Raw genomic sequence first — 56,291 nt, 5'->3', positions numbered from 1 at the left:
ATACCGTGCCCCTACGTCATCGACACACCCGCACGGCGGATACCGTGCCCCTACGTCATCGCCCCACACCCGCACGGCGGATACCGTGCCCCTACGTCATCGACACACCCGCACGGCGGATACCGTGCCCCTACGTCATCGCCCCACACCCGCACGGTGACACCGTGCCCCTACGTCATCGCCCCACACCCGCACGGCGACGCCGTGCCCCTACGTCATCGCCCCACACCCGCACGGTGACACCGTGCCCCTACGTCATCGACACACTCGCACGGCGGATACCGTGCCCCTACCCCCTGTGACCGACATATGCACCATCCTTGACGCCGGTTCGTGCCGTGCATTTTTTACCGTTGCCGATTGCGGTCGCGCCCACGCAAGAAAGGTGGGATATCGAGATCATCGTTTGAAATAGCCGGACGCACCGGTTGCACCGGTGGCTGCGTCGGTGCCGGTGTCGGCTGCTTGGGCCGCTGCGCCGACGGCCCACCGATCTGGCCCGTCGCTTGGCCGGTACTCGTCGCTGCCGTCGGGTACGAACGGGTGCGTTGCACGTTGCTATTGCGGTTGACATCAAAACCGGTGGCGATCAGCGTAATCTTGATCTCGCCGGGTGGGAAGTTCGGATCGATCACCGCACCGATAATAATGTTGGCATCAGGATCGACCTGCTTCGCCACAATATCAGCCGCCTCGTAGACCTCCATAATCCCCAAATCTTCACCACCGGTGATGTTGAAGAGAACGCCCTTCGCACCATCAATACTTACCTCGAGCAAGGGGCTGGCAATCGCCTGATTCACCGCATCAAGCGCACGAGTATCACCTTTCCCATACCCAACTGCCATCAACGCCGAACCCTGCTGCGCCATAATGGTCTTAACATCGGCGAAATCAACGTTAATCAGACCACGCTGCGTGATCAGGTCGGAGATGCCCTGAATGCCTTGGCGCAATACATCATCGGCCATCATGAAAGCCTGCTGGAACGTCGTATTCTTACTGGCCGTCTGCAACAGGCGATCATTCGGAATAACGATTAATGTATCAACCACCGGGCGCAACTGCTCAATCCCGGCTTCGGCCACTTTACGCCGATGATTCCCCTCAAACGTAAAGGGACGGGTCACAACACCAACCGTCAATGCACCAAGATCGTGGGCAATACCGGCAATAATCGGCGAGGCACCGGTGCCGGTGCCGCCCCCCATACCGGCGGCGACAAAGACCATATCGGCGCCCTTCAACTGCTCGTAAATGTCTTCTTGATTTTCCTCCGCAGCTTTTTGACCGATAACCGGATTACCACCACTGCCAAGACCGCGGGTTAGTTTGTCACCGATCCGGATGCGCACCGGTGCTAACGAGTGCATCAACGCCTGCACATCGGTATTAACGGTAATGAATTCAACCCCCTGCACCCCGGCGGCAATCATGCGATCTACTGCATTGCTGCCGCCGCCGCCAACACCAACAACTTTGATCTGAGCAAAATCTTCGAGTGAGAAGCCATTACTGCTTCGGTCAACCATGTGCGAACCTCCTTGGTGGTGATTATGGCAACAATTCGCGCACCCAGCGGCGGAAGCGCTCGTACAATGACATATCATCAGATGGAGTTTGCTCAGGTGGCCGCCCACCATACCGCATTCCCCACCGCAAAAGCCCTACTGCCGTCGCATATGCCGGTGAGTCGAGTGCGTCGTGAACGCCACCCAAACCACCGGGAATCCCGATTCGGACTGGCAAACCCAAATCTTCGCGGAGTAGCTCATCAAACCGGTTGAGCTGCGCACCGCCACCGGTCAAAACAATCCCGGCCGGCAACATCCCATCGTACCCACTCCGTCGCGCTTCGGCGACGATCAGCTCGATCAATTCCTCGGCACGTGCCTGCAACACTTGTTTGAGTAAATGCGCACTGATCCGCTGTTTTTCGCCTACCGTCAGCGTGTCAGCGTCGATCAGGTCACTTTCATCATCCGGCGCCGGTGGGTTGCCGGCCAGCGCACTGCCGTAGCGCAGTTTGAGATACTCGGCGGTGTTGGGAGGTGTGTGCAGCACATAGACGATATCGTTGGTAAAGTGCTGCCCACCAACCGGTATCACACCGGTATGCCAAACCCCGCCATGGGCAAAGATCGCGAGATCGGTCGTCGCTCCACCGATGTCAATCAGCATAACTCCTTGCTCTTTATCTTCATCGCTAAGCACGGCTTCCGCTGCTGCCAACGGTTGCAACACAAGATCATCAATCTGCACACCGACCCGTTCAACGCTGCGGATCAGGTTTTGAATTGCCATTGCCTCGCCGGTGATGATATGTGTTTCCACTTCCAGTCGTAACCCGCTCATCCCTATCGGGTCGCGAATACCTTCGTTGCCATCGATGACATAAGCGCGCGGAATGATATGAATGATTTCCCGCTGAGTCGGCAATGCTACCGCCTGCGCCGCTTCGATAGCGCGGGCCACATCTTGCCGCGATATACCATCGGGATTCTGCACCGCTGCAACCCCACGGCTGTTCAGCGATGAAATATGGCGACCGGCAATGCCGACAAAGGCATGGTTGATCCGAAAACCACTCGCACGCTCAGCCTTTTCGATACTCGTTTCGATGGCCGAAGCTGCGTCATCAATATTCACCACTACACCTTTATCAATCCCTCGGCTAGGCACCGTCCCCACACCGAGAATATTCAGTCGCCGACCATCGCCGGCTTGGCCGACAATGGTACAGATTTTGCTTGTGCCAACATCTATACCGACAATGGTTCGTGCCATGGTACGTGCCATAATTGCCTCACTGCCTACCGGAGCCGCAGCTTACGACCTACCGTCGGTGCGGTTCTGATAGAAAGGGTTCATCGGTCGTAAATCCAAATAGGTAAACGGCGTACCGTCGGTGAGCAGATACGCCAAGATCATTAATTTACGGGTAAGGTGCTCGCTCCGTCCAAAAACAATCATTTGATCTTGTTCGGTACGAATAAAGACGCCCAAGCCAAAATCCCAGCCGATCTGAGCCGGACGAAGGCCTAGTTCGTTTGGTAAGCGCCACGCCAGCTCGCGGGCTAACGCTAACGCATCAGGGTCGAGCTGCATCTGCGGCTCAACCGGCAGATTGGAGCTATCGACAATCACCAAAGCATCTGCCGGTGGCGCGACTGTAGCCGATTCAATCACAAACCCCTGGCGGTCTACTAGATAATCGACCCCACCGCTCCGCCAATAGATCACCGGCTGGCGCTCGACAATCACGATCCGTGCTCGATTGGGTAAGATCAGGCTGAGCCGAGCATGTTCGACAAATGGACTGCGGAGCAACGGGGCCACCGCCTGTTCTTCATCGATCAGCCAGATTGGCCACCCGCGCAACGGGACAGCATCGACAATGCGTTCTGGGCTGAGAAACTCAACCCCAACCACCTCGACCGTTTGCACACGGAATTGACTGCTAAAGAGGACGTAGAAGAGTGCTAGGCAGCTAACTATAAACACGGCACCGCTGACGATCCGCCCACTCTGCAAGCCGTCAATGAACCGTCGCCGCCACCCGGGAATTGCCGGTTCAGACGAAGACCGGCGTAACCGCTGCCGGCGTGCAGCAACCCGTTCGCGTGTATTTGGCGGATTGTATTCCATCGTCACCCCTTTACGTAGCCGGCACGCGCCGACCGGGCCAATGCCAACTCAACTAGTCGGTCGAGCAACTGTGGATAGGGTAAACCGCTAGCCGCCCACATTTTGGCGTACATACTGATCGGCGTGAAGCCAGGCATGGTATTGACCTCGTTCAACCAGAGCGTGCCTTGTTCACGGTCAAGGAGAAAATCAACTCGGGCCAGCCCAGCCCCGTCGATCGCTTGAAACGCGCGCTTGGCGAGCGTTTGCACCTGTGCAATCTGCATTTCGGTTAATGCCGCCGGTACTATTGTCTGTGAACCACCGGCGATATACTTCGCGTGGTAGTCGTACCACTCACCGGCAGGAATAATTTCACCGGGAATACTCACGTCAACGTGTTCGTTTCCTAATACCGAGATCTCTATTTCGCGCGCCGGAATGCCCTGCTCAACGACAATCCGTCGGTCATAACGGGCAGCTTCGTGCAAGCCGGTGATCAGTTCAGCTCGATCACGGACTTTACTCACCCCCACACTGCTACCCAAATTGGCCGGTTTAACAAACAACGGGAAGCGCAACGTTGCCTCTATCCGCTCACAGACCATCTCAAGAGCGGCCAATTCATGACGACGTACTAGCACCCACGGTAAGATCGGCAAATCGGCAGCCGCAAACGCAGCCTTCATCAATGCCTTATCCATCCCTACCGCGCTCGCCGCCACTCCACACCCAACGTAAGGACGCCCGGCCAGTTCAAAGAGGCCTTGGATAGTCCCATCTTCACCATAGGGACCATGCAGCACCGGAAAGATGACATCAGCGGGGGGTAACAACCAACCCGGTTCGCCTACACGGCCAAGTTCGCGCACCGGGCCGGGAGCAACCATTGTCGCGCTGGCCGGTAAACGGGACGGATCGGCCGCTGCCATAAGCATCGCCAATGCACCGGGACCATGCCACCAGCGGCCATCTTTACCGATCCCAAGCGCTTCGATCTGGTAGCGATCCGGATCGAGATTGCTCATCACAGCGTGCGCCGACACGAGCGATACTTCGTGTTCGCCACTTTGACCACCAAAAATGACGGCAATCGTGATTGGCTTGCTCATTGGTGACTTCTCCACCTACGTATAGCGATCGTGATAATGATCGTTATTAAAAAACGATCCTGTATCAACAATTTTTCGTATTATTTTGTTCGTGATAATCGTTTTTGACACCTTTTTTCTGCGCCGTCTAATCTGTCAAAACCTAGATAACACGTACTTCCAACTGTAACGTCACCCCAAACCGTTCGGCTACCGTCGTGCGCGCGAGTTCGATCAATGTCAAAATATCGGCGGCCCGTGCCTGACCACGATTAACGATATAGTTAGCATGGATCGGGCTAATCTCGGCATCACCAACACGTGTCCCTTTCAAGCCTGCCGCCTCGATCAAGCGACCGGCACTATCGCCGGGCGGATTTTTGAACACGCTACCACACGAACTTCCTGCCGGTGTTTTCCGTTTCCGTTCGGCGGCAATCGCGCCTATCCGCGCCATCAATACATTCGGATCGGCACGATGCAGACGGAAGCGCCCGGCTAACACGAGTGGCGGGACACCATCAGCCCCTCGCCGTTTAAGAATACTCTCCCGATAGGCATAGCCCAGCTCGGTTACCGGCCAGACTACTCGCTCGCTGCCGTTGAGCAACAGCTCGGCATCGATCAGCACACTTGCCGTATCACCACCATAACACCCCGCATTCCCCACAATCGCACCACCAATCGCACCGGGCAAACCCTCGGCCCACTCAAGCCCGGCCCACCCCATCGCCGCCAACCGACGGGCAGTACCGGCCATCGAGGTCCCGGCTTCGACCCACAATTCCGCCGTCTCACCGTGCTCGTGCAACGCCCAACGTTGGCCGCGATAGGAAGCGATCACTCCAGCAAACCCTTCGTCACGTACCAACAGATTAGTACCACGCCCAACCCAAATCAGTGGCAACCGGTGGGTCATAGCCCATGCCGCCAACACCATCGCCTCATCGGGCGTGGTTGGTTCGGCATAATACTGCGCCGGCCCACCAACCCGCCACGAGGTATGGCGCGACATTGGTTCATTGGGGCGGAGGGCGATTGGCAAGGATTTGTTCATCTATGCCTCCGCATGCATACGCTGAAGCTGCGCAATCACCATCGCTGCCACTCGATCACTATCACCTGCACCGAGCGTCAACACCACATCACCCGGTTGGACCAACGCCACCAATCGCTCTGCTGCGGTGGCAATCCCCCCACCATAGTACGCAACCACCCCCCGCGACACGAGATAGGCAACCAACTCGGTAGCGAGCACCGCCGGATCGCCCTGTTCACGAGCTGGATAAACATCACCGATCAACACGATTGCCGCAGCGTGGCATGCCTCTGGCCACTGTTCCCACAAACTGCGGGTGCGGCTAAAGGTGTGCGGTTGTATGTAAACAACCACCCGCCGACCGGGGTAGCGTTGCTGTGCTGCCGCGATTATTGCTTGCACTTCCGTAGGATGGTGCGCATAATCATCGATCACTGTTACTCCGGCCACTTCGCCATAGACCTCAAACCGGCGGCTACTCCCGCGATAGGTAGCCAACGCTGTTCCGGCTGCTTGCAGATCGGCACCCCAGATCGCCGCTGCCGCCAATGCCGCTGTCGCATTCCGCACATTGTGGATACCGGGCACAGCCAGCGTTACCATCAGGGCGAACCGACGGGCAAAGGTTTGTCGGTCGTAATACCAGAGATCAAATTGCTGTCCCTCGGCAGTTACCGTCACACGACTGGCCGTCCAGTCGAGAGGCGCCAACCGACACGACACCGGATCACAGGTAAGCTGCTCATCGATCCCATACCGGCGGGCCTGACCGTCGACATCGAGCGCCACCGCACCGGGATCATCGGCACACAGCAGCAACCGGCGCCGATCACGCACCTGCCCGGCAAACTCAGCAAACGCGGCGGAATAGTCGGCCGCCGTCGGATAGATATCTGGATGATCCCACTCGACATTCGTAACGATTGCCATCGCCGGCGTCAGCGCCAGAAACACCCGATCATACTCATCGGCCTCGATCACCAACGGCGCCGTCGGATCACCCCACTGCGCACTACCACCCAATGCCGGTACATCGGCACCGATCAAGAAACCGCATGCCACCCCACCACCCCGCAACGCCAACGCCGTCATCGCGCTGGTGGTGGTCTTCCCGTGGGTACCGGCAACGGCAATTACCGGTCGCTGGGCCGACCATGCCTGCCACAGATCGGCGCGGCTCAGGCGGGGAATACCCAACGCCGCCGCCGCTGTCAGTTCAGGATGTTCACCACGAATAGCGGCGGTCGCCAATACCGCATCAGCCCCACGGACATACGCCGGATCGTGGCCTTGCCAAATGCGTACCCCGCGTGCGGCGAGTGCCGTGGTTGCTCGGTTCGTCGTTAAATCCGAACCGCTGACCGTATGCCCCTGATCGAGCAAGAGGTGAGCAATCGCGCTCATCCCTGCCCCGGCAATACCCACAATGTGATAATGACTCACGGCTTCCAGACCTTTGGAAAGTTAAACAAGATCAACAACCCTAAAATCATAAAGAAGATTGCAATCAGCGATGGCAGCAGTAGACTAACATCCGGCAACACATTAAGAAATGTCGCAATTGGACCCTCAAATGTTCCGCCACCGGTGATAAATTCCCGCCAGAACACCACCGTTGCATTTGTCCACAGTAAGGCAATCAGCGCCCCTACGAACAAACCGAGCGGACGCGCCAACCTTTCCTTCGGCGGTCCCTTCCATGCGGCTTTGTTATCAAAATACTTACCTAATAGGATCAAGGCAATAAACGCCATCGCCCGAAAGAACAGCGGTACCTGAAAACCCGGCGTAATCAGAGGATCAAGCGGTGGCACCAAGGTTGGGTCATTCCCGATCAGAAATGCAACAAAACGCGGTGCATTCACCCAAAGCCGGTTAATAACATCAACCACAAACGTACCACCTTGCACACACGTCACATACGCAATGATCGTCCAAAGTGCCACCGTCAATACATTACGCATCCCTTGCTGATAACCGGCATAACCACCAATCGCCATTAGAATCAGCAAGAGTGCCACACCGTTGAGATTGACCGTAATCGCAGTCTGGGCAAGGGGGAGCACTATCCACTGCTCAATCATGCTGAACTCCTCGCAAGATCAATCAGTGCGTCAGCCAATCGTTGCGCCGCGTCAGGACGAGCGAGCACGCGACTTCGCGCTGCCATCTGTTTCCGCATCACCGCATCACTTAGAAGAGTATGTATTGCTTGTGCCAATGGCCCATTGGCCGGATCACCATCCCCGAGCATCGCATGATCGGCGACCTTCATCGCCGCCCCCCGTTGCACCAAATAATCGGCATTTTCATCTTGATGAACATACGGATAGGGCACAAGAACTGCCGGTAAACCAACCGCCGGCAGTTCGGCAAGAGTCGAAGCGCCACTCCGACAGACGGCCACATCAGCCGCCACCAACGCCGCCGTCATACTCTGGGCACTACCACCGGCAAGGTAGGGGAAGAGGAGATAGCGTGCCCGTAGCGCCGGTTCGAGCTGCGCAGCCGTAGCCTCTAACCAAACGTAATCGCCTTCGCGCCCACACACATGAATGATTGTGCAGAGCGGCAATAACGACGGCAAGAGGGCAGCAATCGCACGATTGACACTCCGTGCTCCCCGACTCCCGCCGTACACTAACAACACGAGTTGATCGGGTGCGATCCCAAACGCGCCTCGTGCCGCTTCACGGTCGGTAGTAAACAGCTCAGTACGTACCGGATACCCGGTAATAATCGCCCGGGGATGCCCTTCATACAACCCTAGGCGGGGCAGCGCATCACTTACATTGACTGCCGTGACATCGGCGATTCGGCTTAGGACCTTCACGGCCAACCCCGGCACCACATCGGGTAAATAGATCATCGTTGGCACACGCCGCAGCTTAGCAGCCACGAACAGTGGTACACAGACATAACCACCGGTACCCAAAATGGCTGCCGGTTGCTCACGTCGTAATAACGCGATTGCTGCTCCGATCCCACGCATGAGGATCAGCAGCGATCGCGCGACCTGCACCGGGCCCCGCCCACGAACCGCAGCCGCCGGTAATGACCGGAAGGGAAGTGTACTCTCCTGAGTGACAATCCGCTCTTCCATTCCCCCGACACTTCCCACATAGACCACGTGTGCCCGTTCAGCGAGGGCTTCGGCGACTGCGAGCGCCGGATAGACGTGCCCGCCAGTCCCGCCACCCGAGAGGATAAGCCGTGGCATGCTCGGTACGCTGACGGTACTTTGCCGTTGAAGTAACTGATGATGACCGATCGACATGGCGCGAAATGTTTAACAGGATCCCGATTGCGATCAGACAACTAATCAATGACGAGCTTCCATACGACAGAAACGGTAATGTCAACCCAGTAAACGGAATCAACCCGGTCGTCACTGCAATATTAATAAAAGCCTGAAATACCAACCACGAGGTAATCCCTACCGCGACAAGCGCTGCGAACGGTGTTGGTGCGCGCGCAGCGATCCGATACCCACGAGCCGCAATGATGACAAATACCAGCAAAACCGCGATTGTTCCCCACAATCCCAACTCTTCACCGATAATGGCATAAATGGTATCAGTGTGTGGTTGTGGTAGCCAGAGGTATTTTTGCCGGCTCATGCCGATACCTTGCCCCAAGACACCGCCACTGCCGAAAGCGTAGAGTGAATGAATGATCTGATACCCTTCGGTACTCGCCCGTGACCACGGATCAAGAAAGGCTTCCCATCGACTACTACGGAAGGTGATAATCAGTCCCCAAAACGCGGTAATCGCCAGCAACGCCGCCCCACCAACGTGCCACAGATTCGCTCCTGCCGCGAAGAAAATGGCACCACCGATCAAAACCATCACGATTGTAGTCCCTAAATCGGGCTGCAACATAACCAACCCGCAGATAAAACCAAGGATAACGGCGAAGGGCGCCAAGCCATACGTCACATTGCCGAGCCGATGGCTACGCCGCGACAGCCAGTGGGCAAAGTAAATGATCATCGCCAGCTTGGCAAATTCTGAGGGCTGGACACTAAAAATGCCAAGCCACCCTTCACCGAAACGGATCCACGACCGCGAGCCGTTCACCTCGGTCATACTTGCCGGCAAGATAAGAACGGATACCAGCAAGAGCAATGTTCCTGCCATGAGGTGAATCGAGTAGCGTTGCCAGACCCGATAATCGATCCGCTGAACCACCAACATGGCAACTAACCCGATTATCGCCCCGGTGGCTTGCCGTAAGAGGTAGTAAAACGGGTTGGCGTACAGCACTGTTCCCTCAACGAAACTGGCGCTATAGACCATCACCAAGCCAAACACCGTCAGACCACATACTACGGCTAACAACACCCGATCCGGTGAATGTGTGGTACGGTCAAACAATGGGTTGGCAACAGCTCCATTGTGGTTCAGTCTCATCGTCTAACTTCCTCTGATCAACCATCACCCTTAGGCCGGCTGCACCAAGCGCACCAACACCATCATCCCCAAAGTAAATGCCGTTACCCAGAGCCAGCCTTGCCGCGGAAAACGACGGATCAGTAATGGTGGAAAAAATCGCGAATCAATGGTGAGCCGGGGAGAGAGTGCAAGACTCACCAACACACCACTGACCAATCCGCCCAGATGCCCCCAGTTATCGATGACGCCTTGGGCAGCAAAACCGATCAGCAAGTTGATGACGGCAATGGCGACAATCCCACGTACCTGATCTTGACCGAACTGACCTAATACCTGTCGGTTGAGGTAGTAAAACATGCCTAAGCCGCCGATCAGACCGAAAATAGCCCCGCTTGCCCCAACTGCCGGTGCCGGTGAGAACGCATACGATGCGATACTACCACCCACACCACTGAGGAAGTACAGCACCAGAAAACGGACGTGCCCGTAAAACCGCTCGGTCTCCGGACCCAACACGGAAAGTGCATAGCCGTTAAAAAAGATGTGAATGAGGTTAGCGTGCAGAACGGTTGCCGTCAGCAATCGCCATACCTCACCGGTGGCGATCCGTTCGTTGACCTTTGCCCCCAAAACGACCAGCACCGACAACGTAGGCTGAAAGAATGAACCACTGAGCACACAACTCAAGAGATAGACAATTCCGATTATCCAGAGCAGACTGTAGGTGACAACCGGTCGCGGGATCGCAGGACGCGGCGGTGGTGGTGGCGTGTTCTCCGCCAAGTCGGGGCGACGGCCAAATTCACGTTCAGCCCGGCGTAAAAAGGCTTCGATCTCATCTGATTCATCAGGTGGACGGGTCATAACCTACTCCCCGGCGTGAGCGGCGGCTAACTCGCGCACGATACGACGAAACGCTTCACCACGATGAAATTCGTTCCGAAACATTCCGAAACTCGCGCATCCGGGCGAAAGTAACACTGCACCACCGGGTTGCGCCAACCTGCGTGCTGCCTGTACGGCTGTACTCAGATTATCAAACGGCCCATGGACCGGTAACGTCGGTTTGTACGATCTCAGCAAGGTTTGTAAGCGCGGTGTGGCACTTCCGTCCAACAGAACAACTTTTGCTGCACGTTCGGCAATCGTGGTCGCCAACGCCGGCAGATCGAGGTCTTTATCAGCCCCGCCGGCAATGAGTACCACCGGACCCGGTACCGTCGCCAATGCAGCAGCCGTAGCCGCAGGGTTGGTAGCAGTTGTGTCGTTGATGTATCGCACACCATCAATAACCGCTACCAGCTCGAGCCGATGTTCAACGCCGGTCACCCGGTGCAGTGCCGCTACAATTGCTGCCGGATCGATCCCAAACCGGTAGGCGAGTACTGCGGCAGCCAAGGCATTCGCTGCATTATGATCGCCGGGTAGCCGTAGATCAGAGCGATGGAACAACTCGACATCGCGATAGCGAAACACACCATCGTCGGTCATCGTCGCGTCAGCAGCCGGGTCGGTGAGACTATAACTGATCACTCCCGGTCGTCCCTGTCCCCACTCCCGTGCCTGTACCGGCGGCAGCACCGCCACCCCATCCGGTCCCTGATGAGCCATAATCTGTCGTTTGGCATTGACATAGGCAGTCAACGAACCGTGCCAATTGAGATGATCTACACCCACATTCGTCACCAGCGCATACGATGGACTGCATCGTGCCTCACCGAGCCGTTCGAGCTGAAAACTGCTCAGTTCCAGCACCACCGGCGTCTGTGGCCCGATCTGATCGAGCGTCTCAAGCGCCGAAACCCGTAAATTGCCTGCGACAACAGTGTCGGGGTAGCGTTGTCGGATCATCTCGGCTAACAGGAGAGTAGTGGTCGTCTTACCTTTGGTACCGGTCACACCGAGGATAGGACCCGGACATGCGCGAAAAAAGAGAGTCATTTCCGTTTCAATGGGGATGTCGCACGAACGTGCTAACGCCAACCACGGCGAATCGGGGCGTACCGCCGGATTCACCACCAGCATATCGGCAGAACACACGTCTTCAGCCCGATGCTCACCCAGGGTATACCGCACCTGTTTCCCCAATTCGGCGGCAAAAGCGTTAAGGCGGGCAATTGAATCAGCCAGCGCCTCGGGCGAAGCGAGGTCGGTCACCGTTACGTCAGCTCCGTGGCGCAACAGCCAACGAGCAACCCCCAACCCACCGCCATGCACGCCTAAGCCCATGACCAGTACTCGTGCTCCAGCTTTCATTACCGAACCCCATTGGTCTCTTGCACCATCATCGCCGGCAGCTCGACCTGCGTCTGTGACTGCGGTGAACCGAAGATCAACGCCAATGAAATCCCCACCATCGCCGCGACCGTCCCAATTAAAACGAAACGTTGGGTTACCTGTGGTTGGCTCCAGCCGAGCAATTCAAAATGGTGGTGGAGTGGCGCCATCTTAAACACCCGCCGACCCTCGCCATAGCGCCACTTTGTCCATTTAAAGTAACCGGTTTGGATGAGCGTCGAGAGCGCTTCAACCACAAAGACAATCCCAATGACCGGTAAGAGGATCCACTGCTGCGACTGTAGCGCAACAACGGCCAACGTTGCCCCCAACGACAACGCCCCTAAATCCCCCATAAATACTTGCGCCGGATAAGCGTTGTACCAGAGAAATGCGGCGCACGCCCCGACCACGGTAAAACAGAAGGCCATGAGATTGGTTAAACGCGGCTCAGCAAGAAAGGTGATCACACCGTAGGCACCAAAAGCAAGCGCCAGATTCCAACCGGCCAGACTATCCAACCCATCGGTAATATTGACGGCATTGGAGATAAACACAATAATCAGGACAGCGATTGGGATGAACCACAACCCAATATTGACCTCGCCGACAAAGGGTATCTGTACCAGACCTTCGTGCTCAAGACCGTAAGGTTGTGGAAGATAGAGGGCTAAACTGGCCATAAACGCCACTGCCGTCATTATCCAAAACTTAAACCGTACCGTAAAACCGTGGGTTTTAGAACGGGTACCGGTCAGCGAGAGCCAGTCGTCGATAGCGCCTAACACGGCGAAGCTGATCATAACACCTAGTGGTAGTAGCATCGACCAGCGATCGACCAGATTAAAGAGGACGGTCAAGACCACCACAGTGCTTACGATCATCACGCCGCCCATTGTTGGAGTGCCCACCTTCACGAGATGGCTCTGGGGACCATCGGGTCGAATCCGCTTCCCCAACTTATGTTTGCGGGCAAAGCGTACCCACCATCCACCGACGATCAAGGTCAAGATAAACGCTGCGGCAGCGAGCAACAAGGCACGCGCCATATCTTGTACGAGTACTGCACGAAGAACACTCACACAACTGCTCCTGTGGTGATCGGATGAACTACCTTGCCTGATGCAACACCTTCGCCATACGATAACCGGCTAGCCTTGCAGCGCGGTGACGATCGTCTCCATCTGCACCCCGCGCGAACCCTTAACAAGTAGGCAATCACCAGCTTGGATGAGTGAGCGCAATCGGTCTATCGCCGCATCGTTATCGGCACACACGATAACCTGCGCCTCTACCATACCGGCTGCCCGTGCTGCGGCAGCTACCGTCTGGGCTTGGCGCCCAACCGCCACCAACAGATCGGCCGTTCGCGCCGCCGCCGCACCAACCTGTCGGTGTCCCTCTTCGGCAGCCGAACCCAGCTCCAGCATTTCACCCAAAACGGCAATCCGGCGGCCAGGTGTCTCAGCTAATACCTCGAGAGCAGCAATGGTTGAAAGCGGCGCAGCGTTGTAGGTATCATCGATAATCGTCACCCCTTGTTGCCCGTTCACAATCCGCAAGCGCAACCGTTCACCGGGATCGCGCAAGCCGGTAGCAATCGCTTCCCAGTCCAGTCCTAACACCAATGCAGCGGCAATTGCAGCCAACGCGGTGTAGGCATGGTGACGGCCAATCAGTGGCGTCTGTAGATGGTGCTGCTCACCTTGGTACTCAACGGTCAGCTCGATCCCATACAAGCCATGGCTGATAACCTCTACTGCACGCACATCGGCGTGCAGTGCAAAGCCGTAGGTGACCACATGCGCCGGCGTGCGCGTAGCCATCGCCGCGACGCGCGGGTCATCGGCATTGAGGATACACCAGCCATCGGGTGGGAGCGATTCGGGCAATTCGGCTTTGGCGTTGGCAATCGCCTCGATACTGCCCAATCGCTCCAAATGCGACGGGCCAACATTCGTCACAATCCCGATGTGAGGGCGGGCCAGTGCCGCTAAAAAACGGATCTCGCCCGCCGCCCACATCCCCATTTCGAGCACTACGACTTGATGGTCGGCAGTCAACCCGAGCAAGGTAGCCGGCAATGTTATATCACTATTAAAGCTCCGTTGACTTTTTAAGGTACGTAGCCGCTGACTTATCACAGCCGCGACGACCTCTTTCGTTGAGGTCTTGCCCACACTACCGGTGATACCGATCACCGTTGGCGTGAACATCCGCCGATGGTAGACAGCCGCACGCTGTAATGCACAGAGCGGGTCGTCTACAGCGATGAAGAGGCACGCTTCTGGCGTCAGAGTCGCCAATGCGCTACCGTCACTCGGCTCGATCAGCCGCCATGGCCGAGCCACCGCCGACAAATCCGGTGCTAATGCGGCCAATTTCGCCGGCGAAACGAGTGCGGCAGCCGCACCGCGTGCCACAACATCGGGTAAGTATAAATGTCCATCGGTACGTTCGCCGGTTAGCGCCACGAAGAGAGAGCCTGGCCTCACCTCGCGCGAATCGACGACGACCGGCCCGATCTGCCGGTCGGCCCACGACGGTGGTATGTGGACTACTTGCCGCGTCGCACGTGGTTGTACTGCGTACAATAAGTTGTCGAGCCTGATCAACACACCCTCCCACAGCCAATATGTGCGCTGCACGCATTATGGAGGCCATTATAGCATCTCCCTTCTGTCCTCTTCGGCTGTGCCACCATCGTCCTACCTGATAGCAGGATGAGAGTGGGTTGACCAACATGCTATCCTCCTAGGGTTGCCCCGGACTTACTAAGGTGCGATCCGGAGGGAGATGGATGTAACGCAGTAATTGATCAACGACGTTGTAGTAGACCGGAATTGCGGTCAAGACACCGAGCGTATCCTTCTTGGGCCGGTCAATCTTCACCAGCACGACAAACCGTGGATCATCAACCGGCGCAATCCCCAACACCGAACCAATCGTGTAGGTCGGGTCGTAACCACCACCGGACAAAGGAATGGAAGCGGTACCGGTTTTGGCAGCAACCCGATAACCGGGAACCAACCATTGATCACTCCAATTACCGGTACGCGGTCCCCAGATTACCGGTGCATAGTGATTGGCCGAGTCAACCAACATCTCACGTACAGCACGGGCTACCTCCGGCTCAATCGGTGTCCCGGCGACCCGTGGTGTGGTCTGCACACAATCACCATTACGGCATATTCGCTGTACCACGTAGGGTTGCATCATCACTCCATCGTTTGCAATGGCTGCTGCCGCCTGCACTAACTGGAGGGGCGTCACCGAAATCGCCTGGCCGTAGGCATTGACCAAGAAGGTCAGAGGGTTGTAGCCGGGGCTACCGTAGAAATTGACAATACCGCTCTCTTCGCCGGCCAAATCAACTCCGGTTGGTTGACCGAAACCGAAGCGGGTTAGGGTGCGGTAGAAGACTTCCGGCCCGGTCAGTTCGTTAAACTGCAATGCCGCAACATTGCTCGAATAGTAGAGCATCCCACCAAGCGTGAGTGCTCCGTGGGGCGCACCATCAAAATTCCGCAATGTGTTGCCGTAACGTACCACCCATCCCGGATCATCAACGGTGGTCGTAGTCGTCACTGCCCCTGAACTGAGTGCAGCGCTGGCGGTGATCATCTTAAATGTACTCCCCGGCTCATAGACTGTCCCAATTGCCGGATTGCGACCGTAGACTTCCGGTGGATAGTCTTGCCAACGATTGGGATCAAAAAATGGCCAATTCGCCATCGCAAGGATAGCACCGGTTCGCGGGTCGAGCACCAAGATCGAACCACCATCGGCATTCTGTTCATCAATGGCCTGTTTGAGTTCACGTTCGGCAACCTGCTGAATAAACGGATCGATGGTCAGTTGCAGATCGGCGCCATCTTGTGGCGGTAAGGTGCGCGAAAGACTGGTCGCAATCGGATTCCGAGCAGGATCAAACTCACCTTCGATTTTTCCTTCAGAACCCCGTAACACCTGATCATAAAACGCCTCGATCCCGCTAATACCTTCACCGTTTAGGTTAATCGCACCGACCACATACGCCGCAGTCATACCCTGCGGATAGAACCGCATCGGCTCGTACACTAAGCGGAGGCCGGGTAGGTCCAGGGCAGCAAGCTGTTCTGCCACCTCCGGTTCAAGCCAACGGACCAAACGCACCCATTGGCGATCAGAGCGCAATGCCGACAGAATCGATTCAGCGGGAACACCGGTCGCGCCGGCCACGAGCAGTGCAATTTCCGCTTTTCGTTCCACCGGCACCTGCGGTGGAACGGCAAATAGGCTCTGCCGTTCCACATCCATTGCCAACACAATGCCCTTTGCATCAGTAATCTGACCGCGTCGCGGTGCGAGCAGCGTCGGTGTTTCGACCTCAAGTCGCGCTTTGCTTGCTAACTCATAGCTGCGCACAACTTGCAGATCGACCAACCGTACCGCGATCACGACCACCATGGTGAGGCAGATCAGCAGTAACACGTGCAGCCGCCAGCTAGCCAACCGACCAACTGGTGGTGTGATGGTGGTGGTTGGCGCAGATGATGTTGAACGGCGGGTCGTAGCAGCCATACGTCGTTACTCATCGAGATCGGGTAACTGTGGAATACGAACGTAACGGATCTGATCAGGGGTCGGCTGACGAAAACCCAATTCGGTGGCCCGCTTCAGCCGTGCTTCAACCGATTGCACGCGAGCCATCTGTTCTTGCAACCGCGAATACTCGCGGGTAAGCTGCACCTGCTGTTGACGCAACTCGACCAACTCATAATTCATCCGCACCACCAACCCGGACTGCACAAGGGTGATTAGACTGAGTAGGCAGCAGATCAATACCAGGAGCAATATGTAGCGTGCCCCATCGAGGCGGAGATAACGTGAGAGATCGATCCGACGTAACCGGACACGCCCCAGAATGGCAGGAATTTGTTCGCTTCGGACGGCCATACCTTCCTCTCTTGCCAACCCAATACCCCTATGCAATCCGCGTCGCAACCCGCAGCTTTGCACTGCGCGCGCGGGGATTGGTCGCCACTTCATCATCGGCTGCCATGAGCGGCTTCTTGGTATTGATCACCAAGCGGGGGGTTGCACCCTCGGCTTCAGCACGCATAAACTGCTTCACTATCCGATCTTCGAGCGAATGAAAGCTTATCACAGCCAACCGGCCACCCGGTGCAAGCAGATGAACCGCCTGCGGTAACGCCGCTGCCAGCCGGTCGAGTTCACGGTTAACGGCAATCCGCAAGGCCTGAAAGGTACGTGTCGCCGGGTGGATCCGCCCCCGGCGCTCACCCACAACCCGTGTGATCACGGCTGCCAGATCGGCAGTACGCTGAAACAACTGAGTACGACGACGTTCGACAATCGCACGGGCAATCCGCCGAGCCGCGTGTTCTTCGCCGTATTGAAAGATGATGTCGGCTAATTCTCGTTCACTCAAGGTATTGACCAAATCGGCAGCAGTCGAACCTTGGGTCGGATCAAGCCGCATATCAAGCGGACCATCGGCGGCGAACGAAAACCCACGTTCCGGTGTATCAAGCTGATACGACGACACCCCAAGATCGAACAAGACACCATCAACGTTGATAAAGCCGGCCTCACCGGCGATCACGGCCAAATCGGCGAACGAACCATGACACAATACCGCGTGCTCACGCAGACCTGCCTCAGCCAAACGGTCAGCGGTAGCAACCAGTGCCGCCGGATCAGCATCAATACCAAGTAACCGACCACCGGGCTGAGCTGCTTGCAGCACTGCCAGTGCATGGCCACCACCACCGACTGTTGCGTCGATATAGCGACCACCGGGCCGTGGTGCAAGTGCGGCAACCACTTCGGCCACCATTACTGGTATGTGCTGGAACGTCACCGCCATCAAATCCCCAACTTCCGCATTTGTTCATCAAAGCGCGGCCCCTGGCTTACTAACCGCTCTTCGACCTCACGCCAGCGTTCCGGTGACCACACCTCGATAAAGGCATCAAGCCCGATCAGTATCGCCTGATCGGCCAACCCGCCAATTTCGCGCAGGTTCTGGGGCAAAAGGATACGCCCCTGCCGATCCATCTCTTGCTCCGAGGCATTGGCAAAGAGTAACCGGCGCAGCATGCGCGCATCTTCATCAACCAACGACAACGAGCTGACCCGACGGGTGAGATCGCTCCAAAACGGCAGTGGAAAGATGAGCAGACACCGGTCGAAACCACGGGTAAGCACCATGCCACCGGCCAGTTCTGCCCGAAAGCGTGCCGGAATGGCCAGGCGGCCTTTTTCATCGATGGCATGTTCGTGGGTACCTAAAAACACGGTGCAGTTTTCCCACTTGCAGGAAAAGCTCCCACTTTTCCCCACTTTTCCCCACCTACCACCACATTATAGCCGACATACCTCATGGCTTCAAGCCATGAAAGTATCTACTAATCATGACAGTTTGGTTTCAAACTGCCTAAAAGGCAAGATCGAGTAGAATATTTGTACGAATACGAGAAGAAAGTGAGGAACATATGAGCGAATCATTTGATCAACTTAGCCATTTGGATGCTGCGGGTCGGGCTCGGATGGTTGATGTTGGGAACAAAGCGGTTACAGCGCGAGAAGCCATTGCCCGTGGGCGGGTCGTTATGCAACCGGCGACACTTCAACTGATTGTGAGTGGGGGTACGCCAAAAGGTGATGTGTTGGCGGTAGCGCGTGTCGCCGGTATTATGGCGGCAAAACGCACCGCCGAACTGATTCCCTTATGTCATCTTCTCAACCTTAGCCATGCTAGCGTCAACTTTACCCCTGATCCGGCAGGCAATGCGTTGGAAATCGAAGCGACGGTCCGTTGCACCGGTCAAACCGGGGTGGAAATGGAAGCGCTGACGGCGGTCAGTGTCGCGGCACTGACCATCTACGATATGTGCAAGGCTGTTGATAAGACCATGCAAATCGACGGGATTCGGCTGATTGCCAAGCGAGGTGGGCGCAGCGGCGACTGGCAGCGTGAAGAGTCGGCTTGACGTTGAACATATGTTCTGGTATACTAACGCAAAGGCCGCTAAGATCGCCGAGGTGTGTCACTGAGAGCAGCCTCCACCGCCGACATTATCGTTTGCCATTGTCGAAATGCTATCAGAAAGAGAGATCGGTTATGGCGCGCAAATCACTAACTCCAGCTACTCCATCACCTGCTGCTATCAACTCTTCAACGGCAACACCTGCTCAATCGAGCGAATTCACGTTTCGTTGGCAGCCACCTTTTTTGATGTGGTACGATGACAATCCCAAAACCCTGGTAGTGCAGAAGATTGCCGCGGCGATTAACGCTTACAAGGCTCGCTTCCCTGGGGTAGAACCAACGTTGGTGTTGGTGAACGAGGCCGAAGTTGTACCGGTTGATGGTATTACGGTGCGTGGGATGGTGACGGTGAGTCGGCATACGTATTGGGTGGGACAGATTTGAGCTAGTATGTCAAGGGGAGAACGCACGGCTGTGCGCGTCCCCGCCGGCTGTGCCTCTCCGTCGGTTGTCCGCATCCCCGCCGGTCGTGCGCTTCTTCACAGGCAGCACGTCCTTGCCGGCTGTCTCTCCTTGCCCCTACTTCTTAACGCGATTGGGTATCGAGATAGGCTAGACCTTCTTGCGCGTAGGGATTATCGGGGTCGAGTGCCAATACGTTTTCGAGAGCTACCCGCTGATCCTCAGGATCATCAACTGCACCGCTCAACCAAAGCCACGCTTCCGGGATCTGTTCGTTCAGCTCGACCAATTCGAGTAACAGTTCACGGGCGCGCGCTTTATCACCACGTACCAGAGCTTGTGCCCCTTCGTACAACAGGCGCGCTTGATGCCGATCAAGGGTTGGCATGGTTTATTCCTCACGTTGCCACAATTGTTCGGTGAGACAGAGATCGTATCTGCCCCGGCCATCACCTATCTGCGTCCACCTTGGCGGGCAACCTGCACGACCTCGGCAAGTATACTTAGCGCGATCTCTTCCGGCGTCTTGGCTCCAATCGGTAGCCCAATTGGGCCATGAATGCGGGCCAGCTCTTCCGGGGTAAATCCCTCGGCAGCCAACCGTTCGAGGCGGCGAGTATGCGTTTTTGGGCTGCCCAATGCGCCAATGTAGCGCGCCGGCGAGCGTAAAGCAACCCGCAACGCCGGATCGTCGAGCTTGGGATCGTGGGTGAGCACTGCCACACTGCTACGCGCATCGAGCCGCCCGGCTAACGCCTCATCAGGCCATGCGATGATTAATTCATCAACATGACCAAACCGCTCGTCGGTGGCAAATGCTTCACGGGCATCGATCACGACGGTCCGAAAACCGACTACCTTCGCCATTGCGGCTAGAGCAATGCTGATATGCACACCTCCGACCATAAACAGCGTCGGTGGTGGGGCAAAACTCTCGACAAAAATCATCACCTCAGGCGACAATGCGACAGTTTGAGTTTCGCCTTGCGCCAGCAACGGTAACGCTGCTTGCACCGCCTGCGCCGTGAGCGTAGGATCGCCGAGATCACCGAACGTCTGTCCGTCCGGGGTGCAGGCCATCTTCGCGCCAACCGGCCCTCCCGCCAGCACCGTAATCGTCGCCAACGAGCGACCGTTACGCACCGCATCACGCACTAGTTCGTAAATAGTACCCATCATGCTTTCTCGCTCCGATAGTGATCGTAGAGATCGCGGCGCTAACGCAACGGCTCGACCAGCACATCAATCGTACCACCACAAGCTAACCCTACATCCCACGCCGTCTCATCAGTGACACCGAAATGGAGTAAGCGCGCTTGTCCGGTCGCGATTGCCTCTTGGCAGGCCTCAAACACCGCACCTTCGATACAACCACCACTGACCGAACCGACCATTGCACCACTCGACGAGACCGCCATCTTCGCACCCACTTGCCGTGGCGATGACCCCATCGTGCGCACAACCGTCGCAATCGCTACCCGTTCGCCACGGGCCAGCCACCGATCAATTGCGTCGATAATATCGTGCATTGTGCATCACCCTCCGCAAACTAATCAGCCATACTTGACTGCATCTTTGCCTGGCGCTGGCGGCGCACATCGTACCACTGCCACAACCACACCCCACCGACCAGCATCACTCCGACCAGATCGGTCAGTAAGCTCGGCCAGAAGCAGAGAAATGTCCCAACCGCGGCGACAATCCATTCCCACCAATTCGTCTTACGCACAAGGTAGAACATCGATACTGCCGAGAAGGCAATGGTACCAAGCGTGGCCGAGAACCACGACATCGCCACTTTACTCCATTCTACATCGACGAGCGGCTGACCACTCGAACCGATTATCAGTATTTCCGGGGTAAAGGCAAAGAGAATGGGCATGACATAGAGCAGCTTGGCAAACTTAAACGATGTCCATCCCGTCTTCCACGGATCGGCGCCGGCAATTGCTGCTCCAGCATACGCTGCTACACACACCGGTGGGGTGATGTTGCTGTCTTGGCTAAACCAGTAGACGATCATATGCGCAGCCAACAGGGCGACCCCGAGGTTCGTCAATGCCGGGACCGCGATCACGGCGGTAATCAGGTACGATGCTGTTACCGGTACGCCCATACCGAGCAATAACGAGGCAAATCCGATCAAAGCCACAGCAGCTAAAATATTGCCACCGCTCAGACTAACGATAATGTTAGCGAAGCGCTGACCGACACCGGTAGCGTAAATCGTCCCGACGATCATCCCGATCACGCCGACCGTCGCGCCGATCACTAACGTATCGCGCACACCTTTTTGAATTGCCTCATTAATCGCCTTGATCACACGCACCGTACTGCGCAAAAACGCATTGACGAGCGTCCCACCTTGAGCAGCCGGATTCTTAAAATCAGCCACATTTTCCGGCAACAGATACATCAGTGGAATACACGACAAGATCGACCAGAACGCGGCATAGCCGGGCGAGAAGCCACGAGCCAGCATCACAATAACGACCACCAACGGCAGCGCCAGATACCATTCGTGGCGGATGATCTGCCACGCGGTCTGCTCGGTTTTAATGCCGGTAAGACCGAACTTCTTGGCCTCGAAATGCACCATTGTCAAGACCGAGAGAAAGTAGAGGATCGCCGGTACAATCGAAATCGCTACAATCACTGAATAGGGTGTATTAGTCAATTCAGACATCAAAAACGCACCGGCACCCATGACCGGGGGCATAAACGCTCCACCAATCGAAGCTGACGGCTCAATCGCACCGGCCACGTGAGGCCGGAAACCGGCCCGTTTCATCATCGGAATGGTAAAGGTACCGGTGCTGACCGTATTGGCAATTGCACTCCCTGAAATTGAACCAAACAACGCCGATGAAAGGACAGCAACCTTGGCCGGCCCACCGGTACTCCGCCCAGCTAAAGCGAGCGGCAGATCGATGAAAAAGCGACTGGCACCGGCTTTATTGAGAAAAGCGCCAAAAAAGATGAACAGAATGACGTAACTGACCAGCACGTTGGCCATCACGCCGAATACACCCTCTTGGTCGAGGAACAGCACCGTCGCCACCCGTTGCCATGGCTGACCACGATGGGCAAACGTGTCTAAAATGGGAATATCGTAGAGCACAAAACCAAACCGCAGATAAAGGATGAAAAAGAGACCAATCAGCGTCATCGACCAACCGAGGACACGCCGAGCAATTTCGAGCGAGATAATCAACCCGATCACGCTGACGGTAAAGTCGGTTGGATTATACGCGCCGGCCCGCCGTTGCAGCGCCGGATAGTTCAGAATGAAATAGCCAACGACCAAAACTGTGACCACGATGAGCACGAGATCGATAATCGTTGGCCCACCACGCGCCATGATGATCGTGCGTAACGGAGCCGGCATCCGCTCAGCCAAACGGTTCAGCCACGGTTGCAACGGACTCTTCTTGCCGACGGCCGGGTAGAGCAGTAGCACGAGAATGTAGGTCAGCATGACATAGATACCACGCTGCCACTGTACCGGCGCCGGGAGAGTTCCAGCGGTATAAATATAGAAACCGGCCATTCCAACCGCAATCAGCGCCACAACGGCGCTCCAAAAGCGGCCTAGCATCCGTGTGGGTTTCTCTTCTTGTTCGAGGTACTGACGAACCTTTTCCTGATCGATCTCGTCGCCGGTCGGCAGTATGCCATCTTCGGATCGTTTTACTTCAGCCATATCAACCTCTTTACCATAAGACGGTACCGGAGGGAGTCATGTCGGTGCTCCCTCCTGCCCTCCATCAGCTCGCCCGTTGTCGATTGGCTTACTTCAGATTATCGGGAATCTGCACCCCTTGTTCGGTCCAGAACTTGACTGCACCGGGATGCAGTTTATTGGCAATACCGGTAATACCTATTTCCAGTCCCATCTCCTTAGCCGAAGGATGCGCCTCGCGCAGCCGATCCAACCCGCCTTCGAGATAGACTGCTTTCAGCGCCCGATAGACGATGTCTTCCGGTACATCGGCATTGGCCACCCACAACGCTGTATCTTGGAAACTCGGCACGTCATTAGGAACACCATCATACGCGCCACCGGTCAGCATACGTTGCGAGTAGAAGGGATACTGCTGGAAGAAACCACCTTCCACACCCGGCGTGTAGATATCGATCAATTTGATCTTGGTTGCTGCCGCTGCCTCACGCACCGAAGCGTTGGGGAAGCCAGCCAGCACCCAGAACCCATCCAGTTGGCCGTCAGCCATGGCCGCGGCTGCCTGCGAATAGCCGAGGTATTCGATCTTGATCTTGTCAAACAAACCGAGCGCTTTGAAATAGCGTTCAGCACTCAAGGCGGCTCCCGAACCGGCATTACCGAGCGCAATCCGCTTGCCGACGAGATCGTTCACCGAGTTAATGCCACTGGCTTCCGATACCACCAAATGAGCGACACCGCCATACAGTGGTGCTACCGGCATCACCTTATCGTAGACAGTTGGATCGTCGGGTAACTGGCCAAGTGCACCGAGAGCTACATCTCCTGAATAGACGATCCCAAACTGGCGATCACCTGCATTTACCGAGCGTAAATTCTCGGCTGAACCACCGGTGCCTTCTGCCGTAATATCAACACCGGGCACTTTCTCTTTAATAATCAGCGAAAGTACGTCGGCATACACTTGAAACACGCCACCTACCGGTCCGCCACCGAAGGCATAGCGAAGAGTCTGTGCAGGAGCAGGTGCCGCAGCAGTGGCTTGTGTCTGCTCGATAGGCGCTGCGGTTGGTGCAGTGGTTGTCGATGAGGTACCACACGCACTCACCAGCAACACCACGAGTAGCAGTCCGATCACGCGCATAGTAGAAACCACGTCGTTTCCTCCTTTGCTTGTAATCAACGAGCGAGCTGATGTCAGATAAAATGGATTATAACTGATATGAAAACCATTGTGGGGAAGAATTTGACAATGATAAAGGGTATGGTATGACAATCATTAAGGGACACGCGCCGTTCCGCCAAACAATCACCGATGGTATGACGATTGCCGGTGCGATTGGCGGTAGTGGGCCGCCACTGCTGCTCTTGCACGGTTACCCACAAACCCATGCCATGTGGCATGCGATTGCACCGGCATTGGCAGAATCGTTTACCGTCGTTGCAGCCGATCTGCGTGGCTACGGCGATAGCGATAAGCCGGTTGATGATCCGGCACATCTCACCTACAGCAAGCGAGCGATGGCGGCGGATATGGTGGAGTTAATGGAACGGTTGGGTTTTCTCCACTTTGCCGTCGTTGGTCACGACCGCGGGGCACGAGTAACGCATCGGATGTGTCTCGATCATCCCGATCGCATTATGCGCGCTGCCGTGCTCGATATTGTACCGACGCATCATATGTACCTGACTGCCGACCGCGAATTTGCCACTGCCTACTACCATTGGTTCTTTCTCATCCAACCTGCACCGCTCCCCGAACGGCTGATCGGTGCCGATCCCGAGTTCTGGTTGCGGAGTAAGCTGGCACACTGGGGCCGCGCACCGACTGCCTTCACTGCGACGGCTGTCGCTGAATACCTGCGCTGTTTTCGTAATCCGGCCACCATCGCTGCCAGTTGTGCCGATTACCGGGCGGCAGCCAGCATCGATCTCACGCACGATGACGAAGATGTCCGCGCCGGACGCAAGGTAAGGTGTCCGTTGTTGGTGCTCTGGGGAGCCGATGGCTTTGTCGGTCGAAAATACAATGTGCTTGAGGTATGGCGCCAATATGCCGTCGATGTGCAGGGTCACAGTGTCCCCGGTGGGCATTTTCTGCCTGAAGAGGCACCGGCAGAAACCCTCGCCGCGCTCCAGTCATTTTTGGCCGAGTAGCAATCAGCAGTAGCGAACGATTACGGAACATTCAGCAAATCAAGTATTCGGTGCACAATCGCTGTATCAACCTCATCGAGGCCATAGGTCAAGCGCTGCCGGCGACGCTCACCCTGCCAGATCTGACGCACAGCTTTACGAATGCGCCAGCCCTTACGTTCAAGATCATCCAACGCACGCTCGACATCAGGTCGCTCGCTCTCATCACCGCGTGCCACCGCCACAATTGCTTGTAACAATGGTTCAAACTGTTGCACAGCGTGGGTTGCATCTTCTGCACTCTCGGCGAGACTGATCAGGCCAATGGCAGACAAACGGTCGATGACCATTTGTTGCTGATCGGGTGGCAGCGTATTAATGGCAAATTGCAGCAGTGCGCCATCTCCTTGCTCGAGCGCCTGGCGCACTGCCAGGGGCAGACTAGCAAGAAACTCCGGTGTCAGATCGGCGGCGATATCTTCGGCCGCAGCACGATGACGCTCGGCGAAATCGGCCAATCCCAAATCGGCAAAGATCTCGGCGGCGCGCGCAAGGTAGGGGCGGGCCAGATCGGGACGACCCATGCGCCGCAAGGCCCAACCGTAGTTGCCGGTCTGGGCTGCCGCACTATAGTACTCGCCTGCCGCCCAATAGAGCCTGACCGCCTGATTAAGCAAATCGGTTGCTTGTGGCAAGTCGGTAGCGATAAGAGCCTTGCCACGAGCAATCAAAGCATCGGCTTCAGCCTTCAATTGATCAGGATCACTCATTGCACTCCTCGCGTCGTGGTTATGCGCTGTCGGCGCGGTGGACGCTGCGCACCCAGCGTCGCTAGTTTCGCACCGAGCTGCTCTAAACTGACCAAATTATGCACCGGCAGAAAGTCATCAACGAACGGGAGGGCAGCCTGCATCCCCACCGTCAACGGTTCATAGCCGGGTGCCCCGAGGAGTGGATTCAGCCAGATCAGCCGATGGCACGAGCGTTGTAACCGATCCATCTCACGTGCCAGCAGCTCAGGATCGCCACGATCCCAGCCATCGCTGATCAACACCACCACCGGGCTACGTCCAAGTACCCGTCGGCCCCAGCGAAAATTGAACTCCTTAATAGCTTCGCCAATGCGTGTACCACCGCTCCAATCGACCACGTGCTTGCTCACCGCATCGATCGCATCATCAATATCCTTGTGGCGTAACTGACGAGTAATGCGAGTCAGCCGTGTCCCGAACACGAACGTTTCAACATCGCCTAAACCGGCCGAGATGGCATGCGCGAACTGAAGTAGAATGCGCGAGTAGCGTTCCATACTGCCCGAGATGTCGCAGATCAACACCAGTGGACGCGGCTCAGTACGAATATCATGCCACGATAATGTCAGCGGCTCACCGCCAAAGCGCCAGCTCTGACGCAGGGTACGGCGCATGTCAAGCAAGCGACCAGCGCGGGCTGGGCGACGACGCCGGGTACGGCGCGGTTGAATCCGCCATTCCATTCGCCGGATCAGCTCTTTGCAGGCTTGTACCTCTTCCCACGTACACTGCGCAAAGTCTTTGGTACGCAACGCCTCATCCCGACTAAAGGTAAGTTGGATCTCGATCTCTTCCCGTTCTTGACCCTCCGCTGCATCGGCATCATCGGCGACGGGTTGGCGGCGTGGTAAACGAAGCTGACGACGCGGAATCTTAACCTGCGGGAGCAGCATCTGCATCATCTCTCGTTCGAGATCGATGCCGAGCGCTTTTTTCCAAAAAAACTCGAAGGCTGCGTCGAATAGCGGCAAATCTTCGCGGCGCAGCACCAGCATGCAGCGCATTGTAGCCCGCAAATCTTCGCGATGGAGCAAACCGACGTGCTCGATAGCTTCGATTAGCTCGACGATCTGGCCGGGGCTGACCGGGATGCCCATTTCACGCAGCAGATAGCCAAAGCTGACAATGTGTCCGAGTAGGTTACCGCCGGAGGTAGAGGACGTTTGGATCATAGCCGTTGTTCTTGGTTAGCCAATAGCCTGCGTGAGTAATTGTAGCACAGACCCAACAGCGTCGGATGCTAACGCAAAGACGCAAAGATCACCAAGGTGGGGCCGGCCCCAGCGTGGCGCCGTTGGTGGTTGTCGTGTTTCTGTAACGCAAAGACGCAAAGACGCAAAGACGCAAAGACGCAAAGACGCAAAGACGCAAAGAGCGCCAAGGTGGGGCCGGCGGGTGGTGACCCATCCACACAGGCGGAACTATTGGCGATACGTACCGATAGATTGTATAATCAAGCTATGTTGATAAGATCTATCCCGTTACCGTCATGACAACATGGCACGTTCAACTTCTTGGCGGTTTCGACGTTCGGCGCAATGGTGTCTCACTCAATGGGGCATTCCAAACCGACAGTGCACGAATTCTCTTTGCGTGGCTGTGTTTTCACCAAAAGCAAGCCGTTCGCCGTGAAACCCTCGCTACGTTGCTCTGGTCAGACAAGCCGCAGAGCGCTGCGCAAAATGCGTTGCGCGTTACGCTCAGCCGCATCCGGCAGGCCATAGGTTCAACCCTAAACACGCTGATTACCGATCCTGCTACCGTCACTCTCAACCTCTCCAGCGACTGGCACATTGATGCACTAGAGTTTCTCCAGACCGTCACAACGGTTCGCAACCATCCTCACCGCTCTGCCGCCGGCTGCCCAATCTGTCAAGCGCATCTGCACCGAGCTGCTATGCTCTACCGAGGTGCATTACTGGCCGGAATGACCCCTGAAAGTGAACCGTTGCTCGCATGGATAACCCATCAAAGTGAAACGATGCATCGAGCCGCCATCGAGGTGGATGGACATCTGGCCGAATATGCCCTACGTGTAGGTGATTGGAGGGCTGCGCAGGACTACGCTGGCCGGCAATTACAGCTTGAACCATGGTGTGAAGCGGCACATCGTCAACTGATGGTTGCCCTCGCCCGTCAAGGGAAGCGCACGGCGGCGCTAGCACAGTATCAGAACTGCTGCAATCTTTTGCAACACGAATTCGGCATCGAACCAGAGGACGAGACCAAACAGCTCGCGGAATCCATTCGTACCGGCCAACTCGCTCATTTTATTGAGCCGATTCTACCGTCACAACACCAAGCCGATGCTATCAATCGATTGCCACTCATCGGACGAGAACGGGAGGTCGCCACCCTGATCGACTGGCTGAATCAAGCCGGTCTCCAACTGATCACCATTATTGGGGCCGGTGGGATCGGCAAAACCCGACTGGCACTGCGGGCCGCCCATCTGATGCAGTATGCATTTCGCGATGGCGCACGATATATCTTTTTGCATCCAGAGGATGGTGCGGAGATGACCAACAACGATGCAACCGCGTCATTGGCCCGCGCTATCGCCACTGCCTGTCATATCGAAGTCAATGACCATTATCCGCTGCCGGTGCAGATCATTGCTGCATTACAATCACGCGCCTATCTGCTGGTCTGCGACAGTTTCGAGCACGTCGCCGCTGCCAATTTATTTATCAACGAACTGCTCACTGCCGCACCCGACTGCGTCGTGTTGGTGACATCCCGCCAGCCGCTGCACCTACGCCGCGAGCAGATACTTAAGCTCGGGCCACTTTCTACCAAAACTACTACGGCAGAACCGAGTCCGAGTGCGCAGATGTTTATCGCATTAGCCCAACGCAGCGGCGTCACCGGCGAAGGTCAGTTGGCGCTAGCCGATATTGAACATATCTGCGCCGATCTCGATGGGATGCCGTTGGGAATTGAGCTAGCCGCGGCTGCGCTGCACACCATGAATTTGCCCGAATTGCGGCAAACAATGCAGCAGCGCATCAAGATGCTGCACAACCCTCTCGCCGATGCAGCGGCGCGTCACCGCAGCCTCTCTGCAATCCTGGCTTCGACATGGCAAACCTTGACGGCAACCAGTCGGCAGGCACTGGCGATGTTGAGTGTAGTGCATGCGCCATGCCCGCTGGCAGCAGCACAAGCGATTATCGGTAGCGAGGAGGCATTAGTCGAACTATTCGATCTCGCCTTGGCCCGTCGGCTCGATGATGGAACGGTGTGGCTCCACGAGCATGTGCGCCAATGGGCCGGCGAACGGCTGCTGAGCAATTTTGATTCCACCATTGCAGATATAGCCCACCATCGCCACGCTGAATGGTTTCTGGATTGGCTGGCCGGTGCATATCACGCTATGCAAGGCGCCGATAGCTTTGTCATCCGTGAGCGACTCCTCGCCAGCTCGAAGGACATTGAAGCCGCATGGTACTGGGCGTTAACCCATGGGGCGTGGGATCGAGTCAGCGCTGCCGTGCCCGCCTACGAAGCTCTGTTTTACCTCAGTGGACGGTTCTTTGATGGTCTTGAGCGATTTCAGCAGAGTCTGGCTTATGTCAGTCAGCCTGACCAACCGGAAACCAAGTGGCTACGAGTGAGATTGCTGATCGGTCAAGCGACTTTGCAACGCTTACGCACCAGTGGACAGGCTAGCGAGGCGATGCTTCAGGAAGCAGTTACCCTGGCCGAGCAATTGGCCGACCGACAACTCCTGGCGAACGCACTCTTACGGCTTGGCACGCTCCAGAGCACCGGAAGATATAACGCCAGCGGTCGTGCCACACTCGACCGCCTCCGTAAAGTGCTCGATCAGCAGATTACTATGCCGCTGAACGAACTGTACGTGATGGAAAGCGCATACTGGCGGCTGATGAGTTGGCTTGAACTTCACGCTGGCCGGAACGAGATGGCCATCGCGTATGCCCAGCAGGCGCGGGAACTGGCCGAACAAGCTCATCAGTACGTCATGATCGCTCATTGCTACGAGTCCCTCAGCGCGGTCTTCAGTACGATAGGCAATTTTGCCGACTCCGAGCACTATCTACAACAGGCACTGACCATCTATCAGCAGCTTCGTTTGACGTATCATCAAACCAATGTGCTTGATTTACTGGCGCAAAACGCTGATGCACGTGGCGATTATGAACAAGCTCAACGCTACTATTGGCAAGAATTGGTGCTGGCACGTGAATGCGGTAATCTTGATGCTGAATTAGTAGCGCACATCAATCTCGGTATTTCTTACGACCAGATGGGACACTACGAACAAGCACTCACCCACACGCAGATTGCAATGGCGCTTTGCGACAAAGTGGGTAATACCAAACATCACACGGTGATACTGGCCAATTTAAGCTTGCACGCGCACCACAACCATCGCCATGAGCTAGCTCTTGCCTACGCACGCAGCGCCACCGAACAAGCCGTACATCTTCCCGATCTGCGAGCTTACGGGTACGATTTTCAAGGTCATGCCTTACTTGCGCTGGGCCGTCTCGATGAGGCTGAGCAGGCCTACCATCAAGCCAAAACGATTCGCCAACAGATCAACTACCCTGTACTCGTGCTCGAATCGCAGGCGGGTCTGACCCGTGTCGCGCTAACCCGCAACGATGCCGCAGAGGCATTACGCCGCGCTACACCGATTGTCGAACACCTGCTGGCCGGCGGCCATCTCTACGGTGCTGAAGAGACACTCCGGATCTATTGGACGGCGTATCAGGCACTCGTGGCTAATCACGACCCGCGGGCTGAGGCTGTTCTCGAGCTAGCACGCAACGTGGTGCGTGAACGGGCCAACCGGTTAAGCGATCAGACCAACCGTACAATCTTTTTGAACGCTGAGTTCAACCGTCTGATCATGACTGCCGGCTAAATAGCGACGGCACATCATCCGACGGCAGCCTGATCAGAACATATCACCGCCTTGACATCTAGCTCGTTTGTGCTCATCGGTATGAGCCGGCTTGACCGATCAAGGAATATGCGTTCGGGGTCGCACCGCCGTGCAATTGCGTCTTTGCGCCCTCTGCGTCTTTGCGCCCTCTGCGTCTTTGCGCCCTCTGCGTCTTTGCGCCCTCTGCGTCTTTGCGTTACCGTCCTTTGCGTTACCGTGTCTCCACCACATCCACCACCATTCCCAACGCACGCCCATCAGGGGCCGACCAAGGCACTACTCGTAGCTCAATTTCGCGCAACCCTTCGCCCATTGTCACTGGCGGCAAGGAGACGATCAGCCAGCGCCATTCAATACCGAGCCGAAACACCTGACAGTTGCCTTCGACACAGATGTGACCCTTCACCGGCGCATCGGGGCGTAGGGCCGCCACCCGTAGCCGTACCATCCGCACAGTCGCCGGGAGCCGGATGCGCGCGACCGCTCCCGTCCAGCGTGCTGATGAACCGGCTAACGATTCGGCTGGATAGAAGCCATGCAGGTAGCCGAAGTCCAGCCCGCCGCCGACATCAATCACCGGTTGCGCCACCGGGCTAGTCTCGCGCCATGCGAGATCGAGTAAGGTTTGTTCACTGACGTATTGCGGACGGTAGCTTTGCCGTGCTGCACTCTCATCACCCCGTTCACGCAAGATGTCGCCGAGATGGACGTAGGGCAACGGATAGAGGATGTTGCTGCGCACGGCGGCTCGATAGGCAGCGATAGCGCCATCACTGTCACCCTGCGCACGTAAGACATGCCCAAGAGCTAGATAGCCGTCGGGGGTTGGTTGCACTGCTAATGCTTGCCGGTACGCCGCAATCGCCCGTGACAGATCACCGGTGGCACGGGCGAGATCGCCTTGGAGACGCCATACGCTGCGCCCGGCACCGTGCCAAGCGTATTCCCAGTGATAAGCAATGAGGATCGACAGACCAACGATAGCGGCAACGACCAAGCTTCCAGCCAATGCAGGCCGGGACAAGCGGCGCAGGTTGGGCAGTACCAGCCACGCCCGTGCCGCGTAGGGAATGAGCGCGCAAAAGATGAAGTGGCGGTACCTTCCTTCGCCGTGGGTGACCAACGATACCGCAATGAAATAGCTAAGCCAAAGCACGAACAAGATGGCCGGTGCTCGTTTACGGATTGCCGCATAGACCATCGCCGCAACTCCCCCCACTGCGATACATCCGTAGAGCAGATCATCGAACATCAGGGCAGTGAGGAAGAGCAATGGTGGTGGATCGGCGCGGTAGTCTGTGAGCAGAAAGCGGTCTTGAATAGCTTTGACACGCCAAATCGCCAGCCAATTCGGCCACAGCTTACGCAGCATAATCGCCGGGTCTTCGCGTAACCGCTCAAGCCCACGCGCAGTCGCATAAGCTGCCCGCTCTGATGGGTCGGGAATCTGTTCGAGGACCCGAAAGATGGTTGCCATATCCTCACGTGGCTCGTTGAATGCCCACAGGTTGTACGAGAGACCGGTCTCGATCAGAATGCAACTACGGTAACTGAGGCAGTTGCGGATTGTCCACGGCGCAACCACGGCAAGGGCGGTGATGGCAAAGATGACCCCGATCAGGATGGTGGCCGGGCGACGCAATAGGGTATGCCAATGCCCGGCAGCGACTACCCCAATCCATCCAACGACGACGAGTGTGAAGTAGAGCGGCATTGAGCGGGTCAGGAGGGCTAAACCCCACAGCCCACCGGCGACGAAGATGCGCCAGTCGGGCCACCGTGCGCCACGCTGTCGCCACGCTAAGAGGAGCCACAGCGCTGCGCTGAAGAGAGTGGTGAAGAGGGTTTCGCTCATGTATAGCGCGGCAAAGGTGGCATTCGTGAGCAGGATCGCGGTAATGAAAGCGGCCAGACGATGAACGACTGGGTTGAGGGTATCACCAATTGCCTGGGAGAGACGGTAGACGAGGTAGACGTTGAGCACACTTAGCGCAATGTTGGGAAGTGCGGCTAACCATACGTCACCACCGGCCAGCCAGAGCGATCCGGCTAGCCAGAGCGGGTAGAGCGGTGCCCGTAACCAGTGGTAACGTTCGTAGAAGCTCCATCCCTTCCCGCTTAACAGATCACGAGCCACGGTGAGATACTCGACCTCATCGTTAGCCGGCAAGTGAAGTGGTTGCAACCAGAGCGCGATGCGAATCAGCGCCGCCAGTACCAGAATCCCGATAATCCACCGAGTGTCACGTTTCATAGGGTAACTGAGAAGGTTGTATAATCGAACGTCCCTTATCGCGGTCTAACGCACTACAACCTGCCGCACCTGCACGCCTAGCCGACGACCATCAGGACTTGCCGGATCGTAGGTGCGCGGCCAGAAGGTTGGTGATGTGATCGATACCACGACCGTGCGCGGTTGATCGCGCGAAACGAGCGGTATGGTGACCGTCTGCCAATCCGCTCCTACCACAAACGGATATTGTGCGCCGTTGGTGAAGGTGATCCACATCCGCACCGGCTTGCCGTCAGGTCGGCCACTGCGCACCGTCAGGGCGATGGTCTCCGCGCCGGTCGGTACTGTCAACCGAACCTGTGCCCACCCGCCTGTCCAGCGCCAACCGTGTTCATTGGCAGCGGGTTGGTGCATACCGCGGATGAAACCGAGATCAAGCCCGTCACCAAGATTCAAGACTGTCGGTGGCGGCGTGACACTCCGTTCCCAGAGCCATGTCGCCAAATCCTCGCGTGAAGTGGTGGCAAAGGCAGTTAACTCAGCACGAGCCGTGATCAGATCACCTTGTTGCCGCAAGAGATCGCCGCGGAGTAAGTGTGGATAGGGATGGGATGGTAACACCGCGATTGCCTCATCGAGCCAGCGTAAAGCGGTTGGTTGGTCGCCGTCAAGCAGAGCGGCCCGCGCGAGGGCTACTCTCGCCAAGACCGACTGCTGATCGCGATAGAGTGCCTGTTGCGCCGCAGCAATCGCAGTCCGCGAGTCACCCCGTTCTAACGCTTGTTCCGCCTGTCGGAGTAACCAATGCTTGGCGGCTAACTGCCATCCGAGCCAGGGGTAGGGGGCATGCCAGAGGGTGATTGCCAGCGCCAGTATGGGCATCAGCAAGGCTACCGGCTGTGATCGGGGCAACATGCGCGACGGTATCGGCCATTGCGCCGCCCCGACCATCCCGCTGTAAGCCAGCAATACCGGATAGAGCGGTAAGCGATAACGCAGTTCGACATGAAAGATTAAGGTGGTGAGCAGGACATATGCTGCCCACGTGCCCAGCAGCCAACGCGGATCGGCGAAGATGCGCCACAGTGAGCGCCAGAAACCCTCTGGAGTGGCCGAAGTAGGTTGCCAGCATCGCACCAACCCGTAGCTGCCGGTCAGTAGCATGAGTACCCATATTCCATCCCCCAACACCAACCGCGCCACCATCTCTCCGGGCGATACCCAAATTGCCGGACGCGCCCGCATGTCGTCAACCTGTTCGAGTGCAAAGAAGAGGCGCAGCTCGCGGCTCATTTTGGCGATGAACCGGCCTGGATCGGCGGTAATGACCGCGATCCCGCGCTCGGTGGCAAGACGCTGCCGCAGTAGTCGGTCTTCGCCGAGTGCGTAGAGCTGTGCTTTTACCGCTTCACGCCCAGCAGGGTCGTTATCGAGCCACAGATTTTCTGCTCCGGTGGTGTCGATGAGGATCACGCCGCCATACGTCAGCGTGTTGCGTACCGTCCAAGGCCCGATCATCAGCGCACATCCGAGCAAAAGCAGTGCTGCTTGACCAAATCCACGGCGCACGTGCTCGGCACGTATGGCGTTGACCAACCACCAGCCCATTGTTAGTGGCAACAGCGGCAACGCTACCGAGCGAAGCAGGCAGAGCGCACCGAGGATCAGACCGGCGATCAGCGCCAAACGGTAAGACAGAGCTGGCCGGAGCACTAGCCAGAATAGGAGACTCAAGCCGGCCAAAAAGAGGGTCTCGGTCAATAATTCGGTGGCGTTGGCCGCCAGCGTATAGTTGAAGGCGGCCAGCAATCCGGCCAGCAGCCCGGCCCGGCGGGCAAACGCGGGTGGCATCTGCGGCGCACTACGCTGAGCGAGCGTCCGCGCTAGCAGCGCGATCAGGGGCACAGTCAATGTACTGATCAGCGCCTGTACTAACCGCAAGTTTTGCACCAACGAGTCGACGACCACAATCGTTGCGGCGAGGAAGAGCGGGTAGAGTGGTGGCCGCATCAGACGCAACTCGACGTAGCGCCGCTCTTGCAACAAGGTGATGGCCTGCGCCAGGTATTCAGCTTCATCGCCGCCCAATGGGTAGAATTCGCGCCAGCGCCAAACGAACAGGCGTATCACCAGCGCCAGCGCTGTGAGTGAGGCTACCGCTACCCACCAGCGACGATCAGGTTGTCGGTCGATGTCCATGCAAGGATTACCATTTCTCTTGATAATCGGCTGTGACTCATCCGAAGACGTTGCCTATAGTCGCCGGCAATGATGACGGGCAATCTATCTGCTCGTCCACAGCCAAGAGCAATCTATCGCGGCCTGCAAATGTACCCTCACCGCACCTCGGCCCAATCAAGCTGAAAAGCTAGAATCCGCACCTGACCCACTTGCGGCCCTTGCCGGCGCACCAGATCGAGCGCATCGGGCACAAAGCCGGGGCTGAGTAGCGTGATTACGTACTCGTCACCGGCCGGCAACGCCGGTAGCGGCAGACAATACTCGTACAAGGAACGATTGGGTATGAACGTACCCACTGTCATCTCACCGATCATCACCTGCACGGTTGGTAACGGCAGATCGAGTGGCCAGTTCGCCGCTGCGCGTAAGCAAAGTTGGCGGGGCTGACCGGTAGCCGCTGCCGGAAAGCGTAATCGGCTCGTCTCGCTCGCCCACCGCACCGTTGCACCGAGCACCGGATCGTATTCACCTAGAAAGAAACCATCGATGTAGCCAAGATCGTTATCATCGGCCAGATCGATCCGGTCGCCGGGCAAGCGGGGTGGATGCAACCAGCGCCACGCCCACGCCGTCGGGTTCCAGTCATCGACCAAAGTCAGGCCGAGCCACTGCCGTGCGCCGGCCAAATCACCCATCTGGCGCAATAACTCGCCGCGTATAATCGCAGCTTGCCATGGGTAGAGTGGCTGACGCCGATCTAAGAGTTCCAATCCCCGCTCAGGCTGCCCAAGGCGAGCCGCCAACAACGGCTCGGCTACGGCTCGTGCATACGCCGGCACCGCCGGATCGGTCAGCGCTTGCGTCCACGCCGTTAGATCATTGTGAGCAACCGCTGCCTCCAAGCGGGATACTGCTTCATACTGTGGACGGCGTTGCCACGCGATCTGCGCCGCTGCTATCGCCGATGGGTATGGGCCAAAATACGACGCCCAGCGTGAGGGTGCGTCCGGTAACCGAGGTTCAAGGTAGGCATACGGCGTAGCGGCAACCAACCACAAGACAAGCGCTAACACCGCGTACAATTGCGTTTGCCGGCTTTTTAACCATTGTCGCCACTGCGGGAGCGCCGCCCACGCGAATGCGGCCAAGATAAAGAGGAATGGGAGCAAGGGGGTGCGAAAGCGGTTGATTGCAAATAACAGCGGGGCAGCAGCCAGATTATAGAGTAGCCACAGCCCGATTAAGCCCAGTAATGGCCCGCCGGTATTGGTCCGGCGTACCACCGCCCATCCCAACACTGCCAGTGGCAGAGTGATGATGTAGAGCGTGTCATCGAGCAACAGCATCGCTAGCGTATACCAGCGTGGTAACCGCCCTAACGCAAAGCCTTCGGCGAGGCGTTCATCGCCACTAAAGTTGATTTGAAACAGATCAACTAATTCGATCAGGGTCTTTCTAACAAATGCTGCCGGCTTTGCCCGGATCAGACACCACCCTTCGGCACTGAGCAGTTGTTGCCGTTCGGCTTGCGTGATCGCGGTGACCGGTCTCGCCAATGCGGCGCTGAGGCGTGGATCGCCGGTTTGGGCGAGACACGAACCGGCGCTCAGCGTGGCGCGCGTTGCGTCATCGAGTGACGGATCGAGCAGGGCCAAGGTAAAGTTGCGCGTGGGCGCATCGCTCCGACCACCGTCGTAAGCGGTACGTCCACCCAGTGCCAGATTGTACGCACCGGTAGTATCGATCACGATCAAGCCGCCATACGTGCGCGAGGCGTAGAGTGCCCACGGCCCAATGAGGATACTTGCTGCTAGCAGTGGCAGTAGCGCTCCTATGAATCGTTCACGCCAGTTGCCGCCGGCACGCCAGCCGATCCAGAGCGCAGCCAGTGGCAAAAAGCCGAGTAGGAGGCCGCGCGTTAGGGTCGCCAAGCCCAGCAATAGTCCACCAATGAGCACACGCTGTCGACGCTGTGGATCGGCTAAGAAGGAGAACGCTATCAGCAACAAACTGATAAACAGCGTCTCACTCAATAAAAACTGCGGGTACATCACCAGCGGTAACGCGATTGCGCTGAAGAACGCGGCACCACCGGCCACGAGCGGTGTAGCGCCGAGCTTCCGGGAGAGGACATAGACCAACCCCACGTTCAGGAGGCTTAGCAAGGTTTGACTGACAAAGATCGGCGCAAGGTTCCGACCGAACAGTACGATATGTGCTGCTAAAAACAGTGGATAGAGCGGTGCCCGCGTCCAGAGATAGCCGCTATGCCACGCAAAACCACGTCCGTGGGCCAGCCAATCGGCAGCAGCCAGATACTCAGCTTCGTCGGAGATCAAACCGAGCCGTGGCAGATTGCCCCACAGTGCTACCCGGAGGGCAATACCAATCAGGATTGCCACCAGCAACGGCCAGTGTCGAGTATAGCGATTATCGTGAAAGATACGCACGTTGATGATGCCACACGTCTGCAACTATCTTGTACCGAGATGAAACTCCGAGCTGCGATAGGGAAGTTCGGAAAGCGCGTCGGTATCACCCCGTCCCCCCTCATCATCGCCGATAATCTCAATCGTTGCCAACCAAAGCCGACCCACCCCAAGCGCACCATCACCGCGCACCGACAAACGTCCTTCCGGTGATGGATCGGTCGGTCGGTACCAGCCGATCAGAAGCTGATACTCGCCCGGCGGTAGATCGTGCGGCACATGAACGGCACGGTCGTCACGAGCCGGCTTGCCCGGCAACCATGTGCTCGTCGGTAGGTAGCCGGCTAACGGTTGCCCATCATCACCCGCTACCGGTGGCTGTTCGCAATCGCGGCAGAGATGAATGAACAGACTGTAGTCTTCCGCCAACGGCCGGCGGACATCCCAGAACAGACTCAACGGGATGTTGCCGCCGGCACGGTATACCCCCGGCCCGGCCAGTGTGGTGGCCTTCAGCGTATACCCCAACAGGATCAGATCATCGCCAAATGTCGCCGTCACGGGCGTGGCCGGCTCAATCACCGCACCGGTGATATAGGCTTCCGGTGCTTCCTGGCAAAAGAGGTGGACGCCTTGAAAACGCCAAATCCCGCACGGCCATGTCCGCTGCTCACGGCTAAAAGCCCAGAAATTGCCGACGAGTCCGTACTCATCGCCGGGCAATGGCGGATCAACAGTACGAGCATGGTCTGGCGCAATCACCAAAAAGCTGCGGGTATAGCCGGCTAACGCGACCCGTCGCTCGGCATCCCAATCACGCTGACTATAGCTGGTTTCGCCCATCCAGAAATTGGCGAAGGTTAGGGGCGACGGGGCAGGATCGGCACTCAAGCGCGCCATGTAGTAGTCGTACAACGGTCGTAGATAGCCGGGATGGACGACGACTGCATCATCGGGATGGAGCCGACGGGCCAATTCGGTGATGGCTTCACGGTACTGTTCTTTGACCGGGTCGCCTGAGAAGAGACCGAACCGCGGCTGAAAGAGCGACCAACCACCGGTGATCAGCACTCCGCCGAGAGTCAATGACCCGATCACCGTCGCTAACCGCCAACCCGACCCACCGTCACGCTGTGGCGCCAACCCTAGCGCCAACACCACCACCCACACCGGAAAGATGATCATCAGATAGCGCGCTTCGTAGAGACGGGTGAGTACCAACTGAAGTGCGAAGAGCAACAACGGTACCCCACCCATTATCCCCAAGACCAGTGCCGTCCGATGCGAGATAGTACATACTACAATCAAGCCCAAGACCATCAGCACCAGCCACGGAACGAACCACACCCACGGCACATCGCCCGGCCAACGGTCGAGGCTAAAGCGGGTAAAGGTCAGCCACAACGCTCGTAGCGGATCGGCCGCAATTGACGCACCGCTGGTAGCACGGTCACTACCGATCCCGGCTACCATTGCCGCAATCATCCCCACCCCAATGAGCAGAAGACCGGCCGCGATAAGCCATGCGTAACGGCGTGGACGGCTGAACAGCCATATCAGTGCCGCACTCAAGGTCAATAGTGCCGTTAAACGGTGGATAAAGAAGGCAACAATCGCCAATCCGAACAGCCATCCCCAATCTGCGGTCCGATCGTGCTGCACCGCACGCAATGTCAACCAGAGCATTGCCGCGCTGACCAACAAAACGAGCGCATAGACCTTTGCCTCTTGTGCGTACCATAGGGCAAAAGGCGACCACATACTGATCAGCATTGCCGCCACAGTGACAATAGCGCGCCGCCGGTCGGTGGGCACCGCTGCCCGTGCTGCCAACGCCAGCAGCGGCACACTGAGCGCACCGGCCAGCGCCGAGGGCAGCCGTAATGCCCATTCGCTTGTCCCGGCTACAACCATCCACGCCTTGAGTAAGAGGTGGTAGAGCGGATAGGCCGCATTGGGTCGCACCAAATCAAGCAACAGTACCGACCACGGCTGCATCGCCATAGCCCAACTGTTGCCCTCATCAAGCCAGAGGCTCTGAGCATCAAGCCGGTAGAGGCGGAGAACTAGCGCAGCCAAACCACTGAGGATAAAGAACACCGACCAGCTCCATCTCATTACCCAACCTCCTGCTGATGGTGGAGCAACGCATAGTCGGCGTATGTGCATCGATAGGCGAGACAATCGATCTCCAACTGTACTATCGTCATGCCCAACTCCTACCGCGTACTGCCGCCACAAAGGCTGCTTCGTAGCGAGCCGCGGTATTCGCCCACGTCAATTCTTCGATAATCCGCTGGCGTGCTGCGGCACCTAACCGCTCGGCCAGCGCCCGATCGGCGATCAATCGGCCAATCGCAGCGGCGAGCGCTGCCGGATCACGTTCAGGAACGATCAAGCCATGTACCCCATCGCTGATCACATCAGGTACACCGGCCACCCGCGCAGCCACAATCGGTCGCGCTGCACCCATCGCTTCCAGCAAGACGTTGGGCAGCCCATCCACCCCATCACGGATAATCGGGAGCGCAAACACATCGGCCGCTGCCATCGCCATCGCTGCCCATGCCCGATCAAGCTGGCCGGTAAAGATAACCATCGGTGCAATACCCAAGCGAGCGGCTTGTGCTTCGAGCGCCGGACGCAGATCGCCGTAACCGGCAATCACTAACCGCGCTGTTGGATGCATACGTAACACTGCCGGCCACGCATCGAGTAGAACGCTAAACCCCTTTTTCGCCACCAACCGGCCCAAACCCAACACGAGCGGCGCATCGGCAGGAATGTGCCACACATCCCGAAAACGCTGTGCGGCCGCTGGATCGGGCCGAAACTGTATGGGGTCAACACCATACGGAATGACAAACGTGCGCGCGGGATTGGCCCCCAAACGTACCCCGCGCATACTCAGATCGGCGCTACACGCCGTTACCACTGCCGCCTGTCGGAACACCAAGCCGGCAAACTTCCCCATCACCGGCTGCGTCTCGGCCAGATAGATGTCGCTGCCGTGTAAGCTCACCACCAGCGGCAATTGGGCTGACAGCGCTGCCAAGGCTGCCGGTGGACCGTTGGGCAACACCCAATGCGCTTGTACCAGATCAAACGGCTGACCAACAGCCTGTGCTCGCCGCAATTCCCGTCGCAACGCCCACCACGACGCCGTCAAGGCAAAGGGTGCGGCCAACCATGCCCGTTCACGCACCTGCGTATCGCTCTGCAACGATTGCGCATACCCCCAGATATTCAATGCTGGATGCGGAGCATAACGAAAAAAGCGTAGCTCAATCCCCCGCTCACGCGCATTGCGCCGCAGATCGGGATGCCACGGCGCAATCAGCGTCACCTGATGACCACGAGCCACGATACCGGCTGCAATCTCTTCGATAAACGGAGCGGTAGTCTCGCGCGGGTATTTCGGTAATGAAGAAGCCAACATGAGGATACGCATACGACAATCTGTTTATGAATCGGGAATGCGATAGATAAAGGCGCGAAAATCGGGCGTCGGGCTAGCATAGAGCAATTCAAACCCATCAATCACCATGCCAGGCTGGTTGCTATGATCCATCAACGGTGCCAGCAAGCGTCCGGCATCACCCTTTACCCGCATCTGATTTTCGAGTACCAAATAGCGCGCACCGTAATGACGAGCAATCTGGAGCAACAAAGCCCGATCATCGGTATTCGGAATCATGACTGCCGGCCGCTCGGTATGCCAATTAACCTGCCACGGCAAGCGGGTCATAATCACCGCATCAGGCGGCGTATTGGCCTGCACCCATTCGTAGGCAGCGAGGTCTTGCTGCCAAATACGCGGTTCGTTCCGTATTTTGTCGTCAATATCGGCCTGCGATCCGGCCACAATGGTTCCAATCGCTACCAACGCCAACACCAGCCCCAGCGGTGCCCAACGCCGATCGCCGATTGCCGCCAACCGGTCGTAACCGGCCCAGATCATCCACGCCGCCAAAAGTGCCAGCCACGGAATGATCATCACCCAGTACCGTTCTTCGTTGGTACGCCAGTAGGTGAGCATGAAGGCAATGTACGGTGTGTAGGCAAAGAGCATGAGGCTCAACCATTGCCGTCGGAAGACCACCGCAGCAAACACACCGGCCAGCGCTAACCACGCACCTAGCGGGGTGAGAATATTTTTGCGCGCGTCATGACTAAACAGTACCGCCAACGGTTCCGGCAACCCCGGCCACGCCGGCATCAGATACGCCCGTAACTCGCGCACCTGCGTCATAAACTTGGTCAGCGTGGCATCGAACCCCCAGCGCAAGATCCAACTGCGGTCAGGCACTCCCGGTCCTCCCCATGCCGGGGCAAAGACGCGGTAAATTTCCGACCACGCATCGCCACTCACACCACGGTAATCCAGCACCCACGCATCGTGGCTTTCGGTGCTGTAGACCGGTTTGCCGAACAGGATCATGTTCCGCACCAAATAGGGCGAGAGGACAAGGAGCGCCAGCGCTGACCAGACCACCACCGGGGTCAACCGTGTGCGAAGCTGTTGCCAGCGTTGCGGCCAAGTTGGGAGAGTTCGTAGCTCGTGGGTGAGCAACGATAGTTGCCACAGACCCATACCCAGCGCAAACATAGCACCACTCGGTTTTTGCAACATCATTAGCCCGGTGGAAACGGCTGAAATGAGCAACCAACGCCACCGACGCGCCTGATCGGTATGGCTACGCAACAGAGCGGCCAGCGCTGCCATATTGAATACGACAAAGCCTAAATCGTTGGTCACGTAGATCGACAGGCGAAAAAAGAGATAGTTGGTCAGCACGAGAATGACCGCCGTTACCCCGACCCGCCGATCCCAGAGCCAGCTCCCAACCGCGTACATCAGCCCCACCAGGATGAGATCGAAGATAAAATTGGGAATCTTCGCCGCCCATGCCGTTGGACCGAACAGCGCAAAGAAGGGCACGATCCAGACCGGCTGCAACAACGGCCACGTCTCTTGCGGGCGCGTCAAACCTTCGTACACGGTGTAGAATTGGCTGACGTAATCGACCACCCACCCCCGCCCACGCACTAAATTACGGGCCACGATGGCATTATCGCTGTAATCGGCGTGTCCGACGTAGGGAAACGTAGCGGCGACCACTACCTCAAAGCCCAACCAGAGCAGGGTAAAGCCTACCAACACCACCCACGCACCTCGTCGGGCCGCAAACCAATCGACAATTGCATCGCTCAGACGCGGCAACCCGGCCCGGCCATAGGTTAACCCTAACGCCACCAATGCTGTCCCCAAGAGCGCCAGTAGGAGCGAATCAGGAAAGGTCTGCCAGAATAACCGCACGCCGATCACTGCTGACCAATTGATGGCGTGCAGGAGCACATAGCCAAAACAGAGCAAGGCAACACCGACCAGCCCATACCCAAGCGCCTGACCCTGGTTATAGCGCCGTACCAACATCTGGATTAAGGACACTAACGGTTGACGATAGGCAATCACCAGCAATACGAACAAACCGGTCATCGCCACCTGCAAGATCGCTGCCATCCAGATGCGTGCCAACGCCAAACCGATTGCTGCCGCACCGATACCCAGCGCGGCACCACCATAGACCAGCGGCGGACTCAGCCGCAACCGCGCTAACAGGATGTAGAGCAGCACAGCATTCCAACCGAGCAAGGCGACTGCCGGCCATGCAGGCGGCAAGAATAGCGCCGGCTCGCTCGCCGGCTCAATCCGCACCTCGGCCAGCCGTACCCCCTTCTGACGTGGATCACGACTATCGGCCAACGTCGCCGAGGTTTGCAATGTAATCGTCAGATCACCGGCGCGGTGCGCAATGCCCGGCACGGTGAACGTGTACGTCTCCCAACGTACCGACGGCGTAAACTCACCGACCGGCGTCTCATCGATCCAGACCGTCACCGTCGGTTGCCAACCGATCTCCGCCGGCCAACCCTGTGCGGTCAGTGTGACTTGCAGCGGTGAACCGGCGCCAACATTCGGCAACACCAACACCGCTCGTTCGCGTGTCCAACGTGACCGTCCGGTTGGCGAATCGGGGGTTAGCTCATCGGCGAACAACTCACCGCGCTGCACCGGAGCTGCTCCCAACCCCGGACTCACGCCGAAAAAGAGCCGATCACCGAGCCAACCGATTGCCACGCGGCCTTGTGGTGGCGCTTGATAGGCCATCGCCCCGGCCAACAGGGCGAGCGTCAGAATCAACACCAGCGCGCGCACCGTCGCCCAGACTACGTATCGGTCTCCGGTTACGTGCAGCTTCTCAATAACTGAACGATCGCTAACGGCCATAATACACCTTACCCGGTTGGCCTAATGCCGACGGCTATTATACCGCCAATTATGCTGAGCTATAGCTCACAGCAAAATGATGCACCGATGGGATGCACCGATTACACGAATGCAGATTTCTACTTGTCCGTGCTACAATATATTCATTGTTACAGGAGACAGTTATGAGCGATCAGAATATACTTGATCCAAAGACCACTGCTAGGACAATCAACCTAGTGGAAGACCAAAAAAGCCATCTGAGTCATATTGCCCAGCTTGCCGTGTTACGAGCTTTACAACGCTGTGTTCAAACGGTAGCCTCCGACATTGCCACATGTATCGGTCAGAAAAGTTTTGAAATTGTCTTGGTTCATCACCTTATCGATGAACATGACCGATTGTTGATCGAAACGGTGCGACAATTCGTTTCAAGACAACCCAGATCGAGAGAACCGGTAACCCGCCAACCAGACGTGCCGGTTCTAGGGACTAATTCGCTCGCGGCAATGATGAGTCCGGTTCCAGCGATGCTTGACAGTATTAGCAATAGTATTCAGGCGCTCGCTGCCGTTGCCGAGAACACGGCCAAACTTGTCGCTCTTTTGCGCAGCGATTACACACTCTACCCGACCAACACTACCATCGACCAAGCGACCCTCTATGCCGCGCTCGCCCACAGCCTCCTCGCTCAGCAGCAGCGTGTCTATACCTTCCCACCGCTTGAGGCAGATACCCAGCAGTTTCCTATTGAACATACACTGCGCGAAATTTTGTTAGAACTACTAAACAAATCAACACCCGATGATTCCAAAGAGAACGATGCTCATATTCTGAAGCAGCTCTTCAATCTCCTGATCACTTCGCAATCGGTCACTACACCACCGGCAGACACCTCAACCGAATCACTTCTCTTCCGCGTTCTCCTTGCCGAACGCCTCTTGAACAGTACCCAAAACGGTCAGCCACGCTTTCACCAACTTGCCGCACGAGTGACACAATCGGGTTGTGATCTGATCGCGAAGAAAAACTTTTTCAACTCAGGCTTCCTGATCTTTGTCGGTGGCTGTACGGTTGAATATACGCTGGCCACGCCAAACGGCAACGTTATTGCGGCAAATGTTGTTCAAAGTTCCGAGCAAGTCACGTTTAATCTCGGTTCTGGCAAACTGACCCATCGCCCGCTCACGCCTCCGTCGGGTTGAAGTGAACCGTTCAGTATATCGGCAGTTGCATTGCACCGCCAAGCCTGTTATCATCAGGCGCTATGATCTGGACAATCTCTGACCTCCATCTTTCGTTTGCCCGTCCTAAGCCGATGGACATTTTCGGTCCCGGTTGGAAAGATCATCCCGAACGGATCGCCCAAGCGTGGCGCAATCGGGTCGCCGCCGACGACTGGATTCTGATTGCCGGTGACATCTCGTGGGCAATGAAATTACCGGATGCACTGATCGATTTACAGTGGATCGACGCCTTGCCCGGCACAAAGGTATTGATCCGCGGGAATCACGACTACTGGTGCCCACGCAGTGTCAACTCGATCCGCCGCCATCTACCGCCGAGCCTGCGCCTGATCGGCGCCGATGCTCTCGATATCGGCGAGGCCGTGGTCTGTGGTACGCGCGGTTGGATTACCCCCGAAACTCCCGGCTTCAGTGAGAAGGATCAACCGATCTATCAGCGTGAACTGGGGCTATTAGCTCGCGCCCTCACCGCCGGACGCCATCTTGCCATCGGCAAGCCGCTGATCGTGATGATCCACTTCCCACCGTTTGTGAATCGCCAGCCGACCGAGTTCGCCCGTATGATCGCTGCCAGCGATGCGACGACATGCATTTACGGTCATTTGCACCGGCGGTACGATTGGGATAACGCGGTGCAAGGCCGAGTCGATGGGGTGTACTATCAATTGACGGCATGTGATTATCTGGGGTTTGGACCGGTAGCCGTCCGCGGGCTTGATTCGTAACGCCGCCACTCGAGCAGCGTTACGATAGAGCTTATAGGCGGTGAAACACGTCACGGATTTCGGTTAACAACCGCTCAACAATAGCCCGCATTTCACCAATGGCTACGTCGAGATTGTTGTCGGTTGGGGCCGCATCTTCGTTCGGCATCAGTAACCACAACACCAGGTAGATGATCACGCCAATTCCGTTCACCAACCCCAACCCGACAAAGATCAACCGCACAATAATCGGATCAATCCCAAAATAACGCGCTAACCCACCGGCTACTCCGGCCACCATACGCTCGGTCCGCACACGTAAGAGCCGTTGCGTTTGCGTGGTCATAGTACCTCCTCATATTCTATCAACTCTGACCTGGGTATATGACGATAGCGGTACGGTGCCGGTTGCGGCTTTCTGGTGTACTGTGCTGCAACATCTCGGAGCGGCGTTCCGGCAATCTAAATCAATAGAACCATTGTATACCAAACAATATAGCTGCCGTTTAGTACATATATGTATAGGTATCTCTGTGTTCTTTTCAGTAAAATTATCAATAGTAATACGATAAATTGTAGTATTTGATCATTATTACAAATCGATTACAATATCAGTATGATGATCGCATATCTGAATTTACGTTGACGACCAATCAATAATGACAAACACATCATCATCGATCACTTCAACCGGATATGTGGCGATCCGCAATCCAACCGGCGGCACAAGACTCTTACCGGTACGCACGTCGTATGTCCAACCGTGCCATGGACACGTGACCGTATGACCGATCAACACACCTGCCGACAGTGGCCCACCCTCGTGTCGGCAACTGTCGCTAAAAGCGTAAATCGTCCCGGCGACATTCGCTAACCCAATTGGTAAGCCATCGATCTCAACGTAACGCATCTGACCGGGGAGCAGCTCACTGCGATGACAAACTTTGAACCGTTCCATAACCATTCTTCCATTGACAGTCATCTTCTCGATCCGGTACAGTACAAACAACACGCTATAATAACCCTTATTAACACGTTTGGCTTTTCGCCTGTTGCCACAGTTTGAGGTGATCCTATGCCGCCGCTTGCAATTAATCAACGCCAACTGGAAACGCTGAGTCAGCTCCTTATTGCCGGCGGTCATCACGAAGTGGCCGATTTGCTTCAGTCATCGCTCGACCGCTTGATTGCCTTCTGGCCGGCTCAAGCCGGCGCCTTGCTCTATATCTCTCCCTACGGTGAGACGATTAAGGTCACCCGCGGTCAGCTCGACGCCGAAACGAATTCGTTGATCGAACAGGCACGTGAAGGGTTTGCTCGACGCGATGATAACGGCGAACCGATTGTTGGTTCGTACTCGATTGACGATAGTCGCGATCTGATCGAGTTGCCATTACAGAGTGGTGGTCAGGGGGTTGGGTTGCTCCATCTCGTGGTAAGTCGCACCGATCAACAATCCGGCAACCAACAGCCACTCGACGAAGAACTCCTCGTGCTGCTGGTGCGCGCCATCGGTGGCGAAGCCGATAAGATTGCGATGTTGCGGCGTGCCGAGCGAGATCTGCGGGAACTGCATTTACTCTACGAGATCGGGCAGTCGCTCGCCGTGAACCTTGATCTGAACAGCCTGCTCAACGATATCAAACTGCGGGCGCCGAAGGTGGTCGGAGCCGAACGATGTTCGATTTTCATTCTCGATGAAGAGACCAACGAGCTGGTACTGGAAATACCCGGTGAGCAGCGCCAGTATCGTATGCCGGCCGACCGCGGGATCGCCGGTTGGGTCGTGACCCATGGGGTCGGGCAGATCGTCAACGATGTTGAGCATGATCCACGCTGGTATGATGCGATCAGCCGTGAAGCCGATTTTGTGACCCGTTCTATCGTGTGTGTGCCGATGCGGGTGAAAGATCGGATCATCGGCGCAATGCAGTTGCTCAACAAGATTAATGGTCAACCGTTTAGCGAGCAGGATTTGCAACTGCTCACTACACTTGCTGCCCAAGCGGCTATTGCCATCGAAAATGCACGCCTGTACCAACGGTTAAAGGAAGAACGTGACCGGTTACTGCAAAAAGAAGCCGAGGTACGGCACGCAATCGCTCGCGATCTCCACGATGGCCCGACTCAGAGCATTGCCGCAATTGCGATGAATATCGAGTTTATTAAGCGTCTGTTTAAGGCAATGCCGGAACGTGTCCCCGCCGAACTCGATACGCTCGCCGAGTTAGTCCAAAAGACGACCCACGATATTCGTAACTTGCTCTTTGAGTTGCGACCACTTGGCCTCGAAACACAAGGTTTGTTAGTAACCCTCCAACAGTACGTTGAACGTTGGCGTGATCCCTCGGGTCACGATACGAAACTGCGGCTCGAAGCGCCGGCTCACGTGCCACGGCTCCCTCCTGAAATTGAGGGTGCCATCTTTATCATTTTGCAGGAAGCTATTAATAACGCCCGCAAGCATGCGCGCAGCGATTCGATCACGATTTATCTGTATGTCGAAGAGGATCATCTTGTGGCGAGTGTGCGTGACCGTGGGTGCGGATTTAACGTCGCTGCAGTGGAGAGTGGCTATACCAACCGCGGTAGCCTCGGTCTGCTCAATATGAAAGAGCGTGCTCGCCTCATCGGCGCCGATCTCCGCATTCGGAGCGAGATTGGGCAAGGAACGACGGTAGAGCTGCGGATCCCGCTCAATCAAACTCCGTAAAACGACGACGGAGCAGGTTTGATACCTGCCCCGCGTTTTCAACCTGTCCTCCTGCGTTATTGTACGGCGCGGGTAGCTAATGCATCCTTCACCAGGCCGGCAATATCGGTGGGCATGCGGGCAACCCGTACCCCAACGCTTTCCAGCGCTGCAATCTTCTCTTGTGCAGTGCCTTCGCCACCGCTGATAATCGCGCCGGCATGACCCATCCGCTTCCCGGGCGGGGCCGTCTGCCCGGCAATGAAGCCAACGACCGGCTTAGTTACGTGTGCTTTGATATACGCGGCAGCCTCTTGCTCGGCCGTACCACCAATCTCACCGATCAGCACAATCGCCTCGGTCTGCGGATCGGCTTCAAACATCGCCAGTACATCGATAAAGTTGGTTCCGATAATCGGATCACCTCCAATACCGACGATAGTGCTCTGACCGATTCCAATCCGGGTAAGTGCATCAACGGCCTCGTATGTCAAGGTGCCCGATTTGCTGACAATACCCACCGGCCCCGGCATTGCGATGTTCCCCGGAATGATCCCAACTTTGGCTGCGCCCGGCGTGAGTAGCCCAGGACAATTCGGCCCGATCAGCCGCACACCACACTCTTGGACAAACGCATAGGTGCTGACCATATCAAGCGCCGGTATCCCTTCGGTAATGCAGACAATGAGGGGAATCCGCGCTGCCGCCGATTCCCGAATTGCATCAGGGGCAAACGGGGCCGGAACGTAAATCACCGCTGTGTTGGCTCCGGTCGCCGCAACGGCTTCCGACACCGTATTAAACACCGGCACTCGCCCATCAATCGCCATCTGGCCGCCTCGCCCCGGTACTACTCCGGCTACTACGTTCGTGCCGTAGTCAAGCATTTGACGGGTGTGAAATTCGCCCTCTTTGCCGGTAATGCCTTGTACCAACAACCGGGTGTTGGCATCGATCAAGATGCTCACGCACGCCTCCTTGGTAAAGCTGAACACGAGCTAGGTCACATGTACGTCACTATGCAACTATATCATCACTACTATGCAAACAATCGCTACCGTCGCAAAAGACGTTGCCTCGCTATGGCGCGCATTGTACCATGTCACTAACCTTCAGTACGCATCTTGCGCTGAGCGGTCTGAGGGCGTCCCTTCCGCTTCTTGGACAATTGTCACTCCTGCTGAGGTCCCGATTCGGTTTGCTCCGGCAGCAATCAGTGCCTGTGCTGCGGCTAGCGAGCGCACTCCTCCCGACGCCTTGACGCCAATCGTCGGCCCTACCGTCGCCCGCATCAGCGCAATATCAGCTACGGTTGCGCCACTCGGTCCAAAGCCGGTACTGGTCTTGACGAAATCGGCCCCGGCCCGTACTGCCAACAGACAAGCCATCACTTTTTCGCGATCGGTAAGGAGGCCGGTTTCGATGATCACCTTAACCAGGACTCCACTCGCGTGAGCTGCATCGGTGACCGCCCGAATATCGTCAGCTACGACATGATATTCCCGCCCACGTAATGCACCAATTGCCATCACCATATCAACTTCGCGCGCACCATGCCCAATTGCTTGCACCGTCTCAAACACTTTCACCTTCGTGGTGGTAGCGCCCAACGGAAAGCCGATGACGGTACCTACCCGCACCGGTGACCCTGCCAACGCGCGCGCACAACGTTCGACGTAACGCGGATTAACGCAGACACTGGCAAAACGATACCGTTCGGCTTCATTACAGAGGCGATCAATCTGATCGACCGTTGCTTCAGGCTTTAAGAGTGTATGATCGATGAAGCTGGCAATAGGTATGTCTGAAGCAGGTGGTGGCTGGTACGGCAACGGCGTACCGGTTGGTAAGCCGACGAGTGCATCGACTTGCGCACGCACCTGCGCGATCAGGTCTTCCACGACAAGGCTCCTCTTGACGGATAACTCATTGATCCGGCATTATTCACGTTGCTATTGTAGCACAGCCGGTCAAGGTATTCGCTAAATCGCGATGATAGGCATATACCATGGAGCGGGTAATATGCAGTTTGATGTGATAGGGGTAGGTGTCGCAAGTTGGGATATTATTGGAGTTACGGCTACCCCACCGGTGATCGGGCAGAAGCAACCGTTAGCCGGATGGGCCGAGATGGGAGGTGGTCCGGTCGCTACAGCCCTAGTTACCCTCGCCCGCCTAGGATTACGGGTAGCATTGTTTAGCGCTGTCGGAGATGATCATTACGGCACTGCCATTCGCACCGAACTCCACCACTTCGGAGTTAACACGTCACTGATGGCGACCCGACACGGCTCATCACACGCGGCCATTGTGCTGGCCGAACCGGGTAGCGACCGCCGCACGGTCTGGTGGTACAACGAATCGACAGTCCTCGCCAATCTTGAATTTCCCATCGAACTTGCCACCCAGACCCGTGCCTTACTGGTTGATAGCCATCTGCCGGCAGCCCTGACCGCAGCCCAACACGTGCGTGCCGCCGGTGGGCGCATTATGATCGACGCCGAACGGGTTAATCCTACCGTTATCGAACTCCTCCCGCTGTGTGATGATATTGTTGTCTCGGCCAATTTTGCTCGTGCGTTGACCGGTTTGTCAGATTTGGAGATGGCAACTCGCGCGTTGGCCGAACGGTACGCACGGCTCGTTGTCGTCACTGCCGGTGAAGCGGGCAGTTGGGCGTGTAACGATGGTGAAGTGATATACACGCCGGCATTTCCAACTCAACCGATCGATACGACCGGCTGTGGCGACGTATTTCACGGTGCATTGCTGTTTGCACTGCTCCGCGGTGATCCATTACCGATAGCATTGCGATTTGCCAGTGCGGCTGCAGCCCTCAAGACGCGCGGTCTTGGTGGTCGCAGCGCTTTGCCAACCCTGGCTGAAATTGAGGCATTGGTGCGAAGTTAGAATGCTATTTGCCGGTGACGCATATGAATACTTTGCACCAAACCGACGGCGGCAAGTGTCGTGACCATAAAACTACCACCAGCCGAGACAAACGGCAACGGCAGACCGGTCACCGGTAGCAGACTCATATTCATGCCGAGGTTGATCAACGTATGACTGAAGAGCATGCCAAAAACGCCCAAGGCGATCAAACGCCCAAACTGATCACGTGCCTTAGCAGCGACTGTTAACGTCTGCCAAAGTAAGATGGCTAAAAAGACGATCAAGACAGTTCCACCGATAAAGCCTAATTCTTCACCGACGACGGCAAAAATGAAGTCGGTATGCTGTACCGGTACATAATTGCCTTGACTAAAGAGGCCACGTGTCAGACCAGCTCCGGTTAGCCCCCCGGCGCCGATCGCATTGAGCGCTTGAATGACGTTGTAGGCAGCATTAAAATCAACCGCCGCCGGATTGGTCAGCAGGTAGTAGAAGGTGCTAAGCCGGATCTGCTGATAGTCATCGAGAACGTAGTGCCAGGCTACCCATGCGAACGGAATAAACGCTGCAAACAATAATCCCAGTTGGCTCAGACGCATCCCACCACCCCAAGCGATGGCCAACCAAATACTCGCCATCACGAGGGAAGTTCCCAAATCGGGCTGCACAAACACCAGTGCCATCGGTACAGCGGCTATCACCAACCCACCGGCTTGCACCAACCAACTACCACCGCGGTCGGCGTAGCGTTGCCAGTAGGTAGCCAACGCGAGGATCAACACCAATTTGCTTAGCTCTGCCGGTTGAAACGTTCGTTCGCCGATCGCGATCCAACTTCGCGCACCTTCACTCACCCGACCGATGACCAATACTGCTGCCAGCAAGCACACGATGCCGATGTAGAGTGGACGAGCAAGGCTCGACAGCAGGCGATAGTCGAATACCATCATTGCGACCATCGCGATTAACCCGACGACGATGTAAATGAGCTGACGTTCAAAGATAGGGCGCAACGGTAAGCCATTACCGGCGACGGCATTCAAGGTGGCGCTATGTAGAGCCAAACCACCGAACACCAGCAAGACGACGACACTACCGATAATTGCCCAATCAACATCACGCCAACGTCGTGTGTCCACCGTTCACCTCAACCCGACTCAGCAGCGGACGTTCTACTGCCGCCGCTATGCGTGCAAGCTGATGCATCATCGCAGCAAAGCTGTCCGGTATAAGCGCCTGTATCCCATCACAGACTGCGTAGGCCGGATTATCGTGTACTTCGACGATCAATCCATCGGCGCCGGCTGCTATTGCGGCGCGCGCCATAGGAATGACAAGATCGGCCCGCCCACTCGCGTGTGATGGATCGACGATCACCGGTAGATGCGAGAGCTGTTTGATCAGTGGTACGACCCCCAAATCAAGGGTAAAGCGCAAACTGTCGTCGAAGGTACGAATGCCTCGCTCGCACAGCACGACGTTTGAATTCCCCTCGGCCAAAATGTATTCTGCCGCTAAGAGCAAATCTTTCACCGTGGCGGCAAATCCACGCTTCAGCAAGACAGGTCGCTGAGTGCGTCCAACTGCCCGCAACAGCGAATAATTTTGCATATTGCGCGCACCGATCTGCAACATGTCGGCATATTCAACCACCAACGGCAACGTCTCGGTATCCATGACCTCGGTCACCACCGGCAGACCGGTCAGTTCACGCGCTTCGGCTAATATGCGTAAGCCGGCTTCGCCTAAGCCCTGAAAAGAATACGGTGAGGTGCGCGGCTTGTACGCTCCACCGCGTAGCATGATCGCACCGGCCGCACGTACTGCCCGTGCAACGTTGAGGGTCTGTTCTCGACTTTCTACCGTACATGGACCGGCGATTACCGCAATACTGGCCCCACCGATCGGTACACCACTGACCTCCACCACCGTATCGAGTTCTTTAAACTCACGACTGACGCGCTTGTAGGGTGCGGTTACCCGTATCAACTGACTCACACCGGGCAACCGCTGCAACCGCCCGGCCTGCTCGATTGGGCCTTGGTTACCGGTAATCCCGATGGCAGTTCGGGTCGGGCCGGGCATTGGGTGTGGCGTAAACCCCATCGCCCGAATCTCGGCGCAAACAGCTTCGATCTGCTCCGCCGTCGCGTGTGCTTCCATTACGACAAGCATAGACAAGCTGGCGGTTGGCAGTAATCACGTGACCGTGCCAACCGCATTGCCGGACCTAAAGGTCCGTTCACCGTATACAACGCGATTACTCGTAGATCCAACCATCAAGGGTACGGTTCCAATCACCGATGAGTTCGTGGGGTTGAAAGAAAATGGCCGTTTCTCGTTCTCCACTCTCCGGCGAATCAGAGGCATGGATCAGATTTCGACCAATATCCACACCAAAATCGCCACGGATCGTACCCGGTGCTGCCTTCGCCGGATTAGTTGCGCCAACCATTGTTCGCACCAACTCGACTGTGCCCGGCTTCCCGGCTACAACAGCTACCACCACCGGCGCCGACGTGATGTATTTCACCAAACCTTCAAAGAAGCTCTTGCCCTCGTGCTCGGCATAGTGACGGCGAGCGAGCGCTTCATCAACTTGCATCAGCTTGAGACCTTGAAACTTCAGCCCGCGCTGTTCAAATCGGCTGATGATCGTTCCGATCAGCCCGCGCTGGACAGCATCAGGTTTTAAAATCAGTAATACGCGTTCCATGCATACCTCATGGCATCAAACAATGAATTCCGTTTCCGTTGGTCAGTATACCATATGCCGGATATTTCCCAACAATTGCCGCTACTACGTAAGCCGCCTGAGACGCAAAATATAAAGGCAACGCACAGCGTTGCCTTTGCCCCAAATCATCCAGCCTTCACACTTATTTAGATCGGCACTGCTTCACTAATTCGCTTTGCTGCACGACGCATCTCCATCTTCACCAACCCGAGATTGACGGTACGCTGCGTGATCACGACAAGGATCAAATCTTTTGCTTCAAGCAGTAAGATTGAACCATCTTTCGCATCGATAATCGAGTCGACGAGATTACCGACACCAAGCCGCCGGGTCGCTTTGTCGATTTCGCCGAAGACAGCCGCCGACATTGCGCCTAGTATCTCAGCATCTTCTTCATCGAGCAGCGTACTGGCGACAACCAGACCATCTTTGCCAACCAATAGGCTACCGATGACCCCATCGACCCGAATGAGATCTTCTACGATACGGCGCATGCTAAACCTTTCTTGTGGTGCCATCTTAGAGACTACTTTCGTCTAGAAAGAGACGGATCCCTGTTATTCAGCAAAAGTTACACTGTACGCGGCAATTGCCTCATCCAACCGACCTTGCCGCGAGTAGACATCGCCAAGCAACCGGTGTAGGTGACGGAGGACGGTCGTATCGTCAACAGTGTTGATCAGATCCTCCAACTCCTCGGCCATCCGCTCAAGCAGGGTATGCTGCTTGAGTAAGCGACGATAGACTACTGCCATCAATTCGGCCTGTCCGGTCTGCGCACAGAGTCGCGCAATAGTGAAGGCTAACGCATGATTAGTCGGATTCGCACTTAACTGCCGTAAATATTCATCGAGTTTTGCATTCCCCGTTGGGATGAAGTCTTCGGGCGCGCGGGGCCGAAGTGGTGCGCGCGCTGAGCGTCCCCGACCACTACTGGCTGCTTCACGGCGCGCAAAGCGGAGATCATCACGGGTTGGAGTAACACTGCGACGCTCTTCAGCCGACACCGCACGTGCAACCGGCTGTGGCTTGGGACGTTCACTTAAGGGCGGCAACACTACTCGTGCCGGCTCCGGCATCGTCGGCTCAGGTGGCGCCTGCCAAATATCGTCAAGCGCATCGAGTGGCTCAGGGACAAAGCCCATATCTTCCGGTTTTGGCACTGGCTGCGGCTCCTCAACCCGTGGCGCTGTACGTACAGCCTTTGCGACCGAAACAGTTTCCGCAATACTGAAATCGAACAAGTCATCTTCAGCCGTAGTCTCAGCAGGCTGCTCGGATTGTGTGCTGCGCTGCGCCGCCTCAAGCTGTGCAATCTCCTCCGGCGATAACCCCAGCTCTTCCAGCGAGAACGGTTGCAGCTCCGGCTCTGCAGGGGTTGCCGGCTCCCCACGCTGCGCCGCCTCAAGCTGTGCAATCTCCTCCGGCGATAACCCCAGCTCTTCCAGCGAGAACGGTTGCAGCTCCGGC

General features: G+C 56.7%; 46 protein-coding genes and 1 pseudogene. 8 read left to right on the top strand and 39 right to left on the bottom strand.

Features of this window, described 5'->3' with window-relative positions; genetic code table 11:
• Nucleotides 1-347 precede the first annotated feature (347 nt).
• From ftsZ to mraZ, 17 genes are all read right to left on the bottom strand, one after another.
• Nucleotides 348-1,532 (bottom strand): cell division protein FtsZ, encoded by a 1,185-nt coding sequence (ftsZ, locus tag ACP5OT_RS15150; RefSeq protein ID WP_424674784.1) that lies wholly within the window; start codon nucleotides 1,530-1,532, stop codon nucleotides 348-350.
• 22 nt (nucleotides 1,533-1,554) lie between these two features.
• On the bottom strand, nucleotides 1,555-2,799 hold the full coding sequence (gene ftsA / locus ACP5OT_RS15145; RefSeq protein ID WP_428132594.1) for a cell division protein FtsA: 1,245 nt from the start codon (nucleotides 2,797-2,799) through the stop codon (nucleotides 1,555-1,557).
• A 30-nt stretch (nucleotides 2,800-2,829) separates the two neighbouring features.
• Nucleotides 2,830-3,648 (bottom strand): cell division protein FtsQ/DivIB, encoded by an 819-nt coding sequence (locus ACP5OT_RS15140; RefSeq protein ID WP_424674786.1) that lies wholly within the window; start codon nucleotides 3,646-3,648, stop codon nucleotides 2,830-2,832.
• A gap of 2 nt (nucleotides 3,649-3,650) precedes the next feature.
• The gene (locus ACP5OT_RS15135; RefSeq protein WP_424674787.1) at nucleotides 3,651-4,739 is read right to left on the bottom strand and encodes a D-alanine--D-alanine ligase family protein; all 1,089 of its coding nucleotides are present in this window, start codon (nucleotides 4,737-4,739) and stop codon (nucleotides 3,651-3,653) included.
• Nucleotides 4,740-4,881: 142 nt separating this feature from the next.
• Complete coding sequence (gene murB / locus ACP5OT_RS15130; protein ID WP_424674788.1) at nucleotides 4,882-5,775, bottom strand: UDP-N-acetylmuramate dehydrogenase; 894 nt, start codon at nucleotides 5,773-5,775, stop codon at nucleotides 4,882-4,884.
• Complete coding sequence (gene murC / locus ACP5OT_RS15125; RefSeq protein WP_424674789.1) at nucleotides 5,776-7,200, bottom strand: UDP-N-acetylmuramate--L-alanine ligase; 1,425 nt, start codon at nucleotides 7,198-7,200, stop codon at nucleotides 5,776-5,778.
• On the bottom strand, nucleotides 7,197-7,841 hold the full coding sequence (locus ACP5OT_RS15120; protein ID WP_424674790.1) for a hypothetical protein: 645 nt from the start codon (nucleotides 7,839-7,841) through the stop codon (nucleotides 7,197-7,199). Before ACP5OT_RS15120 ends, murC begins: the two co-directional genes overlap by 4 nt.
• Nucleotides 7,838-8,977 (bottom strand): UDP-N-acetylglucosamine--N-acetylmuramyl-(pentapeptide) pyrophosphoryl-undecaprenol N-acetylglucosamine transferase, encoded by a 1,140-nt coding sequence (locus ACP5OT_RS15115; protein WP_424674791.1) that lies wholly within the window; start codon nucleotides 8,975-8,977, stop codon nucleotides 7,838-7,840. The genes ACP5OT_RS15120 and ACP5OT_RS15115 overlap by 4 nt, the downstream gene beginning before the upstream one ends.
• On the bottom strand, nucleotides 8,898-10,172 hold the full coding sequence (ftsW, locus tag ACP5OT_RS15110; protein WP_428113349.1) for a putative lipid II flippase FtsW: 1,275 nt from the start codon (nucleotides 10,170-10,172) through the stop codon (nucleotides 8,898-8,900). Before ftsW ends, ACP5OT_RS15115 begins: the two co-directional genes overlap by 80 nt.
• A 30-nt stretch (nucleotides 10,173-10,202) precedes the next feature.
• Nucleotides 10,203-11,018 carry a rhomboid family intramembrane serine protease gene (locus tag ACP5OT_RS15105; RefSeq protein WP_424674793.1) on the bottom strand — a complete coding sequence of 272 codons (816 nt, stop codon included), beginning with the start codon at nucleotides 11,016-11,018 and terminating at the stop codon, nucleotides 10,203-10,205.
• A gap of 3 nt (nucleotides 11,019-11,021) precedes the next feature.
• A complete protein-coding gene (murD, locus tag ACP5OT_RS15100) occupies nucleotides 11,022-12,410 on the bottom strand; it encodes a UDP-N-acetylmuramoyl-L-alanine--D-glutamate ligase (protein ID WP_424674794.1) in 1,389 nt (462 codons plus the stop codon).
• Complete coding sequence (gene mraY, locus ACP5OT_RS15095; RefSeq protein WP_424674795.1) at nucleotides 12,410-13,513, bottom strand: phospho-N-acetylmuramoyl-pentapeptide-transferase; 1,104 nt, start codon at nucleotides 13,511-13,513, stop codon at nucleotides 12,410-12,412. The genes murD and mraY overlap by 1 nt, the downstream gene beginning before the upstream one ends.
• 69 nt (nucleotides 13,514-13,582) lie before the next feature.
• On the bottom strand, nucleotides 13,583-15,049 hold the full coding sequence (locus ACP5OT_RS15090; RefSeq protein WP_428132591.1) for a UDP-N-acetylmuramoyl-tripeptide--D-alanyl-D-alanine ligase: 1,467 nt from the start codon (nucleotides 15,047-15,049) through the stop codon (nucleotides 13,583-13,585).
• Nucleotides 15,050-15,185: 136 nt separating this feature from the next.
• On the bottom strand, nucleotides 15,186-16,994 hold the full coding sequence (locus tag ACP5OT_RS15085; RefSeq protein ID WP_424674797.1) for a peptidoglycan D,D-transpeptidase FtsI family protein: 1,809 nt from the start codon (nucleotides 16,992-16,994) through the stop codon (nucleotides 15,186-15,188).
• A 6-nt stretch (nucleotides 16,995-17,000) separates the two neighbouring features.
• Nucleotides 17,001-17,369 carry a hypothetical protein gene (locus ACP5OT_RS15080; RefSeq protein WP_424674798.1) on the bottom strand — a complete coding sequence of 123 codons (369 nt, stop codon included), beginning with the start codon at nucleotides 17,367-17,369 and terminating at the stop codon, nucleotides 17,001-17,003.
• A gap of 28 nt (nucleotides 17,370-17,397) precedes the next feature.
• A complete protein-coding gene (rsmH, locus tag ACP5OT_RS15075) occupies nucleotides 17,398-18,303 on the bottom strand; it encodes a 16S rRNA (cytosine(1402)-N(4))-methyltransferase RsmH (protein ID WP_424674799.1) in 906 nt (301 codons plus the stop codon).
• Entirely contained in the window at nucleotides 18,303-18,734 is a 432-nt protein-coding gene (mraZ, locus tag ACP5OT_RS15070; RefSeq protein ID WP_424674800.1) for a division/cell wall cluster transcriptional repressor MraZ, read from the bottom strand. Before mraZ ends, rsmH begins: the two co-directional genes overlap by 1 nt.
• A 197-nt stretch (nucleotides 18,735-18,931) precedes the next feature.
• On the opposite strand from mraZ, the gene moaC reads away from it, so the two are divergent.
• Nucleotides 18,932-19,429, top strand: a complete 498-nt coding sequence (gene moaC / locus ACP5OT_RS15065) for a cyclic pyranopterin monophosphate synthase MoaC (RefSeq protein ID WP_424674801.1) — start codon at nucleotides 18,932-18,934, stop codon at nucleotides 19,427-19,429.
• 131 nt (nucleotides 19,430-19,560) lie between these two features.
• A complete protein-coding gene (locus ACP5OT_RS15060) occupies nucleotides 19,561-19,872 on the top strand; it encodes a hypothetical protein (RefSeq protein ID WP_428113339.1) in 312 nt (103 codons plus the stop codon).
• A gap of 142 nt (nucleotides 19,873-20,014) precedes the next feature.
• Here the strand turns inward: ACP5OT_RS15060 and ACP5OT_RS15055 are convergent, their stop codons facing one another.
• The 5 genes from ACP5OT_RS15055 to ACP5OT_RS15035 form a co-directional block, all read right to left on the bottom strand.
• On the bottom strand, nucleotides 20,015-20,278 hold the full coding sequence (locus ACP5OT_RS15055) for a hypothetical protein (RefSeq protein ID WP_424674803.1): 264 nt from the start codon (nucleotides 20,276-20,278) through the stop codon (nucleotides 20,015-20,017).
• Between the two features lie 65 nt (nucleotides 20,279-20,343).
• A complete protein-coding gene (locus ACP5OT_RS15050) occupies nucleotides 20,344-21,069 on the bottom strand; it encodes an XdhC family protein (RefSeq protein ID WP_428113337.1) in 726 nt (241 codons plus the stop codon).
• Nucleotides 21,070-21,107: 38 nt separating this feature from the next.
• Complete coding sequence (locus ACP5OT_RS15045; protein ID WP_424674805.1) at nucleotides 21,108-21,419, bottom strand: XdhC family protein; 312 nt, start codon at nucleotides 21,417-21,419, stop codon at nucleotides 21,108-21,110.
• Nucleotides 21,420-21,439: 20 nt separating this feature from the next.
• Nucleotides 21,440-23,593 carry a TRAP transporter permease gene (locus ACP5OT_RS15040; protein ID WP_428113335.1) on the bottom strand — a complete coding sequence of 718 codons (2,154 nt, stop codon included), beginning with the start codon at nucleotides 23,591-23,593 and terminating at the stop codon, nucleotides 21,440-21,442.
• An 88-nt stretch (nucleotides 23,594-23,681) separates the two neighbouring features.
• The gene (locus ACP5OT_RS15035) at nucleotides 23,682-24,728 is read right to left on the bottom strand and encodes a TAXI family TRAP transporter solute-binding subunit (protein ID WP_424674807.1); all 1,047 of its coding nucleotides are present in this window, start codon (nucleotides 24,726-24,728) and stop codon (nucleotides 23,682-23,684) included.
• Nucleotides 24,729-24,841: 113 nt separating this feature from the next.
• Between ACP5OT_RS15035 and ACP5OT_RS15030 the strand changes: the two genes are divergently transcribed.
• Nucleotides 24,842-25,729, top strand: a complete 888-nt coding sequence (locus tag ACP5OT_RS15030) for an alpha/beta fold hydrolase (protein ID WP_428132588.1) — start codon at nucleotides 24,842-24,844, stop codon at nucleotides 25,727-25,729.
• A gap of 20 nt (nucleotides 25,730-25,749) precedes the next feature.
• On the opposite strand, the gene ACP5OT_RS15025 is transcribed toward ACP5OT_RS15030, so the two are convergent.
• Complete coding sequence (locus ACP5OT_RS15025) at nucleotides 25,750-26,478, bottom strand: tetratricopeptide repeat protein (protein ID WP_428132586.1); 729 nt, start codon at nucleotides 26,476-26,478, stop codon at nucleotides 25,750-25,752.
• Nucleotides 26,475-27,692, bottom strand: coding sequence for a vWA domain-containing protein (locus ACP5OT_RS15020; protein WP_424674810.1), 1,218 nt, complete (start codon nucleotides 27,690-27,692; stop codon nucleotides 26,475-26,477). The genes ACP5OT_RS15025 and ACP5OT_RS15020 overlap by 4 nt, the downstream gene beginning before the upstream one ends.
• Before the next feature lie 317 nt (nucleotides 27,693-28,009).
• Between ACP5OT_RS15020 and ACP5OT_RS15015 the strand changes: the two genes are divergently transcribed.
• A complete protein-coding gene (locus ACP5OT_RS15015; protein WP_428132583.1) occupies nucleotides 28,010-31,414 on the top strand; it encodes a BTAD domain-containing putative transcriptional regulator in 3,405 nt (1,134 codons plus the stop codon).
• 232 nt (nucleotides 31,415-31,646) lie between these two features.
• Here the strand turns inward: ACP5OT_RS15015 and ACP5OT_RS15010 are convergent, their stop codons facing one another.
• From ACP5OT_RS15010 to ACP5OT_RS14985, 6 genes are all read right to left on the bottom strand, one after another.
• Nucleotides 31,647-33,689 carry a tetratricopeptide repeat protein gene (locus tag ACP5OT_RS15010; RefSeq protein ID WP_428132581.1) on the bottom strand — a complete coding sequence of 681 codons (2,043 nt, stop codon included), beginning with the start codon at nucleotides 33,687-33,689 and terminating at the stop codon, nucleotides 31,647-31,649.
• Nucleotides 33,690-33,734: 45 nt separating this feature from the next.
• On the bottom strand, nucleotides 33,735-35,867 hold the full coding sequence (locus ACP5OT_RS15005; protein ID WP_424674813.1) for a hypothetical protein: 2,133 nt from the start codon (nucleotides 35,865-35,867) through the stop codon (nucleotides 33,735-33,737).
• A 137-nt stretch (nucleotides 35,868-36,004) separates the two neighbouring features.
• Nucleotides 36,005-38,299, bottom strand: a complete 2,295-nt coding sequence (locus ACP5OT_RS15000) for an ArnT family glycosyltransferase (RefSeq protein ID WP_424674814.1) — start codon at nucleotides 38,297-38,299, stop codon at nucleotides 36,005-36,007.
• 24 nt (nucleotides 38,300-38,323) lie between these two features.
• Nucleotides 38,324-40,396 carry a glycosyltransferase family 39 protein gene (locus ACP5OT_RS14995; RefSeq protein WP_424674815.1) on the bottom strand — a complete coding sequence of 691 codons (2,073 nt, stop codon included), beginning with the start codon at nucleotides 40,394-40,396 and terminating at the stop codon, nucleotides 38,324-38,326.
• A gap of 88 nt (nucleotides 40,397-40,484) precedes the next feature.
• Complete coding sequence (locus ACP5OT_RS14990) at nucleotides 40,485-41,729, bottom strand: glycosyltransferase (protein ID WP_424674816.1); 1,245 nt, start codon at nucleotides 41,727-41,729, stop codon at nucleotides 40,485-40,487.
• Between the two features lie 12 nt (nucleotides 41,730-41,741).
• On the bottom strand, nucleotides 41,742-44,570 hold the full coding sequence (locus tag ACP5OT_RS14985) for a glycosyltransferase family 39 protein (protein WP_424674817.1): 2,829 nt from the start codon (nucleotides 44,568-44,570) through the stop codon (nucleotides 41,742-41,744).
• 164 nt (nucleotides 44,571-44,734) lie between these two features.
• Here ACP5OT_RS14985 and ACP5OT_RS14980 point away from each other — a divergent pair, with 164 nt between their 5' ends.
• Together ACP5OT_RS14980 and ACP5OT_RS14975 are read left to right on the top strand one after the other, a co-directional pair.
• Nucleotides 44,735-45,754, top strand: a complete 1,020-nt coding sequence (locus tag ACP5OT_RS14980) for a hypothetical protein (RefSeq protein ID WP_424674818.1) — start codon at nucleotides 44,735-44,737, stop codon at nucleotides 45,752-45,754.
• 62 nt (nucleotides 45,755-45,816) lie between these two features.
• Nucleotides 45,817-46,521, top strand: a complete 705-nt coding sequence (locus ACP5OT_RS14975; RefSeq protein ID WP_424674819.1) for a metallophosphoesterase — start codon at nucleotides 45,817-45,819, stop codon at nucleotides 46,519-46,521.
• 31 nt (nucleotides 46,522-46,552) lie between these two features.
• Here the strand turns inward: ACP5OT_RS14975 and ACP5OT_RS14970 are convergent, their stop codons facing one another.
• Nucleotides 46,553-46,846, bottom strand: coding sequence for a PspC domain-containing protein (locus ACP5OT_RS14970; RefSeq protein ID WP_424674820.1), 294 nt, complete (start codon nucleotides 46,844-46,846; stop codon nucleotides 46,553-46,555).
• Nucleotides 46,847-47,137: 291 nt separating this feature from the next.
• Nucleotides 47,138-47,458: a Rieske (2Fe-2S) protein gene (locus ACP5OT_RS14965; RefSeq protein WP_424674821.1), complete on the bottom strand. Its 321-nt coding sequence runs from the start codon at nucleotides 47,456-47,458 to the stop codon at nucleotides 47,138-47,140.
• A gap of 117 nt (nucleotides 47,459-47,575) precedes the next feature.
• Between ACP5OT_RS14965 and ACP5OT_RS14960 the strand changes: the two genes are divergently transcribed.
• Nucleotides 47,576-49,213, top strand: coding sequence for a GAF domain-containing protein (locus ACP5OT_RS14960; protein WP_424674822.1), 1,638 nt, complete (start codon nucleotides 47,576-47,578; stop codon nucleotides 49,211-49,213).
• Nucleotides 49,214-49,269: 56 nt separating this feature from the next.
• Here the strand turns inward: ACP5OT_RS14960 and sucD are convergent, their stop codons facing one another.
• Together sucD and deoC are read right to left on the bottom strand one after the other, a co-directional pair.
• Nucleotides 49,270-50,160 (bottom strand): succinate--CoA ligase subunit alpha, encoded by an 891-nt coding sequence (gene sucD, locus ACP5OT_RS14955; protein WP_424674823.1) that lies wholly within the window; start codon nucleotides 50,158-50,160, stop codon nucleotides 49,270-49,272.
• Nucleotides 50,161-50,304: 144 nt separating this feature from the next.
• Nucleotides 50,305-50,994: a deoxyribose-phosphate aldolase gene (gene deoC / locus ACP5OT_RS14950; protein ID WP_428132596.1), complete on the bottom strand. Its 690-nt coding sequence runs from the start codon at nucleotides 50,992-50,994 to the stop codon at nucleotides 50,305-50,307.
• Nucleotides 50,995-51,214: 220 nt separating this feature from the next.
• On the opposite strand from deoC, the gene ACP5OT_RS14945 reads away from it, so the two are divergent.
• Nucleotides 51,215-52,102, top strand: coding sequence for a sugar kinase (locus ACP5OT_RS14945; RefSeq protein WP_424674824.1), 888 nt, complete (start codon nucleotides 51,215-51,217; stop codon nucleotides 52,100-52,102).
• On the opposite strand, the gene ACP5OT_RS14940 is transcribed toward ACP5OT_RS14945, so the two are convergent.
• From ACP5OT_RS14940 to ACP5OT_RS14920, 5 genes and pseudogenes are all read right to left on the bottom strand, one after another.
• Entirely contained in the window at nucleotides 52,099-53,223 is a 1,125-nt protein-coding gene (locus ACP5OT_RS14940; protein ID WP_428132578.1) for an FtsW/RodA/SpoVE family cell cycle protein, read from the bottom strand. The genes ACP5OT_RS14945 and ACP5OT_RS14940 overlap by 4 nt on opposite strands.
• Nucleotides 53,201-54,259 carry a 3-deoxy-7-phosphoheptulonate synthase gene (gene aroF, locus ACP5OT_RS14935; RefSeq protein WP_428132575.1) on the bottom strand — a complete coding sequence of 353 codons (1,059 nt, stop codon included), beginning with the start codon at nucleotides 54,257-54,259 and terminating at the stop codon, nucleotides 53,201-53,203. The genes ACP5OT_RS14940 and aroF overlap by 23 nt, the downstream gene beginning before the upstream one ends.
• An 85-nt stretch (nucleotides 54,260-54,344) precedes the next feature.
• Nucleotides 54,345-54,800, bottom strand: a complete 456-nt coding sequence (gene ndk, locus ACP5OT_RS14930) for a nucleoside-diphosphate kinase (protein ID WP_424674827.1) — start codon at nucleotides 54,798-54,800, stop codon at nucleotides 54,345-54,347.
• A 167-nt stretch (nucleotides 54,801-54,967) separates the two neighbouring features.
• A complete protein-coding gene (locus tag ACP5OT_RS14925; RefSeq protein ID WP_015941531.1) occupies nucleotides 54,968-55,315 on the bottom strand; it encodes a roadblock/LC7 domain-containing protein in 348 nt (115 codons plus the stop codon).
• A gap of 63 nt (nucleotides 55,316-55,378) precedes the next feature.
• Nucleotides 55,379-56,291 (bottom strand): annotated as a pseudogene (locus ACP5OT_RS14920) (tetratricopeptide repeat protein); the annotation flags it as partial.

Source organism: Chloroflexus sp. (assembly GCF_049970315.1).
In the GTDB taxonomy this organism is placed as follows: Bacteria; Chloroflexota; Chloroflexia; order Chloroflexales; family Chloroflexaceae; genus Chloroflexus.
This window is presented reverse-complemented; position numbering and strand designations above follow the sequence as displayed.

Excerpts from the sequence above, each read along its gene's own strand:
- ftsZ (WP_424674784.1), bottom strand. The coding sequence starts at position 1,532 with ATGGTTGACCGAAGCAGTAATGGCTTCTCACTCGAAGATTTTGCTCAG.
- aroF (WP_428132575.1), bottom strand. The coding sequence starts at position 54,259 with ATGCTTGTCGTAATGGAAGCACACGCGACGGCGGAGCAGATCGAAGCT.
- ACP5OT_RS15140 (WP_424674786.1), bottom strand. The coding sequence starts at position 3,648 with ATGGAATACAATCCGCCAAATACACGCGAACGGGTTGCTGCACGCCGG.
- ACP5OT_RS14945 (WP_424674824.1), top strand. The coding sequence starts at position 51,215 with ATGCAGTTTGATGTGATAGGGGTAGGTGTCGCAAGTTGGGATATTATT.
- ACP5OT_RS14985 (WP_424674817.1), bottom strand. The coding sequence starts at position 44,570 with ATGGCCGTTAGCGATCGTTCAGTTATTGAGAAGCTGCACGTAACCGGA.
- ftsA (WP_428132594.1), bottom strand. The coding sequence starts at position 2,799 with ATGGCACGTACCATGGCACGAACCATTGTCGGTATAGATGTTGGCACA.
- ACP5OT_RS14975 (WP_424674819.1), top strand. The coding sequence starts at position 45,817 with ATGATCTGGACAATCTCTGACCTCCATCTTTCGTTTGCCCGTCCTAAG.
- ACP5OT_RS14980 (WP_424674818.1), top strand. The coding sequence starts at position 44,735 with ATGAGCGATCAGAATATACTTGATCCAAAGACCACTGCTAGGACAATC.
- ACP5OT_RS14960 (WP_424674822.1), top strand. The coding sequence starts at position 47,576 with ATGCCGCCGCTTGCAATTAATCAACGCCAACTGGAAACGCTGAGTCAG.
- ACP5OT_RS15040 (WP_428113335.1), bottom strand. The coding sequence starts at position 23,593 with ATGGCTGAAGTAAAACGATCCGAAGATGGCATACTGCCGACCGGCGAC.
- ACP5OT_RS15055 (WP_424674803.1), bottom strand. The coding sequence starts at position 20,278 with ATGCCAACCCTTGATCGGCATCAAGCGCGCCTGTTGTACGAAGGGGCA.
- ACP5OT_RS15010 (WP_428132581.1), bottom strand. The coding sequence starts at position 33,689 with ATGAAACGTGACACTCGGTGGATTATCGGGATTCTGGTACTGGCGGCG.
- ACP5OT_RS15080 (WP_424674798.1), bottom strand. The coding sequence starts at position 17,369 with ATGGCCGTCCGAAGCGAACAAATTCCTGCCATTCTGGGGCGTGTCCGG.
- murB (WP_424674788.1), bottom strand. The coding sequence starts at position 5,775 with ATGAACAAATCCTTGCCAATCGCCCTCCGCCCCAATGAACCAATGTCG.
- ACP5OT_RS15025 (WP_428132586.1), bottom strand. The coding sequence starts at position 26,478 with ATGAGTGATCCTGATCAATTGAAGGCTGAAGCCGATGCTTTGATTGCT.
- ACP5OT_RS15045 (WP_424674805.1), bottom strand. The coding sequence starts at position 21,419 with ATGCACGATATTATCGACGCAATTGATCGGTGGCTGGCCCGTGGCGAA.
- ACP5OT_RS15105 (WP_424674793.1), bottom strand. The coding sequence starts at position 11,018 with ATGACCCGTCCACCTGATGAATCAGATGAGATCGAAGCCTTTTTACGC.
- moaC (WP_424674801.1), top strand. The coding sequence starts at position 18,932 with ATGAGCGAATCATTTGATCAACTTAGCCATTTGGATGCTGCGGGTCGG.
- ACP5OT_RS15030 (WP_428132588.1), top strand. The coding sequence starts at position 24,842 with ATGACAATCATTAAGGGACACGCGCCGTTCCGCCAAACAATCACCGAT.
- ACP5OT_RS14965 (WP_424674821.1), bottom strand. The coding sequence starts at position 47,458 with ATGGAACGGTTCAAAGTTTGTCATCGCAGTGAGCTGCTCCCCGGTCAG.
- ACP5OT_RS15060 (WP_428113339.1), top strand. The coding sequence starts at position 19,561 with ATGGCGCGCAAATCACTAACTCCAGCTACTCCATCACCTGCTGCTATC.
- ACP5OT_RS14925 (WP_015941531.1), bottom strand. The coding sequence starts at position 55,315 with ATGCGCCGTATCGTAGAAGATCTCATTCGGGTCGATGGGGTCATCGGT.
- ACP5OT_RS15015 (WP_428132583.1), top strand. The coding sequence starts at position 28,010 with ATGACAACATGGCACGTTCAACTTCTTGGCGGTTTCGACGTTCGGCGC.
- ACP5OT_RS15050 (WP_428113337.1), bottom strand. The coding sequence starts at position 21,069 with ATGATGGGTACTATTTACGAACTAGTGCGTGATGCGGTGCGTAACGGT.
- ndk (WP_424674827.1), bottom strand. The coding sequence starts at position 54,800 with ATGGAACGCGTATTACTGATTTTAAAACCTGATGCTGTCCAGCGCGGG.
- rsmH (WP_424674799.1), bottom strand. The coding sequence starts at position 18,303 with ATGGCGGTGACGTTCCAGCACATACCAGTAATGGTGGCCGAAGTGGTT.
- ACP5OT_RS15085 (WP_424674797.1), bottom strand. The coding sequence starts at position 16,994 with ATGGCTGCTACGACCCGCCGTTCAACATCATCTGCGCCAACCACCACC.
- ACP5OT_RS15120 (WP_424674790.1), bottom strand. The coding sequence starts at position 7,841 with ATGATTGAGCAGTGGATAGTGCTCCCCCTTGCCCAGACTGCGATTACG.
- ACP5OT_RS14990 (WP_424674816.1), bottom strand. The coding sequence starts at position 41,729 with ATGCGTATCCTCATGTTGGCTTCTTCATTACCGAAATACCCGCGCGAG.
- ACP5OT_RS15005 (WP_424674813.1), bottom strand. The coding sequence starts at position 35,867 with ATGGACATCGACCGACAACCTGATCGTCGCTGGTGGGTAGCGGTAGCC.
- ACP5OT_RS15115 (WP_424674791.1), bottom strand. The coding sequence starts at position 8,977 with ATGCCACGGCTTATCCTCTCGGGTGGCGGGACTGGCGGGCACGTCTAT.
- murD (WP_424674794.1), bottom strand. The coding sequence starts at position 12,410 with ATGAAAGCTGGAGCACGAGTACTGGTCATGGGCTTAGGCGTGCATGGC.
- ACP5OT_RS14995 (WP_424674815.1), bottom strand. The coding sequence starts at position 40,396 with ATGAGATGGAGCTGGTCGGTGTTCTTTATCCTCAGTGGTTTGGCTGCG.
- ACP5OT_RS15020 (WP_424674810.1), bottom strand. The coding sequence starts at position 27,692 with ATGATCCAAACGTCCTCTACCTCCGGCGGTAACCTACTCGGACACATT.
- ACP5OT_RS14970 (WP_424674820.1), bottom strand. The coding sequence starts at position 46,846 with ATGACCACGCAAACGCAACGGCTCTTACGTGTGCGGACCGAGCGTATG.
- ACP5OT_RS15135 (WP_424674787.1), bottom strand. The coding sequence starts at position 4,739 with ATGAGCAAGCCAATCACGATTGCCGTCATTTTTGGTGGTCAAAGTGGC.
- ftsW (WP_428113349.1), bottom strand. The coding sequence starts at position 10,172 with ATGAGACTGAACCACAATGGAGCTGTTGCCAACCCATTGTTTGACCGT.